This window comes from Catellatospora bangladeshensis (assembly GCF_016862575.1).
GTDB classification, from domain to species: domain Bacteria; phylum Actinomycetota; class Actinomycetes; order Mycobacteriales; family Micromonosporaceae; genus Catellatospora; species Catellatospora bangladeshensis.
Genome location: NZ_BONF01000063.1, coordinates 1 through 41,965, shown reverse-complemented (window position 1 = coordinate 41,965; position 41,965 = coordinate 1). Strand labels below are relative to the sequence as shown.

Sequence of the window (41,965 nt, the reverse complement as noted above, 5' to 3'; positions counted from 1 at the left end):
GACATCAGCGGGCCGTGGTCGGACCCGGTGCCGTTGCACTCGCACGGGTTCGACGCCGCCCTGTTCCACGACGAGGACGGCACCACCTGGCTGCTGTCGATGAGCGCGGACTGGCGGCCGGGCCGGGACCGCTTCGGCGGCATCGAGATCCAGCGCTACGACCGGGAAAAGCGGCAGCTCGTCGGCAACGCGCAGATCATCTTCCGGGGCACCGCGGCGGGGCTGACCGAGGGCCCGCACCTGTACCGCCGCGACGGCTGGTACTGGCTGGTCACCGCCGAGGGCGGCACCAGCTGGGAGCACCAGGTCACCGTGGCGCGTTCGCGCAACCTGCTGGGGCCGTACGAGGTGGACCCGGCCGGGCCGCTGCTGACCTCGGTGGACCGGCCCGACCTGCGGTTGCAGAAGGCCGGGCACGGCAGCCTGGTGCAGACCCAGGGCGGCGAGTGGTACCTGGCGCACCTGGTCGCACGCCCGTACGGGCCGCGCGGCAACTGCGTGCTGGGCCGCGAGACGGCGATCCAGCGGGTGGACTGGCCCGACGGCGGCTGGCCGAGCGTCCCCGGCGGCATCCCCGCCGACGAGTACCAGGCCCCCGACCTGCCCGCCCACCCCTGGCCGGACGAGCCCGCCACCGACCACTTCGACGGCCCGGCGCTGTCCGTCTGCTGGTCCACGCTGCGCCGTCCCGCCACACCGGACTGGATCGACCTGCGCTCGCGCCCCTCGCACCTGCGCGTGCGCGGCGGGCAGTCGCCGGTCGGCAAGCAGACCCCGAGCCTGGTCGCGCGGCGGGTGGGCGCCGAGCGGTGCTCGCTGGAGACGGCCGTCGAGTTCGACCCGCGCGACCACCGGCACCTGGCCGGGATCACCGCGTACTACAACACGCTGAACTGGTACTACCTCTACCTGACGCGGGCCGACGACGGCCGGGCGGTGCTGGAGCTGCTCAGCTCCGACAGCGGCCGGCGCACGGTCTACCCGGAGCTCACCGTGGACGCGAGCACGGCCGGGCGGGTCGGGCTGCGCGCGGCGTATGACGGGCCGGTGGTGCGCTTCGCCTACGACCTCGGCGACGGCTGGCGGGAGCTGCCGGTCGAGCTGGACGCGACGATCCTGTCCGACGAGCACGCGGCCCTGATCATCGACGGCGAGCCGGCGGCGTGGGGCTTCACCGGCGCGTTCCTCGGGCTGTGGGTGCAGGACCTCGGCAACGACGGCGTGTACGCCGACTTCGACCACGCCACCTACCTGGAACACTGAAACTTCCGGTGCCGTGACGTGGGCGCGTCACGGCACCGGACTGCTATTTCCGGAACTTCCTCCGGTTGACGACCCGCATCGGCGGTCGTAATGTTCCGGCCAAGTTACGGAACAGATTCCGGAACTCTCGGCGTCGCTCCCGATCGGACCGCACCGCCCCTTTCGTGCCCTCGCGGTCCGCGACGCCCACGCACCACGCAATCCCCCGTGCACCTCCGTCGACACCCCGTCGACCGTCCTCACGGAAGGAACGCTCATGTTGCTCAGACGGTGGATCGCCACCGGCGTGGCCGCGGTCGCGACCCTCGGCGCGCTCAACACGCTGCCCGCCACGGCCGGTCACCAGCCGAACCCGGCCGACCAGAGCCTGCGTACCCTCGGCATGCGCCACGACCTCTTCATCGGCACCGCGGTCGACATGGCCGCGCTCAACGACCCCGCCGACCCGCAGTACCGGCAGCTCACCGCATCGCAGTTCTCCACCGTCACCGCGGAGAACGTGATGAAGTGGGAGAGCCTGGAGCCCACCCGCGGCGTCTACAACTGGGGCCCGGCCGACGAGCTGATCGCCTTCGCCAAGCAGAACAACCAGCGGGTACGCGGCCACGTGCTGGTCTGGCACAACCAGCTGCCCGGCTGGCTCACCTCCGGCGTGGCCGACGGCTCGATCAGCACCGCCGAGCTGCGCGACATCCTCAAGAACCACATCACCAACGTGGTCAAACACTTCAAGGGCAAGATCTGGCAGTGGGACGTGGTCAACGAGGCCGTCAGCGACCCTTGGGACACCCCGTCCACCCTGCACTACAAGGGTTTCTGGGCGCAGCACCTGGGCCCTGACTACGTCGCCGACGCGTTCCGCTGGGCCCGCGCCGCCGACCCGAAGGCGCTGCTGTTCTACAACGACTACAACATCGAGGCGTTCGGCTCCGGCGACCCGGCCAACGACAAGACCCAGTTCGTGTACGACATGGCCAAGCAGCTGCTCGCGGCCGGCGTGCCGATCGACGGCGTCGGCAGCCAGGGCCACCTCGGCACGCAGTACGGCAACTTCGACACGCTCCAGGTCGCCGCGGCGCTGAAGAAGTTCGCCGACCTCGGCCTGGCCACCGCGTTCACCGAGGTCGACGTGCGCAGCCAGATCACCGAGGCGATGGAGAACGGCGACTCCAACGAGATCAACCCGCGCCTGCAGGCGTCGGCCGCGAACTACAGCGTGCTGCTGCAGGCCTGCCTGGCCGACCGGCACTGCCTGTCGTTCACGGTGTGGGGCTTCACCGACAAGTACTCGTGGGTGCCCAACTGGTTCGGCAGCGAGGGCCTGGCCAACATCTACGACGAGAACTACCAGCCGAAGCGGGCGTACAACCTGATGAAGGGCGACCTCATCTACAGCGGCGCGCCGTACGTGCTGCCGCGCATCCCGCAGCGGCCGCGCCGGTAACCGGCACCGCAGGGTTCGGGGCCGGTCCGCCGTGAGGTGGGCCGGCCCCTTCTTCTGCTCCGCCCCCGGATGAGGCGTGACGCCGAACGCCGCGGATGCGGCCGGAAGGCCCTACTCCGCCGACCACACCTGGTCGCAACGCCGCCGTCGCCGGGCCCCTCGGACGGCCCGGACGCGTCCGCAGTATTGCCCCTGCCATCCGGGGCCGTCAATGATTATCGCAAACTTTCGGGGCACGATCCGTCCGAGATCCCTCCACGATGGTGCGCCATCAGGCAGGCGTTGGATTGCCACGACACATGATCGCTCGATCCGATGCGCGAAAGTTTCCGGAAGTTGTTGACGCTGCGGAAACGCCCGCCAAAGAATGACTGTGGCGAATGGAGCCAGTCCCGGAAAGGCCACCGCATGCCCTCGTACGCCGACATCATCGACAGCGCACGCGGCCACGGCGACGTGGTCAGCTTCACCTTCGACGACGGCCCCAACCCGGCCGACACCCTGCGCCTGCTCGACGTGCTGCGCGAGCACCACGTCAAGGCGGTCTTCTGCCTCTGGGGCGACCACGTCGAGCAGCACCCCGACGTGGTGCGCAGGATCGCCGCCGCGGGGCACACACTGAGCAACCACAGCATGCACCACGACGACCTGAGCGCCCTGACCCCCGAGCAGATCCGGGCCGACCTCGAACAGGCCAGTGCCGCCATCCGCAGGGCCGTGCCGCATGCGCGCATCCCGTACTTCCGCGCCCCGTTCGGCGCGTGGGGCGGGTCGCCGCAGGTCGCCGCGTCGCTGGGCATGCGCCCGCTCGGCTGGCGGCTGGCCATCACCGACTGGGAGCCGCCGGGCACCGAGGAACTCGCCCGCCGCCTGCTGGACGGCGTCACGCCCGGCGCGGTGGTGCTCATGCACGACGGCGGCGGCGACCGCAGCCAGACCGTCGACGCCGTCGACCAGGTCATCCCCGTCCTGAAGTCCCGGGGCTACCGCTTCACCCTCCCCGAGGGCTGCTGACCCGCTGCGTGGCGAGAGCGCCCTGCCTGTCGTGGAGCGTGGCAGGGCGCTCTCGTCATGGAGCGTCAGGTCAGAGCGCGGTGCAGGTCAGGGCGGGGCTGGGGACCGCGCCGTTGGCCTGGTAGCCGAACTCGGTGTAACCGCCCGCGCTCAGGCGGCCGTTGTAGCTGACGTTCGTCACCTGGATCGTGCCCGTGGTTCCGCTGAACTGGCCGTTCCAGGAGTTGACGACGGTGTTGCCGGACGGCAGCGGCAGCGTGACCCGCCAGCCGTTGGTCCCCGACGAACCTGCGGTCACCCGCACCGCCGCCACATACCCCGCGCCCCACTGGCTGGCGACGGTGAACGTGGCGGTGCAGCCGCCGGGCGGCGGCGGGCTGGACGGGCTCGGCGACGGCGGCGTGGACGGCGACACCGAGGGGCTCGGCGACGGCGGCCGCGACGGGGACGCCGACGGCGACGGGCTGGTCGTGTTCAGGCCGAAGAACGCGACCGCGGCGGCGTACTGCACCGGCAGGTTGTGCGACGTGTTCGCCATGCTGATCGCCTCCACCATCACCTGGCCGGAGCCGTTGGCGTAGCGGGTGCGGGTCCAGCCCGACTGCGGGGTGTCGGTCGTGGTCGGCGTCTGGCTCAGGCCGTGGACGTTCGTCCACTGCTTGATCTCCTCGCCGAAGTTGTTGTAGTGCAGGATCTCGTCGTTGGTGCCGTGCCACAGCTGCATCCGCGGCCGCGCCCCGGTGTACCCGGGGTAGGCGTTGCGCACCAGATCACCCCAGGCCTGCGCGGTGCGGATGAGCTGCCCCTGCGCGCACTGGCTGTTCCACTTGCTCGACCCGGCGAAGCAGGCGAACGGCACCCCCGCGAACGCCGAGCCCGCCTTGAAGACGTCCGGGTACGCGCCGAGCAGCACGTTGGTCATCATCGCGCCGGACGAGACACCCGTGGCGTAGGTCCGGTTCGGGTCGGCGTTGTAGTTCTGCTGCACGTACTTCGTCATCGACACGATGCTCAGCGAGTCGCCGCCGCCGTTGTGCGTGAGCGTCGCGCTGGACGCCACGTCGAAGCAGCCGTCGCTGGCGGTCACCGAGGGGTAGACCACGATGAAGCCGTACTGGTCGGCCAGGCGCGCGAAGTCCGAGCCGCTGTAGAACGCCGGGCCGCTGCCGGTGCAGTAGTGCACCGCCACCAGCAGGCCGGGCCGGGGCGCGACGTTGTTCGGCACGTAGAGGTACATGCGCAGGTTGCCGGGGTTGGCGCCGAAGTTGGTGACCTCGGTGAGCGTGGCGGCCTGCGCGGCCGGCGACGCCACCATCACCACCGTTGCCGCGATGACGGCGGCCAGCGCCGCCCACACGGCGTAGAGAGCCTTGCGTAGCTTCATGAGCTTGCGCTCCTCGAAACGGGTGCGCAGGCAGGGCGGATCTGCCGCGCCTGCGCGGACGAGCTCTGCCGTCCCCGCGTCGCACGGCGGGGTGCCCTCGGCAGCTGACAGACGGCCGCGATCCCGGTGCGGTCCGTTCGGCTCCCGCGCGGCAGCCTAAGGCCGACGCGGCGGCGTACCGGCGGCTATCGATGCGTTCGGGTGGACTTTGCGCCCAACGGCGGCTGCGCGGCGGCGAACGGCGCATGGGGACGGGCGGCGGCTTCCGGGACGCCCCTACATCCCGCAAGCCGCCGCCCGTGGCGGAGCACTACCTCATCACCCCCATGAGGTGCGGTGGCGCCGGCACCTCTTCCGGCGCCGCCGCACGCTCACTCGCCGGACCGGCCGGAGGAGTTCCGGTCCGACCCCCTGGTGTGGCCGCCGAGCACACCGGCTTCGGCGGCCTTGCTGATCGCGTCGGCCTCGGCCTGGGTCAGCTTGCCCTCCTTGACCGCCGCGGCCAGCCGCTCCTTGAGCTGCGCCGTGCGGTCGGCCGAGCCGTTCTTCTTCTCGCCGCTCTTCCCGTCCGGGTGCAGCTGGGTGCGCACCTTCTCCAGGGCCGCGGTGACCTTGGCCTCGTCCACGCCCAGCTCCTTGGCCAGCGCCGCGGCGAACTGCTGCTGATGTTCCTGCCTGCCCTGCTGGGCCGAGCTGCTGCCGGTGTCCCGGTCGGCCGCCATGGCCGCGGTGGGTACGGCGATACCGAGCGCCAGCACCCCGGCCGCGCCCACCGTGACCAGCGTCTTCTTCGAGAGCTTCACCATGTTCGTTTCGCCTCCTTGCGATCGGTGTGCCTCGACGCTGACCGGCGAACCTCGGAACCGTGCCCGGACAACCTGCACCGATCCTGGCAATCCGGCGGCGATCCGGCCCGCCGTGGCGCGATCTGCCCGATTCGCGCACAGCGTTCGTCCAGGCTGCGTTCGGGCCGGCCTCCCGCGCCGCGGGTCCTTCGCAGTTTCGGGGAAACTGCAGCTCGGAGACCGCGAAGAGGTGCAGTTTCCCCGAAACTGCACCTCGGGCGACGCGGGGCGGGGCAGGCGGCGGTGCGCGGGGAGGCTCAGGAGCGGCGGGTGCGGAGGCCGAGGACGCGGCGGCCGGCGGCGAGCAGGTGCTCGCGGAGTTCGGCCTGGTCGTGGTGTTGCAGCACGGGCGACGAGGCGGCGGTGGCGATGCCGGCCAGCGCGATGGTGGCGTTGATCTCGGCGCCGGGGGTGCCGTCGAGGCGCATGAGCTCGGCGGGGCGCTGGATCAGCTCGACGATGTCCGGGTGGCTCTGCAGCGCGCTGGTCACCCCGGCGTCCATGCCGATCATGCCGATCAGCGCCCGGTGCTTGACGGTCAGGTCGACCATGCCGCTCAGCATGGCGTCGGCCCGGGCGGCGGGGGTGCGCTGCACCTCGGCGACGGCGATCGCGGTGCGCAGCTCCTCGATGGCGGGCTGGATCACCGCGGTGAGGATCTCGTCGCGGGTCTTGAAGTGGTGGTAGATGGCGGCCTTCGTCACACCGAGGGTGTCCGCGATCATCTGCAGCGAGGTGCCCGCGAAGCTGTGCATGGCGAACAGCCGGCAGGCCTCGTCGAGCAGGCGCTGCCGCGTGCGTTCCTGTGCCACAGCGGTCACGGCGTACTCCTTACCAGATCAAAGACTGTAAGGCCAGTCCCTCGTCCGCGTCAAAGCTAGCCGATCGGCAAGCTCTCGCCCAGCCGCACGGCAAGCTGGAAACCTGCCGAACGTCAAGCTGAAAACTTGCCGATCGTCTTGCTCACTCCTTGCCGATCGGCTTGCTCACTCCTTGACGAACGGCTAGTGTCCGAGCCGGATACGGCGACTCCCCCGCGCGTGTGAACAGCGCGTTTCGTCGTGATGACAGTCACCCTTCCCCGTTTGGAGTCCACGACGTGGCGACCTTCCTCTACCGGATCGGCCGGTTCTCATACCGCCGTCGCTGGCTGGTGCTAGGTGTCTGGGTGCTGCTGCTCGCCCTCGCCGGCGCCGGTGCGGCGACGCTCTCCGGCAAGATGAGCAACGATTTCAGCATCCCGGGCACCGAGGCGCAGCAGGCGATCGACCGCCTCGCCGAGCGCTTCCCCGAGGCGCACGTCGGCGGCGCGAGCGCCCGCGTGGTCTTCCAGACGCCCGAGGGCAAGACCGTCGCCGACCCCGACGTGCAGGCCGCCATCGGCCGCGTGGTGTCCGAGCTGAGCGACGAGCCGCAGGTCGCGCGGGTGCTCGACCCGTACACGGCGAAGTCCATCTCCCCCGACGGGCGTTACGCCTTCGCACAGGTCAGCTACCGCGTGCAGGGCATGGAGCTGACCGACGCCGACCGCGAGGCGCTGCTCGAAGCGGCCGCCACCGCCCGGGAGGCCGGGCTCGCCGTCGAGGTCGGCGGCGACGCGCTGCGGGCCAACCCGAAGACCGGCATCGTCGAGGTCATCGGCATCGCCATCGCCGCGATCGTCCTGGTGGTCACCCTCGGCTCGCTCGTCGCGGCGGGCCTGCCGCTGCTCACCGCGCTGGCCGGCATCGCCGTCGGCCTGGCCGGCGTCGCCATCTCGGCCCGCTGGGCGGACCTCAACTCCAACAGCCTCATCCTCGCGCTGATGCTGGGCCTCGCCGTCGGCATCGACTACGCGCTGTTCATCGTCTCCCGCTACCGGCACGAGCTGCTGGTCCGCAAGGACGGCCCCGAGGCCGCGGGACGCTCCGTCGGCACCGCCGGCTCGGCCGTGGTCTTCGCCGGCCTCACCGTGATCATCGCGCTGGCCGCGCTCTCCGTGGTCGGCATCCCGCTGCTGCGCGGCCTCGGCCTGGCCGCCGCGGGCACCGTCGCGGTGGCGGTGCTGGTCGCGATCACCCTGCTGCCCGCGCTGCTCGGCTTCACCGGCGACCGCCTGATCAAGGGCCGCCTGTTCGGCCGCACCACGCCCGACCCCGAGTCCGACAGCGGCCCGGTGCCGCTGGGCGAGCGCTGGGCACGGCTCGTGGTCCGGTTCCGCGTCCCCGCGCTGCTGCTGTCGGTCGCCGCGCTCGGCGTGCTCGCCATCCCGGCCGCCGACCTGCGTCTCGGCCTGCCCGACGACGGCATGCAGGCCGCCGACACCACCCAGCACAAGGCGTACGACCTGATGACCACCGGCTTCGGGCCGGGCTTCAACGGCACCCTGGTGGTCGTCGCCGACCTGCCCGCCGGGGCCGACCCGCAGCAGGTGCCGGGCGCACTGGCGATGAAGCTGTCCGGCGTGGACAACGTGCTCTACGCGGCGCCCAACGGGGTCAGCCCCGACGGCCGCACCGCGCTGCTCGCCGTCATCCCGAAGACCGGCCCTAACGACCCGGCCACCGCCGACCTGGTGCACACCATCCGCGACCGCGCCGGCAGCATCACCGAGGGCACCGGCGCCACCATCGCGGTCACCGGCGTCACCGCGCTGGCCATCGACGTGTCCACCACCCTCGACGACGCGCTCGTGCCGTACCTGGCGATCGTGGTCGGGCTCGCGTTCCTGCTGCTGCTGCTCGTGTTCCGGTCCATCCTGGTGCCGCTCAAGGCCACGCTCGGCTTCCTGCTCAGCGTCGCGGCCACGTTCGGCGCGGTGGTGGCCGTGTTCCAGTGGGGCTGGCTGGGCGACCTGTTCGGCGTACAGCAGACCGGGCCGATCATGAGCATGCTGCCGGTGCTGCTCATCGGCATCCTGTTCGGGCTGGCCATGGACTACCAGGTGTTCCTGGTGACCCGGATGCGCGAGGACTACGTGCACGGCGCCCCGGCCAAGGAGGCGGTCGTCACCGGCTTCCGGCACGGCGCCCGGGTGGTCACCGCCGCGGCCATCATCATGATCAGCGTGTTCGGCGGGTTCGTGTTCTCCGGTGAGACGCTGATCCAGTCGATCGGCTTCGCGCTGGCGTTCGGCGTGCTGGTGGACGCGTTCGTGGTCCGGATGACCATCGTGCCCGCGCTGATGTCGCTGCTCGGGCGCGGGGCGTGGTGGCTGCCGCGCTGGCTGGACCGCGTACTGCCCGATGTGGACGTCGAGGGCGAGAAACTGCGCCAGGCCGAGGCGGCCCGCGAGCCGGTGGGCGTCGCCGGCTGACCGTCGCCCCCTCGAACCCCGGTCCCGGTGACCCCGCTCCTCGGCGCGGGCACCGGGACCGGTTCGCATATCCGGCGCTGACCAGCATCGATACGCCCGCCGGGCGCGGGTGGCGGAACTGGTCTAAAGTACCCGGCCATGACCTCTCAGCCCGACACGGCGACGCGCAGGGACCGGGTGCGGCGCTACTACGATCGCAACGCGGCCGCCTTCGAGCGGCTCGGGCAGGGCGGCGCGTCCATCCACCGCGCCGTCTGGGGCCCGGGAGTGGAGACGCGCGAGGCGGCCTTCCATCACGTCGACGAACTCCTGCTGGACATCCTGTCCAACGTGGACCGGCGAGCCGACGTCGTGGACCTCGGCTGCGGGCTCGGGGCCAGCCTCCTCTACCTCGCGGAGCGGGCCGACCTCAGCGGCGACGGCATCACCCTCAGCCCGGTGCAGGCCGCGCGGGCAGCCGAGCTGATCGCCAGGGCGGGAGCCGCCGACCGGGTACGCGTCCGCGAAGGCGACTACCTCGCGCTGCCCGACGACCTGGCCGGGCAGGCGGATCTCACGTTCTCCATCGAGGCCTTCCTGCACAGCCCGGACGCCGACGGGTACTTCCGGGAGGCGGCGCGCTCACTGCGGCCCGGCGGGCGGCTGGCGATCTGCGACGACTTCCTGGCCTCCAAGTCGCCGCCGGCCTCGGCCCGGGCCGCGCGACGGCTGGAGGAGTTCCGGGACGGGTGGCACGCGTCGTCGCTGATCACGGTCAACCAGGTGCGCACGCTCGCCGCCGGGCACGGGCTGACGCTGGTGCGCGACATCGACCTGACGCCGTACCTGGAGCTGCGGCGGACGCGGGACCGGTGGATCAGCGCCCTGGTCGCGGCGGGGCGGCCGCTGCGGCTGTCCGGGGAGTACTGGCAGTCCCTGGTCGGCGGCGACGCGCTGCAGTGGGTGCTGCTGCACGACCTGGTCGAATACCGCTTCCTGGAGTTCGAGCGCATCCGCTGACCCATACGGGTGACCCTGTCCGTCAGTTGACGGTGACACCAGGAGGACTGCCCACGCCGGGCATCAGCGAGCTGAGGCGGAAAGTGCCGGTACTGACGGACGGTACAGATGCGGCGGCCTACGGCACGCCGGCCGGGCAGGAGGAACAGCCGGCCCGTATCCGGTCCACCGCGACCGCCGCCCACTGGGCGGAGGTGCACCGATTGGCGGTGGCCGGCCGGGAACGGGTGATCGCCAAAGCCGTCTGCGCACCGCTCGCCAAGCTTTGGCTGGGCAGATCCAGGTTCGCCGACGTGGCGGCCTTGGCACGGGCGACGCTGACCCTCGGCCCGGACGGGCCTTCGCTCTACTACCTCGGCTGGGCGCTGTCCTCGACGGGGCGATCCCGGCAGGCACTGGACATCAATCACCAGGCACTGGCCCTCATGCAGGAGGACGGCGACCAGGTCGGTGAAGCAGCCACGCTCAACAACATCGGCAGTGCGTACACCGACCTCGGTGCGCCGCAGCAGGCTCTGGCGTGCTACAAGCGAGCCCTGCTGCTCGTGCGGGCGGTCGGCAGCCGGGCCGGCGAGGCGACCACCCTGAGCAACATCGGTCTCGTGTACGACCAGCTGGGTGACCGGCGGCGAGCGTTGGCCCACTACAAGCAGGCGCTGCCGATCTTCCAGGAGCACGGCGACCGCGCGGGCGAGGCGGCCACCCTCAACAACATCGGCGACATCCACAAGGAACTCGGCGACCGGCAGCAGGCCCTGGCCTACTACCACCAGGCCCTGCTCATCCGGCGGGACATCGGCAACCGCGCGGGCGAGGCGACCACGCTCAACAACATGGGCCTCGTGTACAACAGCCTGGGCGATCCGCAGCAGGCCCTGGCCTACTTCCGGCTCTCCCTGGATCTCATGCGGGAGGTCGGCGACCTCGCCGGAGAAGCGACCACGCTCAACAACATCGGCCTCGCCCACCACGGACTGGGCGAGCGGCCGGACGCGTTGGCCTACTATCAGCGCGCGCTGCCCCTTCTCCAGGAGGTCGGCGACCGGTCCGGCGAGGCGGCCGCCCTCAACAACATCGGCGGTATACATGACGGGCTGGGCGACTGGGCGCAAGCCCTGACGTGCTACGAGCGAGCCCTGACCGTCCTGCGGGAGGTCGGCCACCGCGCTCGCGAGGCGACCACGCTGAACAACATCGGCTGCGTGTACCGCCATCAAGGTGACCGGGAGCAGGCACTGGCCTGCTTCCAGCAGGCCCTGCCCATCCGGCGCGAAGTCGGCGACCGGGCCGGCGAAGCAGCCACACTCAACGAGATCGGCGACCTGTATGCCGAAGCGGGCGACCCGCAGCAGGCACTGCGCCACTACCAGCAGGCCGTCACCGCGCTGCGGCAGGTCGGCCACCGCGCCGGCGAAGCGGCCACCCTCCGCGACATCAGCCTGATCCGGTTCGGCGAGGGGGATGCCGACGGCGCGGTGCGCGCCATGACGCAGGCGCTCGGCATTCTCCGCGCCATCGGTGACCGCGGGTCGGAGGCGACAGCGTGTTTCAACCTGGCCGTCATGCTGATGCGGATCGCGAGGGTGGACGACGCCCTCATCCACCTGCGTCGCGCCGTCAAGCTGGCCGAGCAGGGGATGCACCCCGAGATCGGCCGGATGCGGGCGTTCCTCAGTCAGCTCCAGCAGGTGATGAAGGAGAGGCGATGAGCACTGCCACCGTCGAGGTGTCGGGAGCGGATGCGGCTGCCTGGGCAGCAGAGCTGCGCGCCACCCTTGTCGCGAACGTCCGGCCGGGCGACAGCGTGTCGCCCGTGGAGCTGCAGCGGTCGGCGGAGCTGGTGGTCGCGGTCATCGGGCTCGTGTTCGCGGGCGTCGAGACAGCCAAGACGATCCGGGACTGGTGGCACTCGCGCCGCCCGGAAGGCATCACCGTCACGATCCTGGTTTCCGACGGCGCCCAGGTCGACGTATCCGTGGTCAGCGAAGCGGAGCTGGAGATCGTCTTCCAGCGCGCCGCATCGCGGCGCTGAGAGGAGACGATCCCCATGAACACCTTCCACCTCGAGGTCTTCGAGCAGACCTCCGACTACTGCGAGCTCCGGCTGCACATCGGCGAAGGTACGCCGAAGACCCGCGGCCTGGACAAGGCCGCCGTCGAGCAGCTGATCGGGGCCGTGGAGCGCGACTACAGCCAGCACGCGATCGCCCAGCGGGTGTTCGGCTCGCCGCAGCTCGGGGAGCTCGGGGCGAAGCTGTTCGCCTTCCTCGACGGCGACGAGCGATGGCTGGGCCCGGTGCTGGAGAGCCCGCAGGGCACCATCTTGCGCATCACGGCAGCCGAGCGGCTGCGGCACCTGCCGTGGGAGCTGCTCGCCCGAGACGGCTCATACCTGACGGTCGCCGGCCGCTCGCCGCTGCTGCCGGTCCGGGCCATCGGCGCGAACACCGCCCGCCCGGCTTCTGCCGATCTCCCCAACCGCCCGCTGCGAGTGCTGTTCATGGCCACCTCCCCGGAGGGCGTCGAGCCCGTGCTCAGCTACGAGGCGGAGGAGTCCGCCATCCTCGAAGCGACCTCGCGCACGGGCACCGAGCTGGTCGTCGAGGAGAGCGGCACCCTGGAGGGCCTGCGCTTCCTCAGCCGCGACTACGGCGCCGGGTACTTCGACGTCCTGCACCTCAGCGGGCACGCCACCATCAGCCAGGACGGGCAGCCCACCTTCCTAGCGGAGGACGAGCTAGGCCGGTTGAACACCGTCACCGCCGATCAGATCGCCGACGCCATGTCCGGGCACTGGCCCCGCCTGGTCTTCCTGTCCGGCTGCCTCACCGGCAACGCCCCCGACGGCGGCACGTTCCCCTCGATGAGCGAGAGCCTGGTGCGCGCGGGAGCGCCCACTGTTCTCGGCTGGGCGCTGCCGGTCGGCGACGTCTCCGCGACCGTGTTCGCCGCCCACCTCTACCAGGCCCTGGCCGGCGGGGAGCCGCTGGACCGGGCCGTCATCGAAGCCCGCCGGCAGCTGTACGCCGCCAAGAGCAGCAACTGGCACCTGCTGCGCGTATACGCCGACAGGTCGCCCTTCACGACCATGGTCACTCCGCTGAACACCAGGGGACGTGCCTGGATCCCGATCCGCGGGGCCGACCAGGAGTTCCTGGACCCGCAGACGCAGCTGTCCCGGGTCGCCTCGCGCACCGCCTTCGTCGGGCGGCGCCGCAACATCCAGCGCTGCCTGCGTACCCTCAAGCAACCGCACGGCACCCCGGGTGCCGCCGAAGCGCTGGTCCTGCACGGCATGGGTGGTCTCGGCAAGAGCAGCCTCGCCTCCCGGCTGCTGGAGCGCATGCCGACCCACCAGCGTGCCGTCTGGTACGGCAAGGTCGACCTGACCAAGTTCCGCGAGCTCACCGCCAAAGTCGCCTTCCCCACCATGGATCAGCAGATCGAGGCGGCCAAGCTGCTCGACAACGAGCAGGCCCCCCTCGCGGTCCGGCTGCGGCACCTGCTCGACGTCAACGGGCCCCTCGGCAAGACGCCCTGCCTGTTCGTCTTCGACGACTTCGAGGAGGGCAATCTCGACAAGCGCGACGGCGGTTACGTGCTCTCCAACGAGATGGCCGACATACTCCCGGCACTGCTCAAGGCGATCCGGGACACGGGCAGCCCCAGCCGGGTCATCATCACCAGCCGTTACCGGTTCCCCGCGCCCGCCGCGACCACCGTGGTCGTGGAGGCGCTGGAGACGCTCACCACCGTCGAGCAGATCAAGAAGATCACGAACCTGCGGAACCTGCGGCCCGGGTCCCACCTCGACCTCTCCATCCGGCAGCGCGCCATCGAGGCGGCGGCCGGCAACCCCCGCCTGCTCGACTGGCTCGACCGGATCGTCGCCGATGCCACCCTCGACGTCGACGGCCTGCTCGCCGCCATCGAGAACGTGGCGGACAAGTTCCGGCGGGAGACCATCCTCGCCAAGAACCTCCTGAGTTCACAGCCTGCCGAGCTGCAGCGGATGCTCGCCAAGGTCAACGTCGTCGAACTGCCCATCCCCGCCGAGACGGTGTACGCCATCCACGAGCATCCCGACGCGCCAGGCCATGTCAGGCGGGCCGCCGAACTCGGCCTGATCGAGGAAGGCACCGACCCGGAAAGCCGCCAGCCCCGCTACTACGTGTCCAACGTGCTGCGGCCGCTCATCCGTCCCCTGCTCACCGAGGAGGAGTACGTCGAAGCCTGCGCCGCAGCGGCCCGGTCCCTGCACAAGCTCTGGGTCACGGAACCGGCGCAGTCCGAGACCGTGTCATGACCTCGCTAGCCCATTGGGCGGAGGTCCACCGGCTGGCGGTGGCGGGCCGCGAGCCGGTGATCGCCCGGCAGGTCGGGAGCCGCCTCGCCGTGCTGTGGCTGGGCTGGTCACGGTTTGCCGCAGTGGCTTCGCTGTCGCGGGCAACGCTGACCCTAGGCCCGGACGCGGGCGCCCTCTACTTTCTGGGCTGGGCGGAGGCCGCCACCGGGCGGCCTCAACAGGCCCTGGCCTACTACGAGCGAGCCCTGGCCATCATGCGGCAGGCCGGTGACCATGCCAGCGAGGCGGCCACGCTCAACAACATCGGCAACGTGTACGAAGGGCTCGGTGATCGCCGGAAGTCCCTGGCCTGCTTCGAGCAGGCCCTGCCCATCCTGCGGGAGGTAGGCGACCGCGTCGGCGAAGCGGTCACGCTCAGCAACATCGGTAGCGTTCACCACGCGCGGGGTGACGAGCGAGGTGCCCTGACTTACCTCGAGCAGGCCTTGCACATGTTGCGGGAGGTCGGCGACCGCGCCGGAGAAGCGATCACCCTCAGCAGCATCGGCACTGTGTACCACGGGCTGGGCGAAGAGCGGCGGGCTCTGGCATTCCACGCCCAGGCCTTGCCCATCCTGAGAGAGATCGGCAACCGCGCCCATGAAGCGGCGACGCTCAACAACATGGGTCTGGCGTACAACGCGCTGGGCGACCGGCAGCAGGCCCTGGCGTGTTACGCACAGGCCCTGCCGATCCGCCGCGAGGTCGGCGACCGGGCGGGCGAGGCCGCCACGCTGAGCAACATCGGCAGCGTTCACCATGGGCTGGGCGAGCTGCAGCAAGCCCTGGCCTGCTATGAGCACGCCCTGCCCATCCTGCGCGAAACCGGCGGCCGGGCCGGCGAGGCGGTCACCCTCAACAACATCGGCAGCGTGTACCACGGCATGGGCGATCTGCAGCGGGCCCTGGCCTGCTACGAGGAGAGCCTGCCCATCCGGCAGGAGGTCGGCGACCGGGCGGGCGAGGCGGTCACCCGGTACAACATTGCGATGATCCACCGGGCGGGCGGGCATCTGGACCGGGCGATCGGCGAGCTCGAATTGGTCGTCAATCTCGACCGCCTGGTCGATCACCGTGACATCGCAGCCGACACCGCGATGCTCGAACAGGTACGCCGCGAACGCGACCAGTCCGGCATGAATCAGCCGGTGATCATTCCGGCATCGAGCGCGGCGGGCAGGAAGGGCCGACCTTGACGGATGGTTCGGAGGCCGCGGTACACGGCGGTCCCGCTGCGGACCGGACCCGACCGGCTCCGCACGGGTCTACGGCGACGGTCTCGCGCTGGGTGGAGGTGCACCGGCTGGCGGTGGCCGGCCGGGAGCCGTTGATCGCGCGGGATGTCGGAAACCGGGTCGCCGGGCTGTGGATGGTCAGGTCGCGCTTCGCCGACACGGCGGCCCTGGCGCGAGCGACGCTCACGCTCGGCCCCGATGCCGCCGCCTTCCACGACCTGGGCTGGGCCCTGGTCTCCACCGGGCGGCCGTGGGAGGCCCTGGCCAACTATGAGCAGGCCCTGGCCATCCGGCGGGAGAAGGGCGACCGCCCCGGTGAAGCCGCCGCACTCAACAACATCGGCGGCGTGCATCACCGGCTGAGCGATCGACGAAAAGCCCTGAGCTACTACGAACAGGCACTGCCCATCACGCGCGAGGTCGGTGACCGCTCTGGCGAGGCGACCACGCTCAACAACATCGGCAACGTGTACGAAAGGCTCGGCGACCGGCAGCAGGCCCTGGCCTACTACCAGCAGGCTCTGTCCATCCAGCAGGAGATCGGTGACGGTGCCGGCGGGGCGACCACGCTCAACAACATCGGCAGCGTGCACTACAGACTGGGCGACCAGACGCAGGCCCTGGCCTACTACCAGCGGGCCATGCCCATCATGCAGGAGGTCGGCAACCGCGCCGGCGAGGCGACCACCCTCAACAACATCGGAATCGTGTACAGCAGCGACGATCCGCGGCGGGCCCTGACCTACTTCCGGCAGGCACTGGCCATCCAGCGGGACGTCGGTGACCGCGCCGGCGAGGCGACCTCGCTCACCAACATCGGCGGCGCGCACCACCGGCTAGGCGACCTGCGGCAGGCTTCGTACCACATAGAGCAGGCCCTTCCCATACTTCAGGCGATCGGTGATCGCGCCAGCGAGACGATCGCCCGGTACAACATCGCGATGATCTGCCGGGCAAACGGGGATCTCGACCGCGCGATCCACGAACTTGAGCTGGTAGTCGACCTCGATCGCCAGGTCGATCACCCTGACCTCGCTTCCGACACCGCCATGTTGGAACAGCTCCGCCGCGAACGGGCGCAGCCCGGCGAGGAGCGCTGACGGGGCGGTGCACCACGGCGAGGGCTGATCCGGTCCCGCCCGGTGCAACGCGGCACCCGTCAGGCGGCTGAGATCCTGACGGAGGGCTCCGCTGCCTCCTCGGGGCGGTCCGCATGGCCGGATCCGCGGCCGAGCAGCCGGTCGACGCCGATCAGCGCGGCGCCGAGCAGGGCGATGCCGACGGCGAGGCGCAGCACCCCGATGAGGACGGAGCCGTAGCCGCCCTCGGTCGGGTCGAGGAACCCGTACGGGTAGCGGTTCTCCGCTGTGGGAAAGGCGAACGCGCGGAACACCGACAGCACCACGTACGCCGTCGGCCAGATCAGCCACAGGGGCAGGTCGCTCCAGCGGGTGACCCGGCGTGGCCCGAAGGCCAGCCAGTCCGCCAGCACCATCAGCGGCAGCACGTAGTGCAGCAGGAACGTGGACCGGTTGACCAGCGCCGTCGCCGGGTCGGGGTCGGCGAGGCCGGGCAGCGGGTTCTCCCCGTGGTTGTTCACGAAGTGCGACACCAGCATGGTGATCATGATCCAGAGGGTGACCGCGCCGCGCAGCCGGGGCGCGGCCGGGTCGCTCGTGCCGCGGCGCACCGACCAGTACAGGACGCCGCCGAAGTAGCCGAGCGCGACGACCGTGGTCTGGCTGGTGTAGAAGGTCAGCCGGTGGGTGCCCGACAGCAGCCCCAGCACGCCCACGGTGACCAGCGCCAGCCGCCACCACGAAGCCGGACTCGCGACGATCGCCCTCACCCGCGTGCTCCCTCCGCCGACACCACGCCGGGAATCATCCATGCCGATCGCCGCCCGGCCAAGAGCTGCTGGAGATCACTCATGGCAGGAACCGGTCAGCCGCCCGGCGCGATCAGGCCCGACTCGTACGCGCAGATCACCGCCTGCACCCGGTCGCGCAGGCCGAGCTTGCTCAGCACGTTGCTGACGTGCGTCTTCACCGTGTTCTCGGTGACGAACAGGGCCTTGGCCAGCTCGGCGTTGGACAGTCCCCGGCCGAGCAGCACCAGCGTCTCCCGCTCGCGGTCGGTGAGCTGGTCCAGCCCCGGCACCTGGCGCACGTGCGCGCGGCCCTCGCGCCGGTGCACGGCGAGCACGTCGTCGATCAGCCGCCGGGTGACGCCGGGCGCGAGCAGCGACTGCCCGTCGTGCACGACCCGCACGGCGTGCAGCAGGTCGTCGCGGCGTACGTCCTTGAGCAGGAAGCCGCTGGCCCCGGCGTGCAGCGCGGCGAACACGTACTCGTCGGAGTCGAACGTGGTCAGCATGATCACGCGGGTGCCGGTGTCCGCGCAGATCAGGCGGGCGGCCTCGATGCCGTCGAGGCCGGGCATGCGGATGTCGAGCAGCGCGACGTCGGGGCGGTGCCGCTCGACCGCGGCGACGGCTTCGCGGCCGGTGCCCGCCTCGGCGACCACCTCGATGTCCGGCTGCACCGACAGGATCGTCGCGAACCCCGCCCGGACCAGTTCCTGGTCGTCGGCGACCACCACTCTGATCATCCGAACACCGCCTCCACCCGGAATCCGCCCGCGGGTGCGGGCCCGTGCGCCACCCGGCCGCCGGCCGCGGCGACCCGCTCGGCGATGCCGGTCAGGCCGTGCCCGCCGGTCCGCCGGGGATCGGGGCCGCGCCCGTCGTCGATCACCGTGACCGCCAGCTCCCCCGGCCGCCAGTCGAGCACGACCTCGACCGAGGTCGCGCCCGCGTGCTTGACCACGTTCGTGATCGCCTCCTGGACCAGGCGGTATGCCGCGAGCTGCACCTGGGCGGGCACCGGCCGCCGTGGTCCGTGCTCGGCCAGGCGGGCGGCGAGCCCGGCGTCCTCCACCTGCCGCAGCAGCTCCGGAAGGTCGGCCAGGGTCGGCTGCGGCGCCCGGCCGGGCTCACGCAGCGCGCCGACGGTCGTGCGGAGCTGGGTCATCGCGTCGCGGCCGGCCGTGGAGATGGCGTCGAAGGCGCGTTCGGCGCGGTCCGGGTCGGTGCGGGCGATCGCCGCGCCCGCCTCGGCCTGCACCACCATCAGGCTGAACGCGTGGCCGAGGATGTCGTGCAGGTCCTGGGCGATGCGGGCGCGTTCCCGTGCGGCGGCCAGCTCCGCGGCCTGACGCTCGGCGGCGAGCGCGGTCTCCCGGCGGGCCCGGGTGAGGGCGCCCAGGGCGTACGCGGCCGACCAGGTGGACAGCTCGCGTACCGCCGTGTTCAGGGAGCCGATGGTGAGCAGCATGCCCAGGGCGGTGACCGCCAGCGAGGCGATCCGGATCACGCGGGTGGACTGGTACGCCACCGCGTACATGCAGATGAGCGGGCCGTACCAGATGGGCTGGGCGGGGGCGGTCTCGGCGAGGCCGTAGAGGCCGACACCGATCGCCGACAGCAGCAGGCAGCTCGCGGGCCACCGCCGCCGCACGGCCACCGGCAGCGCCGACAGCACCACCGGGAGCCAGGACACCATGGGCCATCCAGCGCCCTCGCTCGGGCGCGTCACCAGGAACGGCGCCGACTGGGCGAACAGCACCAGGGCGGTCAGGCCGAGGTCCCGCCACCGGTCGTGTCGCATGGTCGCCCAGCCTAACCAGCCACAGCGGCGGACGGTGGCCGCCCGCCGGACGTCCTCGGCACGCACGCTCAGGCCACCGAAGCCGGCCGCGCGGCGCCGGTGCGGTCCGCGGTGTCCGCGGCGTTGCCGGTGCGGCCGGGCGTCGCCGTCCCGGCCGTTTCGCCCGCCCGCAGGGTGCGGATCAGCGGCACGAAGGAGATCAGCAGGCAGATCGCGCCGATGGGGATGAGGTCCTTGTCGACGAACGGCAGGATCATGTCGGTGAGCACCAGCACCGGGGTCCACACCTTCACCTGGCGGCGCACCGCGAGCTGGACGACCAGCCACACCTGCGCGACGTAGAACAGCATCGGGCCGAACGTGTAGACCACCGGCGTCACGCCGGGCAGGTCCATGATCGAGCGGGCCATGGCGCTCATCTCGGCCTTGTCGTCCGCGAGGAAGCCGAGCACCAGGTCGATGCCGAACTGCACGGTCAGCGCCGCGATCCCGGCGAACCCGGTCACGGCCGCGGCCGTGGCGGCCCGCCCGGCCCCGGCCAGGCGCCGCATCGTCCACATGATCGGTATGAACAGCGCCAGCGCGAGCACGAACGCGAGGTGGCCGGTGGTCCAGGCGACGCCGGGTCCGCGTACGCCGTCCAGGCCGTCGATGATGCGGATGACGCCGTAGGCCAGCAGGAGCAGCGGCGCGGCGACGAGGGCACGTGCGATGGTCATCTTCTCTCCCTGGTTCGTGGTGCCTCGATCCTGCGTGCTGAGCTGGGAGAAGTGATCGCTCGCGCGGGTGAGCGGGCGGCTCACCCGCGCGGAGGAGTCCGTCTGTTGTGGACCTCCGTTTCGGTGGCGCTTGATGATCCGTGGAACACTCCACGGGTGACGCTGCCACCCCCGCCGGGCCCGCCCGGCCCCCCGACGCCGCCGGGCGCGTTCCCGCCGCCTCCGCCGCCGTTCCCGCCGCTGCCGCCGCCGAAGAAGAGCAACACCGGCCTGATCATCGGCGTGATCGCCGGTGTCCTGGTGCTGTGCCTGGCGGGGCTCTGCGTGGGCGGGTTCGTGCTGTACAGCGCGAACAAGAGCGACGACCCGTCGCCGCGCACGCCCGCCGCGGCGCAGTCGGAGTACACGTACTCCCCTCCCCCGCCGCCGCCCACCACGGAGGCCGCGCCGCCGCCCGCGCCCGTCTCGATCGGTGACTGCATCTCCGTCGACGCGAGCGGCACGTTCCTCGGGGTGGGCAACTGCAACGGCTCCCAGGGCACGTACCGGGTGCTGTCGGTGGACTACAAGCGGAACAGCTGCTCGGACCCGGCGGGGCCGTACATCACGGTGGACGGCTACCGGCTCTGCCTGCAACTGCACCTGGTGCGCACCTACTGCTACCAGTTCGCCAAGGGCAGCGGCTTCGTCACCGCAGCGGCCAAGTGCAAGGCGAAGGGCACCGTGCACGTGATCGACATCGTGCCGGGCGCCTCGAACGGCAACAAGTGCACCAAGGACTACAAGTGGAACCGGTGGTACCGGTTCACGCATCCGACGGTCGTGTACTGCGTCATGCAGTACTGACCCGCACGTGAAAGGGGCGTCCTCCCGGCCGGGAGGACGCCCCTTCTTCGTTACGGGGATCAGCCCGTGATCGCCAGCACCGAGCGGCCGACGGCCGAGGTGCCGTCACCGAAGGTGAGCACGCCGAGGTAGCGCACGCCCGCGGTGAGCCCGGACCAGGTCGCGGTCACCGTGGCGGCGCCGTTGACGGAGGCGGGCTGGGTGGCCGGGGTGGCCGTGAGGTTGCCGGCCGCGGCGGACGGCACGACCCAGGCGTGGCCGGGCACGGTGAGCGCGCCGGACGACGCGAACAGGTGCACGTACACGTCGTAGCTGCCCGCGCCCAGCGTCACCGACTCCTGCGCGGTGCCGCCGTCGCTGGTGGCCACCTCGCCGGTGGTCATGCCCGCCGGGAAGACGTGCAGGTCGACGTCGGTGCCCATGGGGACGTCGGCGTCGAACGTGGAGAAGCGGGCCAGCGCGGTGCCGGCCGGGACCGTCACCGTGACCTTCTTCGTCGAGCCCGACACCACCGGGGTGAAGGTCGAGCTCGGGCCGTCGAAGGCCAGGCCGCTCACCTCGGCGGCGGTCAGGCCGGACACCGCCGTGGTCAGCGTGCCCGCGTAGCCGGTGCGGACCGGCAGCGCGACGCTGCCGCTCGTGCCCGAGCCGGTGGCCTCGACCGGGGCGGCCAGCGCGGCGTAACGCACCGCGATGGGGCTGGTCACCTTGTGGCCGCGCAGGTCGGACCAGCTCAGCGAGCCGAATGCCCAGGTGCCGGCCGTGGCCGTGGTGCGGGTGACGGTGACCTTGAACGACTTGGTGGCGCCCGGCGGCACCGTCATCGTCTTCGGCGACACCGTGACCTTGAACCCGGCCGGGGCGGTCACCTGTGCGGCGTACACCGAGGAGTTCTTGCTGATGTTGGTGACCCGGCGGGTCACGGTCTGCACGCCCGGCAGGTCGCCGACGGCGATCGACGGGTAGTTCAGGTCGCTCGGGTCGATCGAGCCGACCGACTGGCAGAACGACTCCTCGGTGATCAGCTGGAGCTGGCCGATGCCGCAGGCGTACTGCAGCCACTGCTCCGGGGTGGAGTCGTAGACCAGGCCCGGGTCGAAGGCGCTGCCGGGCACGACGTGGCCGGAGCCGTAGTTGAGCGGGGTGGCGTCACCCTGCGACCACTGGATCGGCTGGCCGGTGTTGTCCTTGGTGGTGGCGGTGGTCATCAGCGCCGACTTGATCCACATCGGCGACCACTTCGGGTTCTTGCTCTTGAGCAGGGCGGCCAGGCCGGCGATGTGCGGCGAGGACATCGAGGTGCCCGACAGCGAGTTGAAGTTGTTGCCGCCGTTGTTCGGCGGCGCTACGGCGGCGATCACGTCCACGCCGGGGCCGGTGATGTCCGGCTTGAGCAGGTCGCCGTTGCCGGCCAGGGCCGGGCCGTAGGACGAGAAGCCGGCCATGACCGGGGCGCGCACCGGGTCGGCGCTGACCGCGGAGATGGCGGCGGTCGGGTTGGCCGTGGCGGCGTACGCGGTGACCGCGGCGCCCGCCGTGGCGTCCAGGTGCACGCTGGGCACCGAGTGGAAGTCGGCGTTGAGCGACTGGGCGCTGCTGGTGTTCGCCTGGATCATGCCGATGCCGCCCGCGTCGGCGACCGCCTTGCTCTTGTCCACCCGGGCGTTGCCGCCCCGGTCGCACAGCACGATCTTGCCCGCCACCTTCGCCGGGTCCAGCGTGCCGATGTAGCACAGGTTGACCAGCGCCTGGTCCGCGCCGGCCAGGCCCGCGACGGTGGAGTCGATCAGGGTGGCCGGGCCGACCGCCGGGCCGACGCCGACACCGGTGTAGGTCGAGCCGTCGCCCAGGGTCAGCGTCTTGGTGTTGCCGCGGTCGTGCGTGCTGGCCGCGACCGTGGTCAGCCACGGCGAGTTGTGCGCGACGCTGCCCGCGCCGAGCTGGTCGCCGGAGTTGCCGGCCGAGGCGGCGACGAACACGCCCGCGGCGGCGGCGTTGAGGAACGCGATCTCCGCCGGGTCGACGACGTACTGCCGCGAGCCCGAGATGGAGTAGTTGATCACGTCGACGCCGTCGGCGACGGCCGCGTCGATCGCGGCCACGATGTCGGCGGTGCCGCCGGAGGAGTTGCCCGCCGCCGGGTTGTGCCAGAGCACCTTGTACGCCGCGATCCGCGCCGCCGGGGCGACACCGGACACGGTGCCGACCGAGCCGCCGTTGATCGAGGCGGGCACGCCGAAGTTGCCGGCCGTGGTGGAGGCGGTGTGCGAGCCGTGCCCGTTGTAGTCACGCGGGGAGAGGAACTCGGCCTCGTTGACGTTGGCGTCGTCGTGGAAGTAGCGGGCGCCGATCACCTTGTTGTTGCAGGACACCGGCTGCTCGACGCCGACGTCGCAGGTGCCCTTCCACTTCTTGTTGATGGTGCGCTGGTCCGGGCGCGGGGTGGGCAGCGCGGCGAACGACGGGTTCTCCACCCAGATGCCGGAGTCGATGATGCCGACGATGACGCCCTCACCGGCGTGCGCGTCGCCTGCGAACTGCTTGTTCCATACGCCCCCGGTGCCGGTCAGGCCCAGGAAGTCGCGGGTGGTGATGGTATCGGCGGTCAGCTGCTCGCTCTTCCACACGCGCAGCACGCCGCCGTCGGCGCGCAGCCGGGCCGCCTCGGCGGCGGTGAGGCGGGCGCTGAAGCCGTTGAAGGTGACGCCGTAGTCGTAGGACTTGCGGCGGGTGTCGACCCGGGCGCCGCGCAGCGCGGCGTCGTGCTCGCCGCGCAGCCGGTCACGCCAGCGCTGGGAGGCGGAGGAGTGGGCGTCCACCCGCTCCCCGGCGGCGGGCCGGGTCGCGGCGTAGCCGCTGACGCCGCCGGAGTACGTGGCGACCGGGTCGCTGACCGTCTGCACCAGGTACAGCGCGGTGGCCTCCGAGCTGGGCGGGGCCGCCTGGGCGCCCGCGGTCGCCGAGGCCGCGAGCGCGGCGGTGGCGACGACGGCGAGCACCATCGAGGCCGGTCGTCGACCGGCCCGTCGGTTGAGTCTCACGGGGGTGTCCCTCCTGACTGGCGGATGGCGGGCGATAACCGCCACCGGTCCGATCAGGACGCCGCCACACCGCGATGCGAAGGGATCGTTGCACGACCGCGACCCCTCGCACCAGAGGCAAATCTCCCTGCGTCGATCCGTACGGTCAGGTGGAGGCGTGGTAGTAGCAGGCGTTCTTGGCCCACTGGAGCGGGCCGACGCGGGTGCCCCAGGCGCTCCAGGTGGTGGCGGTCGCGGTGTGCCAGTAGCGGGCGTTGAAGCTGCCGGTGGCCGTACGCAGCTCGGTGTGGTCCAGGTCGGCGTCGTACTGGATCTTGTGCTGGGCGTTCATCGCGACGCCGGACGACTCGTCCACGTCCCCGTCGTCGAACGACGAGATCACGGTCCAGTCGGTGCCCATCGCCGACTCCGGGCGGGCCGCCAGGCCGTTGAGGAACGAGCTGCCTGCGGCCATCTCCTTGCACTGCAGCCAGAGGGTGAGGCTGCACCAGCCGGCGAAGGTGGCGCCGGCGTGCGGCGTGCCCAGCGTCACCACGTCCTCGACGTACAGGTACGGCGGATACCCGGCCGTGCCCTTGGCCACCTCGGTCAGCGCGGAGCGGATCACGAGGCCGCCCATCGAGTGCGCGACGACGTCGACCTTGACGCCGCTGGCCGAGTAGCGGCTGTACAGCTCGTTGGCCAGGGCCTTGCCGACCGCCTTGATCGACGTGTTCATGGTGTCGCCGGGGAACAGGATGTCGCAGTCGGTGTTGCCCGAGTAGTAGCCGAACGTCACCAGGTCGCCCGTCCAGCCCGCGTTCGTGAACTGGTTCGTGACGGCGGACCAGTACGCGTCGCAGTTCGCGTCGCCGTCGGGGCTCCAGCCGTGGATGAAGACGACGGTGTTCGCCTGGCCGTTGGCCCGCGCCGGGGCCGCATGGGCGGGGGCCTGCGCGGCGAGCGTGACGCTCGCGGCGAGCAGGAGTGAGCCGAGGAGTGCAGCAGTACGTCGCATTTGTACCTTATTCCGTTGTGCCGGGGGCGTGCGCTGCGCATTCTTCCCGATACGGCGCAACGGGTCCACGGCCTGCCGGACCGGCGGTGCGCCTGCGAGCGGGTTCGGTAACGAATCGATAACGCCGAACGTCCGTTGTGGCCGGTCCTCGTTGTGCGGATGTCGATGCCCCCGACGAAGAGGGACGGGTTCACATGACATGGCTACGACGTACCGGCGCCGCCGCGACCGCCGCCGGGCTCGCCGCGGGAGCCTGCGCGGCCCTGGTCCCGCTGGGCGCGGCCCAGGCCGGGCCCGGCTGCACCGCGCGGTTCAGCGCCTCGGCACAGGCCGACGTGCTGCGGCTGCGGGCCCTGGACCTGCCGATCCTGCGTGACCGGCCGCTGGCCGACCTGCGGCTGGCCTCCGCGACCGGCGCCGTGGACAGCGCGTCCGCCCAGCCGGCCGTCGCGGCCGCACACCTGAGCGAGCTGGCCGTGCTCGGCATCGACCCCGGCGAGCCGGCCGTCTCCCGCAGCATCGCCACGACGGCCGGATCGCCGGGGCCGCACGAGACGCGACTGTCGGCCCTGAACGCGCCGGGCCTGCTCGACGCGGAGGCGGGCAGGCTGACCTCCGACGCGTCCTGGCGACGGGACTACCGGTGCGGGCAGACGGGTCCGCTGACCCGCGCCGCGACCGGCATCGGCTCGCTGACGCTGCTGCCCGCGGGCGGCGGTGCGGTCTCCGCCGGGGGCGCCGACGGCTCCGACGCCGGGACGAGCCTGCTGCGGGTCCGCTCGGCGGGCGCGTCGCAGGCGTTCACCGAGCTGGTACGCCTGCCCGGCAACCGGGTCGGCGTCGCGGCCGGGGCGGGCAGCTCCCTGGCCGAGGTGTCGCTGTTCGACGGTACGGCCGCCGAGGTGTCCGTCAAGGTCGTCAGCCAGCCGAAGCTGCTCGCGGTGGCCGGGGGCAGCCGTGCCCGGTCGCTGGTGGACTACCGGCCCGCGGTGCTGGAGGTCACCGCGGCGGGCCGCCCGGTGGCGCACCTGTCCGCCGAGAAGATCTCCACCGACGTGTACGTCAACGCGTCGCTGCGCGGCCGTACGCCGACCCGCTCGCTGCTGTCCGTGCGGGTCTCCATCGGCGAGCTGGTCCGCACCCTCACCGACTCCGCGGTGTCCGCCGAGGCCGCCACCGTGCGTGTGCAACTGCTGCTCGGAAAGGCGGTCATCCTGGACACCTCGCTCGGCCACCTGTCCGTCGCGGCCACCTCGGCCAGGTCGTGGCCCGCCACCGGTCCCGCACCGCAGGCCGCGGTCACCGACGCGGGCCGCCCGAAGGCCACCGTGGTCACCGCTTCGCCGTCCCCGTCCCCCGCCGCGACCGCCCCCGCGCTCGCCCCGGCCGCCGCGTCGCAGTCCGGCGGCGCCCCGCACCCGCGCGCCGCGACGTTCGTCCTGGCCGCCGCCGTCGCCCTGCTGGCGACCGGCGCCGTGGCCACCGTACGCAGACGCCGCGGCAGCCCAGCGGCCTGAGAGGTTCGGAAGGGCACCTTCTACATCGGAAAGCGATAAGAAGGTGCCCTTCCTTTCATCAGGTGCAGGTGAGGGAGGGGGTTGCGGCGGGGCCGGTGGCGGTGAAGCCGAAGGTGGTCGAGGCTCGTGGGGCGAGTGAGCCGTTGTAGGACAGGTTTCTGACGGTGGCGGTGGAGCCGCTGGTGGTGAGGGTGCCGTTCCAGAGCTGGGTGATGGTCTGGCCGGAGGCGAGGGTCCAGGTCACGGTCCAGCCGCTGATCGCCGAGGCGCCCGCGGTCACCGTGATCTCGCCCTGGAAGCCGCCCGGCCAGGAGTTGACCGTGCGGAACGCCGCGCCGCAGGTGCCCGTCGGCGGCGGAGGCGACGGCGGAGGCGACGAGGGCGGCGGGGAGGACGGCGGAGGCGAGGACGGTGGCGGGGAGGACGGGACCGTGGAGGGGGACGGGGAGTTCGGCGGTGGGGAGGTCGGGGGGCCGTCGAGCAGGGTGGGTGTCGTCCAGTCGCGCCAGTCGGCGAGGTTGCCGGACTTCAGGCTGGAGATCCGGATGACGCCCGCGGCGCTGCCGGTCTTGAGCAGGAACTTCTGCAGGTTCTGCTGCAGCGGCGTACGCCACTCGCTGCGTACCGCGCAGTGCGTGCCGTCCGCGACGTCCGACCAGTAGGTGAGGTTCGAACCCGCGCCGAGCGCCTTGTAGATCTCGGCGCCGCCGAGCGCGGCCACGCTGCCGGAGCGGGCGGCCAGCCAGTCGATGCGCGGGTTCTCCATCAGGAACAGCCCGCGCGGCGCGATCATGCCGACGATCTGGTGCGTGTCGATCGGCAGCCCGTTCGGGTTGCCGGTGAACGAGCTGAACGCGTCGCCCAGCCACGGCTGCTCGGAGTACGCGCTGCTCAGCGGCTGCGCCCCGGACTCGCCGGGGATGCCGCGCAGGATCGGCGCGCCGGCGCTGCCCGACTCGATCGGCATGGTCAGCGCGATGCGCTGGTCGAACGCGCCCGCGACGAACGCGCCCTTGCCGTAGCGGGAGCAGCCGGTGACGCCCATCGCGTCGGCCTTGAGGATGCCGCCGCCCGACTGCTCGACGACGTCGATGATGCGGCTCACCCCCCAGCCCCAGGCGAGCAGCAGGCCGGTGCTGCTGGTGTTGCCGTAGACGCTGTAGAACGCGCCCTGCTTGTTGGTGCGGGGCGTGCCCTCCCGCCCGACGGCCAGCGGGTCGTAGTTGATGACGGCGACCCCGGCGGCGCGGATCGTGGCGGTGTCCGCGCCGAGTCCGCCCACGACCACGACCGCCGGGTACGGCGCGGTGCCGGTCGTGGGCAGGCTCACGCTGGCCGAGAAGCTCGCGCTGCGTCCGCCCTCGGACACGTTGACGGTGATGTTCGAGCTGGACACCGTGCCGGTGACGCTGGCGGGCCTGGCCGGTTTGGTGCCGTAGACGTAGCGCTCGGCGAGCTTCTTGATCTCCTCGCGGCGGCAGGTCCACTCGGCCTTGGTGGTGATGCGGGTGCCGTCGATCCTGCGGAACGGGTCGGGCAGCCGTGGGTTGGACGTGGTGGAGCCGGGCAGGGTGACCGGGCAGCCCGCACCGTCGTCCTCGGCGGCGAGGGCGGGTGCGGCCTGGGCGGACGTGGTGGCGGCGACGACCGTCGCCGCGCCGGTGACCGCGAGCGCGAACACCGCGAGCGCGGCCAGCGCCGCTCGGGTGCGGGCGTGTTCTGAGCTGAGGTTCACTGCGCCTCCTTCCGGGCAGTGGAAGCGGCATCCATGATTGATGATCACGGATGCCAGGGCAGGTCTCAGGCTCGGCGATGCAACGTCGCACGTCAATATGTTCCGGAACTTTCGGTCATCGATGTCGGCGACCGGTCGGCGACCGTCGCCGAACGGCCTTCACCGGCCCGGCAGGCATGCCGGCGGGAGGTCCGGAAGTTCCGGGTACACAAAGGAGGAAGCCCGCCGACGGGGGGCGGCGGGCTTCCTCAGGGGTGGTGCCGGATCAGACGTCGAAGCGGTCCAGGTCCATGACCTTGGCCCACGCGGCGACGAAGTCCGTCACGAACTTCTCCTTCGCGTCGTCGCTCGCGTACACCTCGGCCAGCGCCCGCAGCTCGGAGTTCGAGCCGAAGACCAGGTCCGCGCGGGTGCCGGTCCACTTGACCGCGCCCGACGCGTCCACCGCCTCGAACGTCTCCTGGTCGGCGGAGGTCGACCGCCACGTGGTGCCCAGGTCGAGCAGGTTCACGAAGAAGTCGTTGGTCAGGCGGCCGGGGGTCTCGGTGAGCACGCCGAGGTTCGAGCCGTTGTAGTTCGCGCCCAGCACCCGCAGGCCGCCGACGAGCACGGTCAGCTCCGGCGCGCTCAGCGTGAGCAGGTTCGCCTTGTCCACCAGCAGGTACTCGGCGGGCAGGCGGTTGCCCTTGCCCAGGTAGTTGCGGAAGCCGTCGGCCTTCGGCTCCAGCGCCGCGAACGACTCCACGTCGGTCTGGTCCTGCGCGGCGTCGGTGCGGCCCGGGGTGAACGGCACCTCCACGGTGACACCGGCCGCCTTCGCGGCCTGCTCCACCGCGGCGGCACCGGCCAGCACGATCACGTCGGCCAGCGAGACCTTCTTGCCGCCGGACTGGGCGGCGTTGAACGCGTCCCGGACGCCCTCCAGGGCGTGCAGCACCCGCGCGAGCTGGTCGGGGTTGTTGACCTCCCAGCCGCTCTGCGGCTCCAGGCGGACGCGGGCGCCGTTCGCGCCGCCCCGCTTGTCGCTGCCGCGGAACGTCGACGCCGACGCCCACGCGGTCGAGACCAGCTCGGACACGGTCAGGCCGGTGGCCAGGATCCGCTCCTTGAGCGCCGCCACGTCGGCCGCGCCGACCAGCTCGTGGTCCACGGCCGGCAGCGGGTCCTGCCAGATCAGCACCTCGGACGGGACCTCGCTGCCCAGGTAGCGCACGGCCGGGCCCATGTCACGGTGGGTCAGCTTGTACCAGGCGCGGGCGAACGCGTCGGCGAACGCCGCCGGGTCGGCCAGGAAGCGGCGCGAGATCTGCTCGTACACCGGGTCGAAACGCAGCGCGAGGTCCGTGGTCAGCATCATCGGCGCGTGGGTCTTCGCCCCGTCGTGCGCGTCCGGGACCGTGCCCGCGCCCGCGCCGTCCTTGGGCTTCCACTGGTGCGCCCCGGCCGGGCTCTTGGACAGCTCCCACTCGTACCCGAACAGGATCTCGAAGAAGCTGTTGTCCCACTGGATCGGCGTGTTCGTCCACGCGCCCTCCAGGCCGGAGGTGATGGTGTCGCCGCCCTTGCCGGTGCCGAAGCTGTTCTTCCAGCCCAGGCCCTGCTCCTCGATCGACGCGCCCTCGGGCTCGGCGCCGACGTTGTCCGCCGGGCCCGCGCCGTGCGCCTTGCCGAAGGTGTGGCCGCCGGCGATCAGCGCGACCGTCTCCTCGTCGTTCATCGCCATGCGGCGGAACGTCTCGCGGATGTCGCGGGCCGCGGCGATCGGGTCCGGGTTGCCGTTGGGGCCCTCCGGGTTGACGTAGATCAGGCCCATCTGGACCGCGCCGAGCGGGTTCTCCAGCTCGCGGTCACCGGTGTAGCGGGCGTCGCCCAGCCAGGTGGTCTCCGGGCCCCAGTAGACGTCGGTCTCCGGCTCCCACACGTCCGCGCGGCCGCCGCCGAAGCCGAACGTCTTGAACCCCATCGACTCCAGCGCGACGTTGCCGGCCAGGATCATCAGATCGGCCCAGGACAGGTTCTGGCCGTACTTCTTCTTCACCGGCCACAGCAGGCGGCGGGCCTTGTCCAGGTTGCCGTTGTCCGGCCAGCTGTTCAGCGGCGCGAACCGCTGCTGACCGGCCCCGGCGCCACCGCGGCCGTCGCTGATCCGGTACGTGCCCGCGCTGTGCCACGCCATACGGATCATGAACGGGCCGTAGTGCCCGTAGTCGGCCGGCCACCAGTCCTGCGACGCCGTGAGGACCTCGGCGATGTCCCGCTTGACGGCGGCCAGGTCCAGCGTCTGGAACGCCGCGGCGTAGTCGAACCGCTCGCCGAGCGGGTTGGCCACGGCCGGGTTCTTCGCGAGGATCTTCAGGTTCAGGTGGTTGGGCCACCAGCCGCGGTTGCCGTCGCCCTGGGTCGGGTGCGGCGCGCGTCCGTGCGCGACCGGGCAGCGGGACTCCGCACCGGCCTCGGCGTCGTGCACGATGGCGTCGTGGTTCTCGGACATCGGGTTCCTTCCGTGACTTGCCGGATCAGGTCGATCAGGAATTACGTGGTGGAGCAGGCAGGGCAGCGACCCCAGTAGATGACCTCGGCCTCGTCGACGGCGAAGCCGTGGTCGTGGGCGGCGGTCAGGCAGGGCGCCTCGCCGACGGCGCAGTCGACGTCGGCGATGAGCCCGCAGGACCGGCACACCGAGTGGTGGTGGTTGTCCCCCACCCGGGCCTCGTAGCGGGCCACCAGGCCGGACGGCTGGATGCGGCGCACCAGGCCCGCGGCCGTCAGCGCGTGCAGGCAGTCGTACACGGCCTGGTGGGACACCTCGGGCAAGCCCTGGCGCACCGCGGCGATGATCGAGTCCGTGTCGGCGTGCGGAAGCGCGTGCACCGCGCCCAGCACCGCCACCCGCGGACGGGTAACGCGCAGCGCGGCCTCCCGCAGCAACCGCTGGAAGTCCAGGGTCGTGGCCACGCCCGGAAGTCTGATCGCTTTTCTGGAATCAGTCAAGTTTATGTGCGACATGTCATCACAGGATGACTTTATCGGTGGTCGGGGTCACGGCGCGACCCCCTCGGCGAAGCTGTCCGCGTCGCCCCGGGCCGTTAGCATCCGGTACATGTTGGACACCCCGGCCAAGCCACCCCGCAACGGGACGAGCGTGCTGCTCGGCCTGCTCGCGCTGATCCCCGCGACCGTGCTCCTGTTCACCGGCTACCTGGTGCCGTCCGTACGGACGCTGCTGGCCAGCTTCACCGACGCGTCCCTGCTCGACAAGCCGTCCGAATCGGTGGGCGGCGACAACTACAGCGCCCTGTTCGACGACTTCGCCGAGTCGCTGGTCGGGCCGCTGCTGCTGGCCGTGGCGCTGACCTTCACCGCGCTGATCGGCGGCCTGCTGCTGGCCTGGCTCGCCGCGCTGGCCGGACGCCGCGGCCGGTGGGCCCTGCGCGCCGCGTTCGCGCTGCCCATGGCCGCGGTGGGCGCCACCATGGCCGCCGTCGCGTGGCTGCTGTCCTTCGAGTCGCCGCGCGACCTCAACCCCTTCCTCGGGCAGTACGGCGCGTTCGGCGCGCTCGCCGTGGGCCTCGGTGCGACCGCGTTCCTGCTGGTCCTGCGCCGGTCGCCCCGGCTCGGCGACGCGTGGCCCGGCCTGCTGCTCGTCGGCGGGATCATCACGGCCACCTCCCTGGCGTACGCCCTGCAGTCGTTCACCTTCCCGTACCTGCTGCGGGGACCGGACGGCCCGCGCTTCGGATCGCCCGCGATGCTGATCTTCGACGTCGCGTTCCGCTTCGCCGACCTGGGTGTGGCCTCGGCCGGTGCCGTGCTGCTGCTGGCGGTGCTGGCCGTGCTCGGCGTGGGCGTCGCCGGATGGCTGATCGCCGCCCGCGCCCGGGTGGTCGAGGCCGCCGCCGAGCCCGCCCCGGACCAGCCCGCCGGCACCTCGCCCTGGACCGCCGTGTCGCTGGTGGTCACCGCGGTGGCGGCGCTGATCGCGCTCGGCTCGCTGGTGCCGTGGCTGACCCACTCGGTGTCGTTCTCGGCCCTGCCCCGGGAGTCCGGGGTGCTGCCGCACCTGGTCTCCACCTGGATCCCGCCGCTGCTGTCCACGCTGCTCGGGGTGACCGCGGCCGTGCTAGGCGGATACGGCATCGGCGCGCTGCGGCCGCTCGGCCGGCGGAGCGAGCTGCTGCTGCTGCCGTTCGCGCCGTGGCTGTTCACCGGGCTGCCCGCGCTGATCCCGGACGCGTTCCGGCACCGGATGGAGGACGGCAGCGAGTTCCTGTTCCTGGTCCCGCCCGCGTCGCTGAGCATCCCGGTGCTGTTCGGCAGCGCGCTGCTGTTCCGGGGCGTACGCCTGACCCGGGCCCTGCCCGTGGCCGGCCTGGCCGGGCTGATGGTCTGGGTCGTCGCGGCGCAGGACACCCTGTGGCCGCTGATCGCCGGGATGCGCCCGGACTCCGCGCCCATGCAGGTCGTGGTGCTGCAGACCGTCACCGAGTTCGGCTACCGCGGCCTGGAGGGCGGCGGCGGCGTGACCGGCTGGCTGTACCCGCTGCCGCTGCTGCTCGTCATCGCCGCCGCGATCGCCGCGGTCCAGATCCTGTCCCTGGACCGGCTCGCCCTGCGCACCGGCCGCGACGACCCCGACGACGCCCCGGCGGCCGCGCCGTTCCCGGCCGTTCCCGCACAGGCCACCGACCCCTACCCGACGGCCCCTGCCCAGCCCGCCGTCCCCACCATGGAGCACGGGAGCCCGAAGGACGGCACGGCCTGACGCCCGGGCGTCCTTTGTGACGACTCTTGAAGACCCGCGGCCTCAGAGGTGATCTGAGGCCGCGGGTCTTCAACAGTTGCGCCAGGTCAGGGTGGACGAGGGGACGGGGTGCTCAGGGCTGGAGGGCCCGGGGCAGGGGTGCGTGGTGCAGGACGGCGAGGCTGGCCACGGCGCGGGTGAGGACGACGTAGAGGCGGCTGGCGCCGCGGGGTTCGGCGGCGAGGATCTCGGCGGGCTCGACCACGATCACGTGGTCGTACTCCAGGCCCTTGACGACGCCGGCGGGCACCACCGTCGCGCCCTCGACGAGCGGCGCGAGCGCGGCGGCGGTGTGGTCGGCGGCGACGACGGCGGTCGTCGCGTCGCGCGGCGCGTCGCGCACCGCCTCCCGGACGGCGGCGTGCAGGTCGTCGACCTGGCGTACGGTCAGCTCGCCGCCGGGCCGGTAGGAGCGGGTCGGGGCGATGCCGGGCGGCAGCAGCCGGGCCGCATAGTCGGCCAGCGTCTGCGGCACCCGGTAGCCGGTGCGCAGCTCCAGGGTGCGCGCCTCCCGGCGGCCGAGCCGGGCGAGCAGCTCCGGCCAGGACGCGGCGGCCAGCGGGTGCGTGGCCTGGCCGAGGTCGCCGACGATCGTCATCGAGGCGTACGCCGCCCGGCGGGCGATCATCCGTGCCTCCATCGGGGACAGGTCCTGCGCCTCGTCGAGGATGACGTGGGCGTAGTCGTCCCCACCGGTGTCCTCCGGCTCGGGCTCCGGCGGCGGCAGCGGCTCGGCGAGCACCGGCACGTACCCGTCCTCGCCGTGCGGGTCGAAGCCGTCGGTCCAGCTGACCACCCGGTGGCCCTCGCGCAGGATGACGGCCTCGGCCCAGCGCTGCGCGGCGTGGATCGCGTCGTTGTCGATCTTCGGCCCGGCCAGCGCGATCGGGGTGGGATGGCCCGGCGCGTACAGGCTCCAGCCGTCGTGCAGGCCGAGGCTGAGCACGAACGTGTCGACGTGCTGCGTGCCGGAGGTCAGCTCGCGCAGCCGCCAGCCGGTCTCGGCCTGGGTCGGGCGGCGCGGCGGCGGCGCCTCGCCGAGCAGACCGGTCAGCTCGTCGAGCAGCGGCACGTCGTCCACGGCCCAGCCGTCGCAGTCCCGGTAGGACACGGCCAGCGCCTCGGCCGCCGCCGCGCCGAGCACGGGCGCGGACCGCGCCGGATCGTCCAGCCAGGACAGCACGTCCGGCGGGGTCAGGTGGGGCCACCAGTCGCGCAGGAAGCTCAAAAACTCGCCCCGGTCGGCGACGTCCTCGACGAACGCGCCGCGCTCCAGGTGCTCCCCGTCGACGCGGGTCCACAGCGCCTCCAGCAGGGCGGCGGCGGCCAGGCCGCGGGCGGCGTTGGGGGCGGTGCCGAGCCGGTCCGCGCGCTCGCGGGCGCGTACCCGCGCCTGGGCGAGCGCGGCCTCGTCGAGGGTGAGCACCTGGCCCGCGTACACCAGCCGCAGTCGCGCGGGCGCGCCCGGCGGGGTCTGCCACATCAGCTCGGTGAGCAGCCGCGGCATGGTGTCCGCGCCCTTGATCTCGGCCACGGCCGCGGGGTCGCGGCGGGTGGCGGTCACCCCGTCGAACAGCTCGCCGATGGCGCGCAGGTGCACGCTGTCCTCGCCGAGCGCGGGCAGCACCCGGCTGATGTAGTTGGTGAACACGGTGGACGGCCCGACCACGAGCACCCGCCCGTCGGCGAAGCGCCCCCGGTCGGTGTAGAGCAGGTATGCCGCGCGGTGCAGCGCGACCTGCGTCTTGCCGGTGCCGGGACCCCCGGTGACCACAGTCACGCCACGGGCCGGCGAGCGGATGGCCTCGTCCTGCTCGCGCTGGATGGTGGTGACGATGTCGCGCATGAGCGGGCCGCGCGAGCGCCGCAGCGCCGCGAGCAGCGCCCCCTCGCCGAGCACGCGCAGCTCACCGGCGCCGTCCGGGTCGAGCAGGTCGTCGTCGAGGTCGATGACCTCGGGCCCGCGGCTGATGATGATGCGGCGGCGTACGACGCCGAGCGGCTCGCCGGACGTGGCTCGGTAGAACGCGGCGGCGGCCGGGGCGCGCCAGTCGACCAGCAGCGGCTCGGACTGCTCGTCGCGCAGCCCGAGGCGGCCGATGCGGTAGACCTCGCCGTCGTCGTAGTCGAGTCGGCCGAACACGAGACCCTCGGCCTCGGCGTCCAGGGTGCGCAGCCGCCGGTCCGCCCGGATGACCATCGCGTCGCGTTCCACGAGACCGGTGGTCAGGCCGGTGGTGGCCCGCTGGTGACCCTCGCGGGCCAGCTCGCGGGCCTGCGCCCGCATCACCTCGACGCGCTCGTAGACCTGATCGACGGCCTGCTGTTCAATGGCGATCTCCTGCGTTCTGGCGTCAGGCACAGTGCTCCCCGGTGACGTGGGATTGGGTGGCTTGACGAGGCTAAACGCAGCCCAGCGCCCGAAAATCATCATTCGGGGCGATCTGTACGACTTGCACGACCGATACAATGAATACGGCCGGGAAGACGGAGCGAGGAGCAGCTCGCCGTCACCCGGCTCCGCTGTGCAGGCGTTCGACCAGGTCACGGGCGCGCCGCCACCAGTACTCGTAGCGGCCGGGGAAGCGCTCGTTCAGCTCGGTCAGCCGTTCCAGTGCCTCGTCCGCGTAGGCCTTGTCGTCCTCGGCCTCGCCGATGAGCAGGCACACGTTGGCCAGCGAACCGGCGACGAGCAGCGGCACCTCGGCCGCGTACTCGCGCAGCACGGGCTCGGCCCGGCGGGCGGCACGGGCGGCGTCCTCCCGGCGGCCCACCGCGAGCAGGACCTCGGCCTCGGTGGACAGCGGCAGGCCCCAGCGGCGCCGCTGCACGGCGGTCACCGGCTCGCCGTCGGTCTCCCGCAGCACCGCCATCGCCTCGTGGACCGTGCCGAGGGCCTCGTCGTACTGCCGCACGCGGGTCAGCGTCGTGGCGTGGTTGGTCAGCGCGGTGGCCAGCAGGTGCCGGGCGGCCCGTCCGGACTCCTTGCGGGCGAACGCGATCGCCTCGGCCTCGGCCGCGCCCGCCTCGGCGAAGCGGCCCAGCAGCGTCAGCGAGGTGCCCTGGAGCACGAGCAGCTCGATCTCGACGTCGCGGTGCACGGCGGCCGCCCCGGCCTCGCGCAGCGCCGCCAGGGCCTGGGCCAGCGGGGCCAGCGACTCGGCGGTGCGGCCCAGGTCGGCCAGCGCCGCGCCCCGGTTGAGCAGCAGCGGCACCCGCCCCACCGCGGACAGCATCTCGGGCGCGTCCTGCTCCAGCTCGGTGAAGAAGGCCAGGGCCTGCTCCCCCGCGGCGAGGCTCTCGGCGGCGTACCCGAGCTGGCGCAGCACGAAGCTGCGCAGCGACATCAGCTCCGCACCCAGCAGGTGCACCATCTCCGAGCCCTGCACCGCCGGGGAACGCCAGGTCTGCTCGGCCGCGTCGAGCACGGCCAGCGCCGCCCGCCGGTCCGGCCGTTCCTGCACCGCCAGCCACCGCGCCATGCTCAGCCGCACCCAGAGCAGGAGGTTCACCCCGTCGTCGCCCTGCGCGGCGTACTCCGCCTCCAGCTCGCGCGCGAGCCGCAGCGCGGCCTCGTGCTCACCGGCAGCCGCGAGCCGCTGCGCCTGACTTAGCGGATCCTGCCCCACACCCCCAGCCTCGCACACCATGCTCCCGCACCCTCGCCCCGCGCCGCGCTGCCCCGCGCCGCCCCGCGCTGCGCTGCGCCAAGATCATGTTGATCTTGCGCGAACTGTTATGACTTCGCCCCTTTTATGCGTGTCGCACCCACAGCTCACGCAAGATCGACGCACGTTAGGCGGGGTGGGTGGTGAAGTAGCGGGTGGCTACGGCGGTGTGGAGGGAGAAGGCGAGGGGAGTGGTGGGGGTTACCAGCTCCCAGCCGGCGGATTCGGCGTTGGGGGTGGAGGGGGGTAGGTCGGCGAGAGAGCGTGGGGGTAGGAGGCCGAAGACGAGGAGGGTGCCGTCGGGGGCGCTGAGGGTGTCGTAGAGGGTGACGTCGGCGGGGTCGGCCTCGATGCCGGTCTCCTCGCGCAGCTCGCGGACGACGGCCTGCTGCCAGGACTCGCCGAGGTCGATGAAGCCGCCGGGCAGCGCCACCCGGCCCGCGCCGGGCGGGATGATGCGGCGGACGCCGAGCAGCGCGTCACCCACGGGCAGCACCGCCACCGCGACCGGCAGCGGGTTGACGTAGCTGATCTGCGCGCAGGCGGCGCAGGTTCGCGGCCACGGCTGGTCGGCGGAGAAGGCGCTGCCGCAGTAGGAGCAGTGCGCGTGACGGGTGGGCATGGGCGTCACAGTAGCGCCGGCCGCAAGATCGTCATGGCGTGCTGGGAGCACAGTTTCCGACAGCGGCCCGCGGTGCCTCTCTACCAGATCTTCACAGGTCAGGGCGTTGCGCTCGGCTGACGCCTAGAACTACGATACATAGCAGTTCTAGGTATAGGCGGTATCCCTCGTGCACATCACGAAAGATCTCGTCGCGGCCTCGGCGACCCCACTCGTCCTCGGCATCCTCGCCGAGGGCGAGAGCTACGGCTACGCGATCCTCAAACAGGTCAACAACCTGTCCGGCGGCCATCTCGAATGGACCGACGGCCTGCTCTACCCCCTGCTGCACCGGCTGGAGCGGCTCGGCTACGTCGAGTCCCACTGGCAGAGCCCGGCCGGCGAGCGCCGCCGCAAGTACTACCGCATCACCGACCTGGGCCGGGCCGAGCTGACCGAGCAGCGCCGCCAGTGGGCCGCGGTCGTCGACACGCTGCGCGGCGTGTGGAACGCCGCGCCCATGCCCCTGCCGCTCATCGCACCGGCCGGGGCGTGATCGGCATGACCGTAGACAGCAACAGCGAGCTGGAGACCCAGATCGCCGAGTGGCGCGCGTACGTGCGCCGCCGTCAGGAGATGCACCAGGCCGACGCGGAGGAGCTGGAGGACCACCTGCGCGGCCGCATCGCCGACCTCACCGAGGCCGGCCTGCACCCCGACGAGGCCTTCCTCATCGCCGTCAAGCGCATGGGCAGCCTCGACGAACTGTCCCGCGAGTTCGCCCGGGAGCACTCCGACCGGTTGTGGAAGCAACTCGTGCTGACCGGGGACGACCCCGCGGGCCCCGCTCGCAGCCGCCGGGAGCTGCCGGTCATGGTGGCCTGCGCGGCCGCAGCCGCCCTGGCGATCAAGGTGCCCGGCTGGCTCGGCCTCGACATGGACAGCGACGCCGCCGCCTCCTTCTTCCTGCGCAACGCCGGCCTGTTCGCGCTGGCGCCGCTGGCCGCGTACTTCGCGTGGCAGCGCCGGCTCGGCGCCGGGGTCATCGGCCTGCTCGCGGCGTTCTTCGCGCTGGGCGCGACGGCCGTCAACACGTACCCCATGGCGGGCGACTCGCACACCCTGGTGCTCGCCGCGATCCACCTGCCGATCGCGCTCTGGCTGGTGGTCGGCGTCGCCTACGTCGGCGGCGAGTGGCGATCCGGGCAGCGCCGGATGGACTTCATCAGGTTCACCGGCGAATTCCTGATCTACTACGCGCTGCTCGCGCTCGGCGGCGGAGTGCTCACCGCGTTCACCGCCGGGACGTTCAACGCCATCGGCATCAACCCGGAGACGTTCATCTCCCAGTGGCTGCTGCCCTGCGGCGCGGTCGCCGCCGTCGTGGTGGCCGCGTGGCTGGTCGAGGCGAAGCAGAGCGTCGTGGAGAACATGGCGCCGGTGCTGACCAAGGTGTTCACGCCGCTGTTCACCGCGACGCTGCTGGCGTTCCTCGGCGCCGTCGCCTTCACCACCAGCGTGATCGACGTCGAGCGCGAAGTGCTCATCGTGTTCGACCTGCTGCTCGTGGTGGTGCTGGGGCTGCTGCTGTACGCCCTGTCGGCGCGCAACCCCGCGGCCAAGCCCGGCCTGTTCGACAAGCTGCAGCTGGCGCTGGTGGTCAGTGCGCTGATCATCGACGTGCTGGTGCTGATCGCGATCACCGGCCGGATCACCGAGTTCGGCTTCACCGCCAACAAGACGGCGGCCCTGGGCGAGAACCTCATCCTGCTGGCCAACCTGGCCTGGTCGGCGTGGCTGTTCCTCGGCTTCATCCGCGGGCGGATGCCGTTCGGCAGGCTGGAGCAGTGGCAGACGCGGTACCTGGCCGTGTACGCGGTCTGGGCCTGGACGGTCGTGCTGGTGTTCCCACCGCTGTTCGACTTCGCCTGAGACAGCACCCGACAGACCCGATGGCGCGGCGCCCCGAGCGCCGCGCCATCGGCGTGTCCGGCCCGCAGTGTCACTGGTACGCCGAACGAGCAGGCGGCTTGTGCCGGGCGCGGTGCTTCAGTCCATGGTCGCGGCGATGTGTTCGAAGATGTCGGCGTCGGTCTCCTGCTGCCAGTCCGGCAACTGCTCCCAGTTCGCGACGTAGGCGGGCTTCGGGTCGGGGATGTGGTGGTAGATCTGGGCGATCCAGCAGAGGGCGACGAAGCGCCCTTTCTGCTCTCGCGTCAGCTTGTCGGTGCCGCCCTGCCGGATGAGGAGCGCGACCTGCTCGTATACGGCCCCGGCGCTGGCGCGCTCCCAGTGGGGCGTGCCCTCCCACGGCACGATGTAGGACGCTTTCGGTTCGCCCGGGAAGTGCTTGCGCACCCCGGCGATCCACGCCTCACGGAAGATCTCACCACCGGTCACCATGCCCCCAGCATCTCGGCTTGAACGTTCATGAGCTTGCGCGTGAGCAGGCCGGAGCCGGTCTCTCGCGCGATCGACAGCGCCCCGCTGGCGTAGTGGAGCGCGTATTCGCGATCTTTGCGCATGACGCCGACCATGGCCAGGTCCGCCAAGACGACGCCACGCCGCCTCGACGACGTAGCGAGACCGGCGAGCGCCTGTTCAAGCTGGATCTCGGCCTGGTCTGGGCGACCGAGCTGGATGAAACAGGCCCCGGCCTCCTCGGCAATGCGAGAACCATCGAACCGCAGCCAGCCACCGTTGTTCGTACGGCCGTCAAGAGCGTGGGACAGGTCCAGCGACCGCCTGCACCCGCTGGCATCGCCCAGGCCGGCCAGCGCTTGCGCCTTTACGACCTGCACCCATGGCGAGGTCGTGAGCTGACTGTCCCCGCGAGCTGCCACACCCTCGGCCAGTTCCAGCAGGCGCAGTGCGTCCGCGAACCGGCGTTCGTAGACGCCGACGAAGGCATGGCGGATGAGCGCGCAAGCCCAGAGGTCGTGATCAGCGTTCGTGCCGCTGGCGGCTGTCGCGGCTTCCGTGTAGCAGCGCACCGCATCCGAGTAGCGGTTGCCGTCGAAGTAGATCTCCCCGATGAGCTGCAATACATCAGCACGCATCAGGTCGTCGTCAGTGATCACGAGCTGGGCATTGGCCAGCGGAAGCAGTGAACTCTTGTCCGAGGCCGCGACGTAGACCTTCCAGAGCTGATCATTGAGCCCGCTCAGGGCACCACGGAGCATCAGCGGTGCGGCAACCGTGCTCTGGAGGAACTCCCGTCGCTTCACATCCCCGCCCTTTTCAGCAAGGCGGGCCAACTCCCCGCCTGCTTCCAATGCACGATCACATGCTGCCATCACCATGGCCAGTGCCGGCTTGCCGCCTCTCTCGATCTCCCACAGATAGACGTAGCTGTAGTTGACCTTCTCGGCAAGGGCTCGTAGGGACAGCCGACGCCTCTTGCGCCAGCGTTGCAGCTCCCGACCTGCGCTACTCATCGGCGGCATCCGATCTGTTAGCAAACGCAGCGGCTAACGCCGCCCACCTTCAGCCCGCCCGAGATTCGGGCCACGCTGTTCACACGGCACGGGCGGGAGGTGATGCCGATCCCTCCCGTTCGTGTCCAGAAAAGCCTAGGCGTGACATTGAGCCAGATCAACGATCGCGAGGAGTCGGCATGACCCGCACCGACGATCTCATTGCGCTGGTTCCAGCCGCCCAGACCGCGGCCGGATCCCACACATCGACCGAAGAGGGATGGTGCTCGGGTTGCGCCCAGTTCGGGATTTGCGTTCCGCATCCCTGTACCACCCGGCTCTGGGCCGAACGAGTACTGACATCTGCAGAAGCGGAGACTCCGTGACCACAAGCGTCCTCGCCCGTGGTGTCGTTCGGCTGCCGGAGACCACGGCCGCCGCCCAGGCACTCATTGAGCAGCATCTCGACAATGTCCCGTTCACGGGTGTGTGCGCAACCTGCGGCGAGATCACGCCTTGCCCGTCCAGGATCCTCGCCCACGCCGCCTTCTGGCGTCTGGGCGCGCTGCCTCGGCGACCTCGGCACCATCGATCAGCCACATAGACAGTCGCGGAGGACAGGCTGCCGCTCGCAACGTCGCTCGCCCTCCGCCCACCACTCACTACCAGTGGAGGTCAGATGACCACGCTACTCGACCAGAACCAGCGCGATGCCATCCCGGACCAGGTGGCGAGCTTGCTTGTCAAGGACGTGCAACAGCAGTTCCCGACGTGGAGCGTCAATTTCTGCCAGCGAGGTGTGTCCCAGATGGTCGGCTTCCTGGCTGCTTGCGCGGTGGCACCCGAACCGCTCGGTCCCTCGACAGTCGTCGACCGGTTCTGGCACGCCTTCATCATCCGTACGCGCGACTACACCGACTTCTGCGAGAAGGTCGCCGGTCGCTACATCCACCACATCCCGCAGGACGAGCGGGAGCATGACCCACGTCTGCCCGGCACGGGTAGCGTCATCCGATCACGCACGATCAGCGCGATCGAGGCGAGTGGGCACGCCGTCGACCTGGAGTTCTGGCCGGAGCTGGGTGCGACCGACTGCACCCAGTGCTACCAGGGCTGCCACGACAGCCCTAAG

33 protein-coding genes are annotated in these 41,965 nt (G+C 71.6%); 16 read left to right on the top strand and 17 right to left on the bottom strand.

The window, feature by feature from the left end; all coding sequences use genetic code 11:
- The 3 genes from Cba03nite_RS37880 to Cba03nite_RS37870 form a co-directional block, all read left to right on the top strand.
- The coding region (locus Cba03nite_RS37880) for a glycoside hydrolase family 43 protein (RefSeq protein WP_203757123.1) at positions 1–1,263 on the top strand (1,263 nt) is incomplete at its 5' end.
- Between the two features lie 256 nt (positions 1,264–1,519).
- Complete coding sequence (locus tag Cba03nite_RS37875) at positions 1,520–2,707, top strand: endo-1,4-beta-xylanase (RefSeq protein ID WP_203757121.1); 1,188 nt, start codon at positions 1,520–1,522, stop codon at positions 2,705–2,707.
- 408 nt (positions 2,708–3,115) lie between these two features.
- Positions 3,116–3,721, top strand: coding sequence for a polysaccharide deacetylase family protein (locus Cba03nite_RS37870; protein WP_203757119.1), 606 nt, complete (start codon positions 3,116–3,118; stop codon positions 3,719–3,721).
- A gap of 70 nt (positions 3,722–3,791) precedes the next feature.
- Here the strand turns inward: Cba03nite_RS37870 and Cba03nite_RS37865 are convergent, their stop codons facing one another.
- The 3 genes from Cba03nite_RS37865 to Cba03nite_RS37855 all read right to left on the bottom strand — a co-directional run bounded on the left by Cba03nite_RS37865 (position 3,792) and on the right by Cba03nite_RS37855 (position 6,771).
- Complete coding sequence (locus Cba03nite_RS37865) at positions 3,792–5,105, bottom strand: extracellular catalytic domain type 1 short-chain-length polyhydroxyalkanoate depolymerase (protein WP_203757117.1); 1,314 nt, start codon at positions 5,103–5,105, stop codon at positions 3,792–3,794.
- A 371-nt stretch (positions 5,106–5,476) separates the two neighbouring features.
- The gene (locus tag Cba03nite_RS37860) at positions 5,477–5,911 is read right to left on the bottom strand and encodes a hypothetical protein (protein ID WP_203757115.1); all 435 of its coding nucleotides are present in this window, start codon (positions 5,909–5,911) and stop codon (positions 5,477–5,479) included.
- A gap of 296 nt (positions 5,912–6,207) precedes the next feature.
- The gene (locus Cba03nite_RS37855; RefSeq protein ID WP_203757114.1) at positions 6,208–6,771 is read right to left on the bottom strand and encodes a TetR/AcrR family transcriptional regulator; all 564 of its coding nucleotides are present in this window, start codon (positions 6,769–6,771) and stop codon (positions 6,208–6,210) included.
- 278 nt (positions 6,772–7,049) lie between these two features.
- Between Cba03nite_RS37855 and Cba03nite_RS37850 the strand changes: the two genes are divergently transcribed.
- The 7 genes from Cba03nite_RS37850 (at position 7,050) to Cba03nite_RS37820 (ending at position 16,924) form a co-directional block, all read left to right on the top strand.
- A complete protein-coding gene (locus tag Cba03nite_RS37850; protein ID WP_203757113.1) occupies positions 7,050–9,245 on the top strand; it encodes an MMPL family transporter in 2,196 nt (731 codons plus the stop codon).
- 138 nt (positions 9,246–9,383) lie between these two features.
- Positions 9,384–10,244, top strand: a complete 861-nt coding sequence (locus Cba03nite_RS37845) for an SAM-dependent methyltransferase (protein WP_203757112.1) — start codon at positions 9,384–9,386, stop codon at positions 10,242–10,244.
- Positions 10,245–10,327: 83 nt separating this feature from the next.
- Positions 10,328–11,953 (top strand): tetratricopeptide repeat protein, encoded by a 1,626-nt coding sequence (locus Cba03nite_RS37840; RefSeq protein WP_239126320.1) that lies wholly within the window; start codon positions 10,328–10,330, stop codon positions 11,951–11,953.
- Entirely contained in the window at positions 11,950–12,276 is a 327-nt protein-coding gene (locus Cba03nite_RS37835) for a hypothetical protein (RefSeq protein ID WP_203757111.1), read from the top strand. Before Cba03nite_RS37840 ends, Cba03nite_RS37835 begins: the two co-directional genes overlap by 4 nt.
- Positions 12,277–12,291: 15 nt before the next feature.
- Positions 12,292–14,550: a CHAT domain-containing protein gene (locus Cba03nite_RS37830; RefSeq protein ID WP_203757110.1), complete on the top strand. Its 2,259-nt coding sequence runs from the start codon at positions 12,292–12,294 to the stop codon at positions 14,548–14,550.
- The gene (locus Cba03nite_RS37825) at positions 14,547–15,785 is read left to right on the top strand and encodes a tetratricopeptide repeat protein (protein ID WP_203757109.1); all 1,239 of its coding nucleotides are present in this window, start codon (positions 14,547–14,549) and stop codon (positions 15,783–15,785) included. Before Cba03nite_RS37830 ends, Cba03nite_RS37825 begins: the two co-directional genes overlap by 4 nt.
- Before the next feature lie 92 nt (positions 15,786–15,877).
- Positions 15,878–16,924, top strand: a complete 1,047-nt coding sequence (locus tag Cba03nite_RS37820; protein WP_203757107.1) for a tetratricopeptide repeat protein — start codon at positions 15,878–15,880, stop codon at positions 16,922–16,924.
- A gap of 59 nt (positions 16,925–16,983) precedes the next feature.
- Here Cba03nite_RS37820 and Cba03nite_RS37815 read toward each other — a convergent pair whose 3' ends face one another.
- From Cba03nite_RS37815 to Cba03nite_RS37800, 4 genes are all read right to left on the bottom strand, one after another.
- Entirely contained in the window at positions 16,984–17,673 is a 690-nt protein-coding gene (locus Cba03nite_RS37815) for a Pr6Pr family membrane protein (RefSeq protein ID WP_203757105.1), read from the bottom strand.
- 95 nt (positions 17,674–17,768) lie between these two features.
- Positions 17,769–18,434 carry a response regulator gene (locus tag Cba03nite_RS37810; RefSeq protein ID WP_203757104.1) on the bottom strand — a complete coding sequence of 222 codons (666 nt, stop codon included), beginning with the start codon at positions 18,432–18,434 and terminating at the stop codon, positions 17,769–17,771.
- Positions 18,431–19,492: a sensor histidine kinase gene (locus Cba03nite_RS37805; RefSeq protein ID WP_203757102.1), complete on the bottom strand. Its 1,062-nt coding sequence runs from the start codon at positions 19,490–19,492 to the stop codon at positions 18,431–18,433. Before Cba03nite_RS37805 ends, Cba03nite_RS37810 begins: the two co-directional genes overlap by 4 nt.
- Before the next feature lie 68 nt (positions 19,493–19,560).
- Positions 19,561–20,211 carry a hypothetical protein gene (locus Cba03nite_RS37800; RefSeq protein ID WP_203757100.1) on the bottom strand — a complete coding sequence of 217 codons (651 nt, stop codon included), beginning with the start codon at positions 20,209–20,211 and terminating at the stop codon, positions 19,561–19,563.
- A gap of 156 nt (positions 20,212–20,367) precedes the next feature.
- Here Cba03nite_RS37800 and Cba03nite_RS37795 point away from each other — a divergent pair, with 156 nt between their 5' ends.
- A complete protein-coding gene (locus Cba03nite_RS37795) occupies positions 20,368–21,057 on the top strand; it encodes a hypothetical protein (RefSeq protein ID WP_203757098.1) in 690 nt (229 codons plus the stop codon).
- 59 nt (positions 21,058–21,116) lie between these two features.
- Here the strand turns inward: Cba03nite_RS37795 and Cba03nite_RS37790 are convergent, their stop codons facing one another.
- A complete protein-coding gene (locus Cba03nite_RS37790) occupies positions 21,117–24,098 on the bottom strand; it encodes a S8 family serine peptidase (protein WP_239126319.1) in 2,982 nt (993 codons plus the stop codon).
- Positions 24,099–24,243: 145 nt separating this feature from the next.
- The gene (locus tag Cba03nite_RS37785) at positions 24,244–25,095 is read right to left on the bottom strand and encodes an esterase/lipase family protein (RefSeq protein WP_203757096.1); all 852 of its coding nucleotides are present in this window, start codon (positions 25,093–25,095) and stop codon (positions 24,244–24,246) included.
- A 194-nt stretch (positions 25,096–25,289) separates the two neighbouring features.
- Here Cba03nite_RS37785 and Cba03nite_RS37780 point away from each other — a divergent pair, with 194 nt between their 5' ends.
- Positions 25,290–26,612 carry a hypothetical protein gene (locus Cba03nite_RS37780; RefSeq protein WP_203757094.1) on the top strand — a complete coding sequence of 441 codons (1,323 nt, stop codon included), beginning with the start codon at positions 25,290–25,292 and terminating at the stop codon, positions 26,610–26,612.
- Between the two features lie 58 nt (positions 26,613–26,670).
- Here the strand turns inward: Cba03nite_RS37780 and Cba03nite_RS40170 are convergent, their stop codons facing one another.
- The 3 genes from Cba03nite_RS40170 to Cba03nite_RS37765 form a co-directional block, all read right to left on the bottom strand.
- A complete protein-coding gene (locus Cba03nite_RS40170) occupies positions 26,671–28,347 on the bottom strand; it encodes a glucuronyl esterase domain-containing protein (protein WP_239126318.1) in 1,677 nt (558 codons plus the stop codon).
- 265 nt (positions 28,348–28,612) lie between these two features.
- The gene (gene katG / locus Cba03nite_RS37770; RefSeq protein WP_203757092.1) at positions 28,613–30,838 is read right to left on the bottom strand and encodes a catalase/peroxidase HPI; all 2,226 of its coding nucleotides are present in this window, start codon (positions 30,836–30,838) and stop codon (positions 28,613–28,615) included.
- Positions 30,839–30,879: 41 nt separating this feature from the next.
- On the bottom strand, positions 30,880–31,302 hold the full coding sequence (locus Cba03nite_RS37765) for a Fur family transcriptional regulator (protein ID WP_203757090.1): 423 nt from the start codon (positions 31,300–31,302) through the stop codon (positions 30,880–30,882).
- 145 nt (positions 31,303–31,447) lie between these two features.
- Between Cba03nite_RS37765 and Cba03nite_RS37760 the strand changes: the two genes are divergently transcribed.
- Complete coding sequence (locus Cba03nite_RS37760; RefSeq protein WP_203757088.1) at positions 31,448–33,109, top strand: ABC transporter permease family protein; 1,662 nt, start codon at positions 31,448–31,450, stop codon at positions 33,107–33,109.
- Positions 33,110–33,221: 112 nt separating this feature from the next.
- Here the strand turns inward: Cba03nite_RS37760 and Cba03nite_RS37755 are convergent, their stop codons facing one another.
- From Cba03nite_RS37755 to Cba03nite_RS37745, 3 genes are all read right to left on the bottom strand, one after another.
- The gene (locus Cba03nite_RS37755; RefSeq protein ID WP_239126317.1) at positions 33,222–35,510 is read right to left on the bottom strand and encodes a HelD family protein; all 2,289 of its coding nucleotides are present in this window, start codon (positions 35,508–35,510) and stop codon (positions 33,222–33,224) included.
- A 148-nt stretch (positions 35,511–35,658) separates the two neighbouring features.
- Complete coding sequence (locus tag Cba03nite_RS37750; RefSeq protein ID WP_203757087.1) at positions 35,659–36,777, bottom strand: hypothetical protein; 1,119 nt, start codon at positions 36,775–36,777, stop codon at positions 35,659–35,661.
- A gap of 166 nt (positions 36,778–36,943) precedes the next feature.
- Complete coding sequence (locus tag Cba03nite_RS37745) at positions 36,944–37,438, bottom strand: NUDIX domain-containing protein (RefSeq protein WP_203757086.1); 495 nt, start codon at positions 37,436–37,438, stop codon at positions 36,944–36,946.
- 169 nt (positions 37,439–37,607) lie between these two features.
- Between Cba03nite_RS37745 and Cba03nite_RS37740 the strand changes: the two genes are divergently transcribed.
- Both Cba03nite_RS37740 and Cba03nite_RS37735 read left to right on the top strand, forming a co-directional pair.
- Positions 37,608–37,973 carry a PadR family transcriptional regulator gene (locus Cba03nite_RS37740; RefSeq protein ID WP_203757084.1) on the top strand — a complete coding sequence of 122 codons (366 nt, stop codon included), beginning with the start codon at positions 37,608–37,610 and terminating at the stop codon, positions 37,971–37,973.
- 5 nt (positions 37,974–37,978) lie between these two features.
- On the top strand, positions 37,979–39,349 hold the full coding sequence (locus Cba03nite_RS37735; RefSeq protein WP_203757082.1) for a permease prefix domain 1-containing protein: 1,371 nt from the start codon (positions 37,979–37,981) through the stop codon (positions 39,347–39,349).
- A 117-nt stretch (positions 39,350–39,466) separates the two neighbouring features.
- Here the strand turns inward: Cba03nite_RS37735 and Cba03nite_RS37730 are convergent, their stop codons facing one another.
- Together Cba03nite_RS37730 and Cba03nite_RS37725 are read right to left on the bottom strand one after the other, a co-directional pair.
- Positions 39,467–39,820 (bottom strand): hypothetical protein, encoded by a 354-nt coding sequence (locus tag Cba03nite_RS37730; RefSeq protein WP_203757080.1) that lies wholly within the window; start codon positions 39,818–39,820, stop codon positions 39,467–39,469.
- A complete protein-coding gene (locus Cba03nite_RS37725; RefSeq protein ID WP_203757079.1) occupies positions 39,814–40,854 on the bottom strand; it encodes a helix-turn-helix domain-containing protein in 1,041 nt (346 codons plus the stop codon). The genes Cba03nite_RS37730 and Cba03nite_RS37725 overlap by 7 nt, the downstream gene beginning before the upstream one ends.
- A 658-nt stretch (positions 40,855–41,512) precedes the next feature.
- Here Cba03nite_RS37725 and Cba03nite_RS37720 point away from each other — a divergent pair.
- On the top strand, positions 41,513–41,965 hold a 453-nt coding region (locus tag Cba03nite_RS37720), incomplete at its 3' end, for a glycine-rich domain-containing protein (RefSeq protein ID WP_203757078.1).

What these genes read in the sequence shown, in the direction of transcription:
- Cba03nite_RS37845 (WP_203757112.1), top strand. Translation starts at nt 9,384, where the DNA reads ATGACCTCTCAGCCCGACACGGCGACGCGCAGGGACCGGGTGCGGCGC.
- katG (WP_203757092.1), bottom strand. Translation starts at nt 30,838, where the DNA reads ATGTCCGAGAACCACGACGCCATCGTGCACGACGCCGAGGCCGGTGCG.
- Cba03nite_RS37730 (WP_203757080.1), bottom strand. Translation starts at nt 39,820, where the DNA reads ATGGTGACCGGTGGTGAGATCTTCCGTGAGGCGTGGATCGCCGGGGTG.
- Cba03nite_RS37760 (WP_203757088.1), top strand. Translation starts at nt 31,448, where the DNA reads ATGTTGGACACCCCGGCCAAGCCACCCCGCAACGGGACGAGCGTGCTG.
- Cba03nite_RS37865 (WP_203757117.1), bottom strand. Translation starts at nt 5,105, where the DNA reads ATGAAGCTACGCAAGGCTCTCTACGCCGTGTGGGCGGCGCTGGCCGCC.
- Cba03nite_RS37800 (WP_203757100.1), bottom strand. Translation starts at nt 20,211, where the DNA reads ATGACCATCGCACGTGCCCTCGTCGCCGCGCCGCTGCTCCTGCTGGCC.
- Cba03nite_RS37830 (WP_203757110.1), top strand. Translation starts at nt 12,292, where the DNA reads ATGAACACCTTCCACCTCGAGGTCTTCGAGCAGACCTCCGACTACTGC.
- Cba03nite_RS37785 (WP_203757096.1), bottom strand. Translation starts at nt 25,095, where the DNA reads ATGCGACGTACTGCTGCACTCCTCGGCTCACTCCTGCTCGCCGCGAGC.
- Cba03nite_RS37835 (WP_203757111.1), top strand. Translation starts at nt 11,950, where the DNA reads ATGAGCACTGCCACCGTCGAGGTGTCGGGAGCGGATGCGGCTGCCTGG.
- Cba03nite_RS37875 (WP_203757121.1), top strand. Translation starts at nt 1,520, where the DNA reads ATGTTGCTCAGACGGTGGATCGCCACCGGCGTGGCCGCGGTCGCGACC.
- Cba03nite_RS37725 (WP_203757079.1), bottom strand. Translation starts at nt 40,854, where the DNA reads ATGAGTAGCGCAGGTCGGGAGCTGCAACGCTGGCGCAAGAGGCGTCGG.
- Cba03nite_RS37805 (WP_203757102.1), bottom strand. Translation starts at nt 19,492, where the DNA reads ATGCGACACGACCGGTGGCGGGACCTCGGCCTGACCGCCCTGGTGCTG.
- Cba03nite_RS37745 (WP_203757086.1), bottom strand. Translation starts at nt 37,438, where the DNA reads ATGCCCACCCGTCACGCGCACTGCTCCTACTGCGGCAGCGCCTTCTCC.
- Cba03nite_RS37860 (WP_203757115.1), bottom strand. Translation starts at nt 5,911, where the DNA reads ATGGTGAAGCTCTCGAAGAAGACGCTGGTCACGGTGGGCGCGGCCGGG.
- Cba03nite_RS37735 (WP_203757082.1), top strand. Translation starts at nt 37,979, where the DNA reads ATGACCGTAGACAGCAACAGCGAGCTGGAGACCCAGATCGCCGAGTGG.
- Cba03nite_RS37825 (WP_203757109.1), top strand. Translation starts at nt 14,547, where the DNA reads ATGACCTCGCTAGCCCATTGGGCGGAGGTCCACCGGCTGGCGGTGGCG.
- Cba03nite_RS37780 (WP_203757094.1), top strand. Translation starts at nt 25,290, where the DNA reads ATGACATGGCTACGACGTACCGGCGCCGCCGCGACCGCCGCCGGGCTC.
- Cba03nite_RS37810 (WP_203757104.1), bottom strand. Translation starts at nt 18,434, where the DNA reads ATGATCAGAGTGGTGGTCGCCGACGACCAGGAACTGGTCCGGGCGGGG.
- Cba03nite_RS37870 (WP_203757119.1), top strand. Translation starts at nt 3,116, where the DNA reads ATGCCCTCGTACGCCGACATCATCGACAGCGCACGCGGCCACGGCGAC.